Source organism: Gordonia sp. NPDC003376, assembly GCF_053589235.1.
Genome location: NZ_JBSFRM010000029.1, coordinates 1 through 51,541 on the forward strand (window position 1 = coordinate 1; position 51,541 = coordinate 51,541).

Consider the following 51,541-nt stretch of genomic DNA (forward strand, 5'->3'; position numbering starts at 1 on the left):
GTAAACGACCGACGCGTCCTGGACATAGTGACATCCTTCCAGCAGGACCCGTAGCCCCACTACCTCGGGTGTCCACTCAAACTGGGGAACCTCACAGTGCAGATCATCCAGTCCGGTGGGACGCCGACGGCCAAACAGTACTCCTACCTACGATGGTCGGAGTGGGCATCGGTGATCGACCTCGACGCCTCGTCCTATGAGGCCGACAAGGTATACCCGAGCGGAGAACCCGCCTACCACAAGTACTTTCACGACATTCTGGTGCTCGAGTCGGTGGAACGATTCGTCGTGGACGAGACGAAGGTTCCTGCCGCCGCGGCATTTCTCTGCCTCGACCTCGGCCATGAACTCGTCTGTGACGACGACTTCAAACGGGCATGCGAGGATGCCCGCTTGCTCGGCATGGGGTTCCGCCCGATCACCGAGTACATCAAGGGCGGGTTCTGGGATTGAGCATGAGCACCCGAGGCGTCGCCGGTCGAGCGTGTCGGCCGCCGGGCGTGGTGAGGCGGCGGTGTCGGAACCGGTACGGCTTCGGTTGGGATGTGGCCGCTTGGGGTTGTGTATCGGGTTCGGGCTGCGGAGATTTCGACTCGACGTGTCGCTGCGCTCCGCGTCGGCTCAATCATCGTGGCTGGTCGGCCGGGTGCGGTGGCTGGTTGAGCGTGGTGGCTGGTTGAGCAGGTCGACCGAGCGTAGCGAGGACGCCCGGCCGTCGAAACCTCCCTCGCCGACGCTGGATAGTGGGCACGTTGAAGGTGGTCACCACGCGGGTTCGGGCTGCGGAGATTTCGACTCGACGTGTCGCTGCGCTCCGCGTCGGCTCGATCATCGTGGTGGTGGCTGGGTTGCTTGGGGTTGTGTTTCGGGTTCGGCCTGCGGAGATGTCGACTCGACTTGTCGCTGCGCTCCGCGTCGGCTCAATCATCGTGGCTGGCTGGCTGGCTGGCTGGCCGGGTCGCTTGGGGTTGTGTTTCGGGTTCGGCCTGCGGAGATGTCGACTCGACTTGTCGCTGCGCTCCGCGTCGGCTCGAAGATCGTGGATGGTCGGTCGGGTGTGGTGGCTGGTTGAGCGTGGTGGCTGGTTGAGCAGGTCGACCGAGCGTAGCGAGGACGCCCGGCCGTCGAAACCTCCGGCGGCCGGGCTCGACGGGTGACCACCACAGCCGGGCGGTCACTCACTTGCCGCTGTACACCGGGAATACGCTCGAGTCGCCGTAGTCGCGCTCACGCAGGGTGCGCAGGGCATCCATGTCGTCGTCGGAGATCACGAAGTCGACCCGGGCGTTGGCGCGCATGTGCTCGGGGTCCGACGTCTTCGGCAGCGGCACGGTGCCGAGCTGCAGGGTGTATCGGATGCACAGCTGCGGGACGCTCACGGCGTATCTGTCCGCGATCGCCGTCACCGCCTCGTTGTTCAGGATCTCACCGTGTGCGATCGGCGAATATGCCTCCACCAGAATCTCTTTGGTCCGGCAGTGGTCGAGCAGCTCGTCGGGGGTGTTGCCGGCGTGCACCAGGATCTGGTTCACGTGGGGGACCACCGTGGCGCCGTCGAGGTTCGCGAGATCGGCGGGCAGGAAGTTGGAGACGCCGACAGCGCGTAGTTTCCCTTCCGTGTGGGCCCTTTCGAGTGCACGCCACGCCGCACGATTGCCGTCGGCGTAGTCACCCCCGCGAAAGTCGTTCCAGGGCTGCGGACTGTGGATGAGCATCAGGTCGACGTAGTCGAGCCCGAGGGTCTCGAGTGAACCGTCGATGGCGGCCACCGCGTCGTCGAAATCCTTGATCTCCGCGGCGAGCTTGGTCGACACGAACAACTGGTGGCGGGGGACCCCGGACGTCCGCACCCCCTCGCCGACACCGCGTTCGTTGCCGTAGGCCTGGGCGGTGTCGATGTTGCGGTACCCGATCTCGACGGCGTCGCGGACGGCCTGCGCGGCGTTGTCGTCGTCGATGAACCAGGTGCCCAGCCCCAGTTTGGGGATCTCGACTCCGTTGGACAGGGTGTAGGTCTCGGTCAGGATGCTCATACGGTCTCTCCGTTCTTCGGCAGTCGGCGGTACTCCTCATCGGTGACGGGGTCGAGCCATTCGTTGCGTAGGCCTTCGCCCGGCACGATGAAGGCGAGATGACTGAACCAGGAGTCGGCCTTCGCGCCGTGCCAGTGTGTGGTCCCGGCCGGTACCCGGATGACGGTGCCCGGTTCCAGGCTGATCGGCGGTTCACCCTGGATCTGGTACCAGCCACTGCCCGCGGTACACAGCAGGATCTGGTCGCCACCGGCGCCATCGCTGTGGTGGATGTGCCAGTTGTTGCGGCATCCCGGCTCGAAGGTCACATTGCTCACCGCGACCCCCTCGGTGGTCAGCGGAGCGAGGTAGCTCTGTCCGATGAAGTACTGCGCAAAGGCGTCGTTCTTCTCTCCGAGCGGGAACACCGGGTCGAAGGTGTTGTCTGTCATGTCGGTTCCTTCTGCATACGGTTGGCGGTCGGCATGGTGTCTTCGGTCGGAGGCCGTGCCGACCCTCCGGAGACCAGGGTGGCCCCGCTCGCGTATGCGTGGGAGCCCCGCTCGATGCAGGTACTGCGGGTACCTCCCACGCCGGCGGGCCTCGGCCTACCGTGGGCACGTGGACAATCGAGCAGAGGTGCGGGAGTTCCTGACCTCGCGGCGGGCTCGGGTGACCCCGGACGACGTCGGCCTGCCTGCCGGAACCAACCGGCGTGTGGCGGGACTGCGGCGCACCGAGGTCGCCATCCTGGCCGGGGTCAGCGTCGAGTACTACACGAAGATCGAGCGCGGCTCGATCGGCGGTGCATCACCGGAGATCCTCGATGCGCTGGCCAAGGCACTGCTCCTCGACGACGCCGAACGGGCGCACCTGTTCGACCTGGCGCATGCCGCGAGTCCCGTTGCCCGGCTGCGTCGGCGCAACCCGAAGAGCTGGCGGCCGCACGAGAGTCTGCAGTGGATTCTCGACGCCATCACCGACGGACCGGCGTTCGTGCGCAACGGTCGCCTCGACATCCTGGCCACCAACACCCTCGCCCGGGCGTTCTACAAGGACACCTTCGACATGCCGGGGCAGCCACCCAACATCGCCCGGTTCACCTTCCTCGACGCCCGGGCCCACGACTTCTATCCCGACTGGGAGAAGTTCGCCGACATCACGGTGGCGATCCTGCGGACCGAGGCCGGCCGCGACCCGCACAACAAGGAACTCCACGATCTGATCGGTGAACTGTCCACCCGCAGCACCGAATTCCGTACCCGGTGGGGATCGCACGATGTCCGCCACCACGGGACGGGGACCAAGACCTTCCACCATCCCGTCGTCGGCGAGATGACCCTGGCCTACGAGGGCATGGAGATGGAATCGGAGCCGGGTCTGTCGATCACCGTGTATGCGGCCGAACCGGGTTCGGCGTCGGCCGAACGCATGCAACTGCTCGCCTCCTGGGCCGCAGGCGAATACGGCCAGAACACGTCGAAGATGCAGGCGCAGGAGACGAGCGAGCGCTGACGTGCCCGCGCGATGACATCCGGCCGTGACGACGGACGAGCGTCGACACGAGCGCGTCGACTCCTACGCTGGAAGGGTGGACATCAAGCGCGACGTCAGGGACTTCCTCATGACCCGCCGGGCCCGGACCACCCCGGAGATGGCCGGGCTGGCCTATGCCGGCGGCGGTGATCGCCGTGTGCCCGGGTTGCGCCGCGAGGAGGTCGCGATGCTCGCCGGGGTGAGCGTCGAGTACTACACGCGGATCGAGCGCGGCAACATCGGCGGGGCATCGGAGGGCGTACCCGACGCCCTGGCCGACGTCCTGTACCTCGACGACGACGAGCGCGCCTACCTCTCTGACCTGGCCCGTAACGCCGCCGCCGGCACCCGGAAGCGGGAGGCACCGACGCCGTCGGCGGTGACCGACGCGATCGGTCAGGTCATCGACTCGATGACCGTGCCCGCAGTGGTCCAGAACGCGCGTATGGACCTCGTCGCCGCCAATCACCTCGGACGGGCCCTGTACCCGGGACCGTTCAGCATGCCCGGACGCCCCAACTTCGCGCGCTTCGCCTTCCTCGACCCGCGGGCCGCGGACTTCTACGGCGACTACGAGGGCGCGCGCAACTTCACCGTCTCGGTCTTGCGCGCTGCTGCCGGGCGCGACCCGCACGACACCGAGCTCAGTGCCCTCATCGACGGGCTCGCCGCCGGCAGCACGGACTTCACCGCACGCTGGGGCAAGCACAATGTGCACCGGCATTCGCAGGGGCGTAAGACCTTCCATCATCCCGGGGTGGGCACGCTCGAGGTGATCTACACCGACCTCACCCTGCCAGGGGACCCGACCACGTCCATCACGACCTACACCGCCGACCCCGGCAGCCCGACCGCCGATGCGTTCGCCCTCCTGGCCGACTGGGCCCGCGCAGAAGCCGACGACGCCACGCGGACACCTTGACCGCGGTGTCCTGCTCCGGGGGTCCCTGACAGTGCCTGCCACGACGGGGCGGTGACGCGCAGGCTGGATGCAGGTATCAGAACCAGAGGAGCACCCATGAGCACCCGCATCGTCCAACGCGCCTTCGGTGGCCCCGACGTCCTCGAACCCGTCGACCGGCCGGCCCCGACCGCGGCCGACCTCGGCCCCGACGACGTGCTGGTCGCGGTGGCCGCCGCAGGCGTCAACCCGATCGATGCGATGACCCGACAGGGCGGTGGCATGGCGGCCGCCGGGATCATCACCGTGCCGTTCACCCCCGGCTGGGACCTTGCGGGCACCGTCGACGCGGTCGGCGCCGACGTGACCGGCCTCGCCCCGGGGCAACGGGTCCTCGGGCTGGCCGGCTTCCCGCATGAGGGTGGCGCCTATGCCCAGCATGCGATCGTCGCCGCCGCGGATCTGGTTCCCACCCCCGCGAACCTCACCGACGAGCAGGCGGGTGCGCTGCCGATGGCCGCGATGACGGCCTGGCAGGCGCTCACCGACACCGCCGAGGTCAAGCCGGGCAGCCGGGTGCTCGTCAGTGGTGCCGGGGGCGGGGTCGGGCACCTCGCCGTGCAGATCGCCCGGCACCTGGGTGCCCACGTGATCGCGATCGCCGGGACCGGCAAGCACGACTGGCTGCGCGGACTCGGTGCGGACGAGACCGTCGACTACCGCGACGCCGACGCCGTGGCGGCCCTCGACGGCACCGTCGACGTTGCGCTGAGCCTGGCCGCCGGGTCCCGTGAGGCCGCGGTCCGTGCTGTCCGACCCGGTGGGGTGATCATCGCGCTGGGCGGTGGTGCGGCCGAGTTGGAACCGCTCGCCGACGCCGCCGGGGTGCGCTTGGCCGCCACCCACGTCCACACGCAGCGGGAGTGGATCGAGAAGGTCGTCGACCTTGCCGCACAAGGGGTTCTGATGCCCACGGTCTCGCAGGTCTTCGGCCTGGCCCACGCCGCCGATGCCCACCGCGCACTCGAGGGCGGGCACAACACCGGCAAGATGGTCCTCCGCACGCGACCCTAGGACCGGCTACGCCGGACGGTGAATCATGTTCGGGCGAATCACTTCTCGTGGACTTCTCCCGCGGTGACCGGAGCGCGCCCCGGCGTGCGACCCCACCCTCCCCAGTAGGCCATCTCGAGTGCGATCCCCACATGCACCGGATTCTCGGCGAGTGGTCGGGGAAGGAGTGCGTCGCACCGTTCCAGCCTGCGCAGCACGGTGTTCCGATGGGTGAACAGGCGTGCTGCGGCTCGCCCGGAATGGCAGCCCTCCGACAGGTATGCCAGGGCGGTCTCACGCAGTTCCACGGGCCCGGACTCGAGCGCACCCAGGGTTCGACTCACGAAGGAGCGGGCGCGTTGTGGGTCGGCGGAGAGCGCGAGCACGGCGGCGACCTGATCGTGTGTGGCGATCTGGTGCGGTGACTCCAACCGGGCGAGCAGCCGCTGCACGTCGGCGGCATCGAGGAGGCTGCGCCGGAAGCCCTCGAACCCGGACCCCACCGAACCGATCGCTACCTGGACATCCGTCGGGATCGTCATCGAGTCGATGGAACGCCGGTCGAGCTCATCGGCATCCCGAAACCACGCCCAGTGAGTCCCGGTACTCACCGGAATCGTCAGTGTGTCGGCAGCTTTCACGATCGATTGCAGGTGTTTGACCACTCTCCGGAGATCGTCGTTGCGTGGCTCGGCACCCGTGGTCCAGATGACCGCTGCCAGGTGCTGGCCGTGCATGGGAAAGCGGAGTTCGTGTTCTACCTCCGACCGGGTCAGGTCGGATCCGTCGAGGAGGCGTCGAACCACCCGGTAGTTGCGGGCGTCTCGCCCCGACACCAGTTCTGCGAACTCTGCATCGATCATTCTCGCCGTGTTCTGGATCGTCGCGTCGACGTACTCCGCGACGCTACGGCCCGTGATGTCGAGGACCTCCCGCAGCTCGTCCGGATCCCGGGTCAGGTCGAACACGATCTGCATCCATCGCTGCCAGGCCACGTTCTGTCCGAGTCGATAGGAGTCGAGGGCCGAGGCGTCATAGCCGCGGCGGACGATGTTGCGCGCGGCCTCGAGCGGTTCGAGCGTGCTGGGTGCGACGGGTTCACCGGGTGCCTCGACGTTCGATCGCGCCCAGTGCAGCAGGCTGGTCCGGTTGGCGCGCATCGCTTCTGCCCGGAACTCGGGGTCGTCGGCCAGGGCTTCGAGACTCGGTGCGGAGAGTGTTGCGACGTCGACCTCGTCGAACCACTCCGCGGCGCCGTCCAAGACCACATCGGCCCCTTGGCGGATCAACTCGCGTGCTCGCTCGGTCGGCGGTGGTGCGCTCACACGTTCCAGCATAGTGGTGCAGAGTGCATCGACAGATGACCGAATCGGTGCATCTGCACCTTCTCGCGGTGTCGTACCGCACCTACTGTGATGGCAGCCATAGGAGAGTGGGATGCGAAACACGCCGGCCCGGACAGGGCCGGGAATCGGTCTGACCCTCGAATCGAGAAGGGCGCCAAGGCTGTTGGCGGGAGGTCGGTGCGTACTGCCGGCCGAACACGGCCATCGTGCATCTCGTGACGACGCGGGTCTGGAGATCTGCGGCCACCCGATCCCACACACATGTGTGCGGACGTGCTGAAAGGTAAAACGAAGTGACCGAGAAGGATCAGGCGAAGCTGGGTGAATGGGACCGGGCGCTCGTCACCGGAGCCAGCGACGGCGTCGGCCTGGCCATGGCAGAACTGCTGGCCGCCCATGGCGTCGACCTGGTGCTGGTCGCCCGGCGTGAGGCAGTACTCGAGGCCCTCGCCGAGCGGCTTCGCGCCGAACATCGTGTCCAGGTCGAGGTCCTCACCGCAGACCTCGCCGATCTCGATTCACTCGAACGCGTCGAAGCGCGCCTACGGTCCGAACCGCCCGTCGATCTGCTGGTCAACAATGCCGGTGTCACCGGATTCGGCGAGTTCGCCGCGCGCGATATCGACGTCGAGCAATGGCAGATCGATGTCAACGCCATCGCACCGATGCGACTGACCCATGCGGTACTGCAGTCGATGAAACCCCGGCGACGAGGAACCATCCTGATGGTGTCCTCCCTCGACTCGGTGCTGCCGCCTCCGTTCCACGCCGTCTACGCCGCCACCAAGGCGTTCCTGAATACGTTCACCGAGGCGCTCGACGGCGAGCTACGTGGCACCGGGATCACTACCACCACAGCGCTTTTGGGATACACCAAAACCAACATGGCCAAGAAGTTCGGGATCGAGGAGCCGCATTCGCGCGTCAACTCGCTGCTCCTGCTGACTCCGGAACACGTGGCCCGGGTGACCCTCGCGGCGGCAGCCGCGGGCACGCGTGTGCACGCTCCCAGTCTCGCCTACCGGATGTACGCCGGGGTGGTCCGGTTCATCCCGATAGCGGTGCGACGCAAGATGGCGATGACGATCATCCCCGCCGAGTCCCTGACCATCACCAGTGGCAAGGGCGGCGTGGTCGCGTGAGCGGTTCCGCCCACGGCGGGACCGGAGACTCCGTCGACGCCGGTATCTGCTTGCCGAGACGGTCCGTGGCGTCGAGCCGAACATGACGGTGGCGGCATCGCCGAGACGGATGTGACCTGCAGCACTGGCGGGTGTCCGCCATGCGCGACTCCACAAATTGCATGTGCATGCAAACTTGCAGGAGCATGCAAAAACTGTGGATACTTGCTGCATGACCCCAGGATTGAGAGAGGCCAAAAAGGCGGAAACCCGGCGCGCACTGGCGCTGGCGCTGCTACGGCGGGCGTCTGACGGGGGCCTCGACAGCGCCATGATCGATGACGTCTGTGCCGATGTCGGCGTGTCGGTCCGCACGTTCCACAACTATTTCCCGGACAAGAAGGCCGCCGTCTCCGACCTCATCGTCGAGACCATGACCCGCGTGATCGACTCCGCCGCCGAGTCGAAGGCCGACACCGTCTGGGAGGCCCTGGAGAACGGGCTGGCCCGTGTCATCGAGTCCGCCTGGACATCCCCGACAGAACTCACCGCGTTGTTCCGGATCGCGACGTCTGATCCGGTGCTGCACTCGGACGAGTGTGCAGGCGGTCCGGACGGAGCGGTCGGCGACAGGTTCGCCGACCTGGCGGCGCAGTACCACTTCGACCCGCAGTCGCTGTTCGGCCGATCGGTTCTCGAACTCGCACTTACGGTCTCGCGTGTCGCGCTCGAGTACTGGAACGAGCTTCCCGCCCCGCGTCCGTCGATCGCCGACACCCTCGCCGACGCCTTCGACCTTCCGCTACGCGGATTCCGCACCACCACCACCACCGAGACCCAGGAGTAGGGCGATGGCAAGACATTTGTACCGAATCGGGAAGTGGGCGTTCCGGAACCGCATGAAGGTGATCGCGGCGTGGATTCTCCTGCTCTTCGGCGTGGGGACCGCCGCCGCACTGATGTCGCAGCCGGCGACCACGAAGTTCAGTATTCCGGGTATCGCTTCCGAACAGGCACAGGACCTCATGGTCCAACGCTTCCCGGACCGGCAGAAGTTCAACGACGAGACCAAGATCGTCTACGTACTCGAGGCCGAGGACGGCGGAGCGCTCACCCGGCCGGAGTACCGTCAGGCCATCGCGGTGCTCGTCGACGGAGTCCGCAACCTCGACGGAATCGACCCCACGTCGGTGATCGACCCTGTCGCCGACTACGGCACCGCCGACGCCCCGGGGGCCGTCCGTGCTCAGGTCACCGGCTTCCACCAGCAGGTGCTGGGGCAATCGGGGGCGGAGGCCGTACGCGATGCCCAGGTGACCTCGCCGCTGAACCGCGATGCAACCACGGCGCAGGTCGAAGGTACCTTCACCGCGCTCGGTGACGATCACGCACTGCCCGACTCCGATCGGATCAACGCCCTTGCCGAGCAGGCCAGAGCGGCCGGTCTGACGGTGGCGTTCACCGGCAGTGCGCTACCCCAACCCGAGATCACCACGCTGTCGGAGTTCCTCGGTCTCGGGGCTGCGGCCATCGTGCTCGTCCTCACCTTCGGATCGCTCGTCGCATGGGGGATGCCCCTCGTCACGGCGCTGGTCGGCGTCGGCATCGGCATGATGGGGATCGGAGTGGCCTCGTACTTCTTCGAGCTCAACCAGGAGACCCCGATCCTCGCGACGATGATCGGCCTCGCCGTCGGCATCGACTACGCATTGTTCATCGTCTCCCGATACCGCCACGAGGCCCGACGCACGACCGACCTGGCCGAGGCTGCGGGCAGGGCGGTCGGTACCGCTGGATCGGCCGTCGTCTTCGCGGGTACGACGGTGTTCATCGCCCTGGCTGCGCTGGCGATAGCCCGAGTCCCCTTCATCACCTCCATGGGCATTGCCGCCGCACTGACCGTGCTGGTCGCGGTCGCCGTCGCGGTCACGCTGCTGCCGGCCGTGCTCGGACTCCTGGGACCTCGCGCATTCGCCGGACGGATCGGGCTTCTCAACCCGCCCGATTCGGGCGTCGACACGAAGGCCGACCACATGCGTAACGGCGAACGCTGGGTGCGTGCGGTGGGCCGCCGCCCGTTGGCCATCGCCATCGGGATCACGGCAACACTGCTGTTGCTCACCATCCCGGCCGTGGGCCTCACGCTGGCATTGCCCACGGATGCGACCGCTGCCCCCTCGACCACCCAGCGGGTCGCGCACGACAGGATCGGAGCCGGTTTCGGTGACGGCTACACCGCGCCGCTGGCGATGATCGTCGACGGTGAGGGCATCGCGTCTCCCACGCAGCGGCTGGACGCCTTCAACCAGCTCACGGCCCGGGTCCAGGCGCTCGACGGTGTCAGCGCAGCCGTCATCGGGGCAGATGGACTGAGCCAGGACGGGCGTACGGCGATCATCTCGGTGATCCCCACCGGCGGCGCGACCGACGACACCACCGGCGACCTCGTGAGGCAGTTGCGCGCGATGGAGTCCGGCGCCGCCGAACAAGGTCTCACCTACGGTGTGACCGGTATGACCGCCATCGAGATCGACATCTCCGAGCGTCTCACCGACGCGCTCGTGCCCTATCTCGTCGTGGTCGTCGGACTCGCGCTGCTACTCCTGATGATCGTGTTCCGCTCCGTACTCGTACCGATCACCGCGGCGCTGGGCTTCCTGCTCAGTGTCGGGGCGACGTTCGGGATCACCGTGGCGCTCTACACCAGCGGTGCCTTCGGGCTGGTGTCGAACCCGCAGCCCCTGGTCAGCTTCTTCCCGATCATGTTGATCGGCATCGTGTTCGGCCTGGCGATGGACTACCAGGTGTTCCTCGTCACCCGGATGCGCGAGGCCTATGTCCACGGGGCGGACGCCCGCGCCGCGGTGACCGCAGGATTCGCGCAGAGCTCGCGGGTCGTCGTGGCCGCGGCCACGATCATGATCGCCGTGTTCGCGGCGTTCATGCTCCAGGAACTCGCCTTCATCCAGGTGATGGCCTTCGCGCTCGCGGTCGCGGTGTTCCTCGACGCCTTCGTCATCCGGATGACGTTGATCCCGGCGTTGCTGGTGCTCCTCGGTGACAAGGCATGGTGGCTGCCGGGTTGGCTGGATCGAGTCCTCCCGCGTATCGACGTCGAGGGAGAGGGCCTGGTCGTGGAATCGGCGGAGAGCATCCCGAACGACCCGGACGACTCCGCCGTGGGTGACCCGGCTGCTGTGCCGGCGCGGCGGCCGGCGTGCCTGATGAGGTGATCGGGGCGGTTGCCGCGCTGATGCCTCGGCTCCGTCCCGCTCGATCGGCTTGTGGCAGTTGCTGATCGAGTGGGACTGCGGTTCCGGGAGGGTGTGCCTGTCGGGAGTTCCCGATCAGCTGCCGAACTCCTCGAGCAAGGCGAGTACCGACTCCTTGCCGAGTCGGTTCGCGGCCAGCGGGCTGTCGCCGGTGAGCAGGTTGCGGTCGCGGGTGGTGGCACCGGACATGTCGTCGTTGCTGATCTCGATGCCGGCCTCCCGCAGTCGCTCACCGAGATTCCACGGCATCTGACCGGGAAGGTATCCGATGTCGATGTTCGCCCCGAGATCCAGGGAGTCCGGGAAGGCGACGATCCGGTATCCCGCGAACGGATTGGCGTCACGGCCGGCGCCGGCCGCCAGCAATGCGGCCGGTCCGTGACAGAGGGTGATGATGAGCCGGCCGTCGAGGAAGAAGTCCAGCGCCTCGCGCACATCGGTATGCGACGGGATGGTGTTCATCGCGCCGTGCCCACCCGGGATGAAGATCGCCGCGTAGTCGTCGAGGCCGTCGGCGACGACGTCGGCCAGGCGTCTCGGGGACCTGAAGTCGTCGCGCGTCGCGTCCAGGGCGGCGCGGATCGCGGCGTCGTCCTTCGGGTAGGCCCACCACTCGAACTTGCCGGGACCGCCGCTGACGGTGGCGATATCGATACCGTAGCCGGCCTGTGCGATGTGGTGGATGGGTAGCAGCGTCTCCACCGGATGGTTGCCGGTGGAGAAGAAACGGCCGTTCCGCATCAGCATGTAGCGCTCGTCGGTCGCGATCACCAGCACCTTCCACCGGTTGCCGGGGTAGCGGTCCTGAGTTACCAGACCATCGAAATCGGTTTTGTCGGAGGTGTATTGGGACAACGAGTATGGCGAGGGGAAGAATGCGTTCTTCTCGGCCGGATCCGGTGTCGGGTTGCGGTCCTGCGTGTCCTGAGCCATCGGAACTTCCTCTCTGACGGTGGTGATGTCCGGATGCTCGCCGAGTCAGGCCTTCTCCCGAACATAGGAGCCGTCGCCGGGCAGCGCAAGGTGCCGTCGGTGGGAAGTCGTCGAGAGTGTGGCGTGGTCAGATGTCCTCATCGGCGAGCAGTGCGCGGATCTCGGCATAGCGCAACAGGAACCGCTTCTCGTCGAGCTTCTTGCGGCGCATCCAGCCGGTCACCTCGGCATTGCATTTACCCGCATTGCACGACCGGCAGCACGGCACCACGTTGGTCGCCGTGTAGCGGCCGCCCCGGGAGATCGCGAGTACGCAATCCTTCTGCAGGGCAACGTCTTCAGCGCCACAGTAGGCGCACCCCGCCCACAGGCTGCGGAGGCGCTCCCACTGCAGATCGGTGAGATCGTTGTCGGCGGCGGCCACCCGCTTGCGACGACGACGGGCATAGCGGTTGGCGCGGGAGCGGTTCGGGGTGGCCACCCGACCGACGCTATCGTCTGCGGCGTCGACGGGCGGAGGCGACGCGCCGGGGTGCATGCCGGGCGGACGGCAGCCACCAGCTGAACGTGGCTACCAGATGACGGCGACACCTGCGGCGGTCGCCGACAGCACTGCCGCGATAGTGACCCAGACCGGTCCGACGGGTTTCCCGTCGCGTTTCTGGAAGGCGCTGCCCATTCCCAGGACACCACCGAGGACCATCAGCAGAACCAGTTTGACCGCGATCTTGGGATAGTTGGGCTCGAAGTCGCCCCACGGCGCGGCCAGGGCCAGCCCGGTGACGAGGGAGATCACGATGCCGTAGTCCATGACCCGGGTGAACTCGAATCTGCGGGACACCGCGGAGGACACGAGTGCTCCGAAGGTCACGGCGAAGCCGATGATGTGGACGAGAACTATTACGCTGCGTAGTACATCCATACCCGCAGCGTACCGGGTCGGTACGCCGCGGGTAGGTGCCGGATGTGCCCGAGATCACGCACTCAGGACGGCCGGGGCATCGGGCATGGCGGCGGTGAACCGTTCACGGTGGATGTTGCGGGCCGACATGCGGCGGCGCTTGCACGCCTTGACTCCGGCGTCCACCATCGCCGGCGGACCACAGAGGTAGGCCGTGTGGCCGCGCAGCGACGCGAAGTCCTCGCTCACCGCGTCGCCGACGTAGCCCCGTCGATCACCGCCGTCGGACCGGCTCAGGCACCGGATGTAGCTCACCCCGGGATGGGTGCGGGCCACCTCGGTCCAGAACTCGACGTCGTACAGATCAGATTCGTGACGCACCCCGTGATAGAGGTGGATCTCCCGGTTCGGATCGTCGGCCAGTGCCTGCAGGGCAATGGATTTCAGTGGCGCCAAGCCGGTACCCCCGGCCAGCAGGAGCAGGGGACTCGTGCACTCGGAGTAGGTGAAGTCCCCCCATGGCCCGCGCAACGCCACCTCGTCGCCGGCGGTGAGGTCGGCGAAGATCCACCGGTCGGTCGCCGCCCCGGCCGGCACCCGCCGGATGTGGAACTCCAGCCGCGTCGACGAGGCGGGCGGATTGGCCATCGAGTACTGCCGCATCTCGCCGGAATGCGGAACGCGCAGCTCCATGTACTGACCGGCCGAGAAGTCCAGCGGCTCAGAGAGTTCCACGTGCACTGCCACGGTGTCGTCGGCGACGGTGCAGATCTCGCCGACAGTGCCCTGCAGGTCCCGCAGGACATGCTGCGGCGCAGCATCTTCCGGGGTGTCGACCTCGATCTGTGCGGGCGAACAGGGGCGTGTCTGGCAGGCGAGGACATAGCCGCGGGCCTGGTCGTCGGCGCCGAGCACCGTCTCCGACACCGGTGGAGCGGCGACGTCGCCGGCGGTCAGGCGCACCTTGCAGGTCCCGCACGTGCCCTGGTTACACGAGTTCGGCAGGTATATCCCGTTGCGGAGGAACGCATCGAGCAGGGTCTGGTCGTCGCGGCAGGCGACGGTGGCCGTCGCCGAGCCCGACACCTGCACCGGATGTTCGGGGGCGCCGGACATCTCACGCCTCCCAGGTGACGTTCAGGGCGGTGGGACCACGGAAGCCCCAGCCCCAGAACTCGACGTCGGTGGACTGATCGCGCTCGAGGCTCGGAATCGAGTCGAACAGTTCCTCCAGACCGATCCGGCACACGTGGTTGGCGAAGTAGATCCCGGCGCACGCGTGCTTGCCCGCGCCGAATGCCAGATGCGGCAACGGCGGCCGGGAGATGTCGTATGCCGACGGCGCGTCGTAGGTGGCCGTGTCGTGGTTGGCCGAGCCGTACGACAGCAGCACCACGGTGCCCTTGGGCAGTCTCACCCCGGCCACCTCGACATCGGTGGTGGAGATGCGGGCGGTCGCCGACCAGATCGGCGAGGTCCATCGCATGCCCTCGGAGATCGCCCGTGGGATCAGCTGCGGCTCGTCGACCACCTGCTCCATCTGGTCCGGACGGGTGAGCAGACCCACCAGCGTCGACGCCATCGCATGTCCCGGCTCCTGCATCGCGCCCAGCAGATACACGTAGAGTGTGGGGTAGATGTACTCGCGGTCGCGGGTCTGGCCGGCGGGCATGCCGTCGTGCAGCCAGTGCGAGATGGCGGTGTCGTCCGGGTGCTCGATCCACTGATCGATCTTGGGATCGACGATGGCGCGGATCTCGGCCTTGGCCTCATCGCCCTCGCGGAAGCCGTCCGGATTGGTGAACTCGCCGTTCGCGTCGACGCCGGCATTGGTGAACGAGCGCGACAGCTTGTGGAACCAGTCGCGCAGGGTGTCGGAGCTGACGTCGGAGAGTCCCAGCAGGTCACCGAGTGCGCGGACGCTGACCGGCTCGCAGTACTGCGAGACGAGTTCGGCGTGCCCGTCGTCCTCGAAGGTCTCCAGGAATCGGCGTGCGATCGGCCGCACCAGATCGTCGATCCAACGGTCCACCTCCTGCGGCTGCAGCGCCGGGTCGACCATCGACCGCAGGTCTTCGTGGATCGGTCCGTTGACACCGATCACCGCGGGGTGGCCGAAGGTCCGGCCACCGGCCTTGGTGATGACGGCCTCGAAGTCGTCACTGGTGGCGATCTCACGGCAGATGTCGGTGGTGGTCGCGACATAGGAACCCAGGACCGGCAGGTAGGCCAGCGGAGACTCGGCGCGCAGCCGCTCGTAGATCGGGTACGGGTTGCGCTCGAGTTGGCTCATCGTGATCTCGTCGATCCAGCTCAGTGTCGCGGTCATGGTGACCCTTCCTCTCCTCGGTGTGTGTCGATCGGGTGTCGGTCGGCGCGGTGCCGGTCGATTCCGGTGGACTGGTGAGGAGACCGTAGGACGCGGTGAGGCCGCGTTTCGACACCGATTGCGCGACGGTGAGACGTTCTGCGCGGTCAAGATGTGACGGGCATCGCAGTCGGGGTTCGGTGTGAGGTAGACAAGGAGGTGGCCGGCCCAGCCTGCCGGCCCTGACCGACCGAAAGACGCGTACTCGATGTCCACCGAACGCGATTGGGACGGCGCACACCGTGCCGTCGCCGAAGCGTATTTCCCGCATGAGCTCACCGGACTCGACGGGTCCGACGAGCTGGACCTCTCGCTGCGGACCATCGAGCTGGGGCCGGTCACGATCGGTCGGCTCTCCTGGGGTGCCGACGTCGCGATCGCCTGCGAGTACCCGGGCGCCTACGAGGTCAACATCCCGCTGTCGGGTCGGCTGCACTCGACGGGGGAGACCGGTGAGATCGTGTCCGTACCGGGTACGGCGACGGTGTTCGCCGCCGGTCGTGCCTCGTTGATCAGTCGCTGGACCGCCGACTGCGAGGTGCTCGGGGTGAAGTTCGACGCCGACCATCTCGAGCGGGAGGCCGATCGCATCCACGCCCGACCCGCGGCCGGTCGGCTCACCCTGCCCCCGCAGATCGACGTCGGAGATCCGGCGGGGAAGTCGTGGGTGAGCCTGATCGAGGCCCTCACCACCCGCCGCACCGAACCCGGCGAGCCGGCGGACGTCCTTGCGAATCCCCTTGTCGGGCCACAGATCGCGAGTGCGGTGACCGCGGCGTTCCTGCTCGCGGTGGACCCCGAACCGGTGGATGCCGCCAGGGCGCTGCGGCCTCGGACGGTCAAACGGGTACTCGATGCGATCGAGGCCGATCCGACCCGAGCGTGGACGCTGGCCGAGATGGCCGGGCTGGCGCAGACGAGTGTGCGCCGGCTCCAGGAGGCCTTTGCCGAGCATGTCGGCGCCAGCCCGACGGCCACTCTGCGCGCCATCCGGCTCGCCCACGCCCACGCCGACATCGAGGCCGGCGTCGCGACGGTCTCGGATGTGGCCGCACGCTGGGGTTTCAGCAGTGCCAGCCGATTCGCTGCAGCGTATCGGCGTCGGTACGGCCAGAGTCCGTCGCAGGCGCGGCGCGGCTGATCCGTGGGCCACCCCTGTCCGGGAAGTGACCTGTGTCGTACATTGGTGCCGATCATATATGTGATAGATCGACGGGCGACGTGATGAGAGGTGGCACGGGATGGACGTGACGTGGTCGGACGAGGACATCGCGTTCCGCGATGAGGTGCGGGCCTTCCTGGACGCCGAACTCACCCCGGACCTGCGGTCGGCAGGACGCCTGCGCACCAGCGTCTACACCGATCACGAGGCGTCCATGCAGTGGCAGGCCATCCTGAACCGTCGCGGATGGGCCGCACCCGCGTGGCCGGTGGAACACGGCGGCTGCGACTGGACGCTCACCCAGCACTACATCTTCAGTCGCGAATCGGTCCTCGCCGGTGCTCCGGCCTTGTCGCCCATGGGAATCCGGATGGTCGCCCATGCGATCGTGGCCTTCGGCACCCCCGAACAGAAAGCGTTCTTCCTGCCCGGAATCCTCACCGGCGACGTCTTCTTCTGCCAGGGCTACTCCGAACCGGAGTCAGGCTCGGACCTCGCATCCCTGTCGATGGCCGCCGTCGACGACGGTGACGACCTGGTGTGCACCGGCAGCAAGATCTGGACGACGCACGCCACCGAGGCGAACTGGATGTTCTGCCTGGTCCGTACCTCCCGCACGGGCAAGAAGCAGGAGGGGATCACCTTCCTGCTGATCGACATGACCTCGCCCGGGATCGAGGTGCAGCCACTGGTGATGGCCTCCGGCGAGAAGATCCAGGCCCAGGTCTTCTTCGACGGTGTGCGCGTCCCGAAGAAGAACGTGCTCGGCGCGATCGACGACGGCTGGACCGTCGCCAAGTACCTGCTCGTCTTCGAGCGTGGCGGCGGCGCGGCCGCCCCGGCGCTGCAGGTGATGGTGGAGAACCTCGCCGAGCATGCCGCGACCGTCACCGGCCCGTCCGGCGCACCGATGGTCGACGAACCGGCCTTCGCCGCGAAACTCGCCGACGTCCGGGCCCGCGCCAAGGTGCTCGAGATCCTGGAATACCGTGCCCTGGCCGACATGAACGCCGGGCGCAACGCCGGGGCCATCTCGTCGATGCTCAAGATCCTGTCCACCGAACTGAGCCAGCACATCACCGAGCTGGGGGTCGAGGCCGCCGGACCGCGGGGACGTGTGTATCAGCCACACGCCACCAAACCCGGCGGGCCGATCGAGGACTACACCCCACCCGCCGATGCCCATCTCAGCGGTGCCGACTGGCAGGCCGTGGCGCCGCTGCTCTATCTCAACGACCGTGCGGGCTCGATCTACGCCGGCAGCAACGAGATCCAGCGCAACATCCTGGCCAAGGCCGCACTCGGTCTGCCCCAGTTCTGATCTCGCCGCCAGGCGCCCGACTGCGTTCTCCCCCGGCCCGATCCGCACCGTCCACGACTCGAACAGGACCCCCGATGGATTTCGATCTCACCGCCGAACAGCAACTGCTCGCCGACGGTCTCTCCCGTTTCCTCGCCACCCGCTACGGCCTGGAGGAGAGCCGTAAGGCCGCCAAGATCGGTGCCGGGTGGCAACCCGAGGTGTGGCGTGCCTTCGCCGACGAACTCGGTGTGCTCGGCGCCTGCCTGCCGGAGTCGGTGGGCGGCGACGCCGGCGGACCCGAGGAACTGATGGTGGTCACCGAGGCGTTGGGTGCGGCGCTGGTCGTCGAACCGTTCGTCGACACCGTCGTTCTCGGTGCGCGGCTACTGGCCCGCATCGATCATCCCGGCGCACGCGAACTCGCCCGACGCGTCGTCGACGGTGACGCGCTGTTGGCGCTCGCCGCCCTCGAGGACGGTTCCGGCGGTGTGCCGACCCGGGTGGCGACCACCGCGACCGGTGACGCCGACGGCTGGATTCTCGACGGCACCAAGCCGGTGGTGACCACCGCGCCGCTGGCCTCGCACCTCATCGTGGTGGCCCGCCTCGCCGACACCGACGAGCTCGCACTGTTTCTGGTGCCCGCCGGCGACGCCGCACCCGCGGGACTGGGTATGCACGCCTTCCGCACCGTCGACGACCGGCGCGCCGCCGACGTGAGCCTCGACGGCGTCCGCGTGGGGGCCGACGCGCTGTTGGTGTCGGGGGACGAGGCCACCGCTCTGCTGGAGCAGGCCTGGGACGAGGGCACTGCGGCCGTGGTCTCCGAAGCGGTCGGACTGATGCGCAAGGTGCTCGCCGACACCGTCGAATACACCAAACAGCGGCAGCAGTTCGGACGTCCCCTCGCCGGTTTTCAGGCACTCGCACACCGCATGGTGGACATGTACATCGAACTCGAACAGGCTGTCGCCGCACAGTATCTCGCGGCGCTCAGCCTCGATGCGCCGGCCGCCGAGCGCGCGTCGGCGGTATCGGCGGCCAAGGCCACGGTCAGCCGGGCGGCACGGTTCATCGGACAGAACTCGGTGCAGCTGCACGGCGGGATGGGCATGACCGAAGAGCTCGCGATCGGACACCACTTCCGGCGTCTGACCGTCATCGAGAACGAGTTCGGTTCGGCAGATGCACATCTCGCACGGTTCGAGCGGCTGGCACGCGCCTGACAGCGGAAACGCCTAGTCGGTCGCCACGGGGATTCCACTGCGGCTGAGCATCTCCCGGCCCAGGATCTGACGGACCGACGGCAGTCGCGAACTGGAGACCGCCAGCACGGTCAGCAGGACCCAGATGAGCGCACCGCTGGCGAGCATCAGCAACTGCAATGCCCACGACGGTGCGCCGAACCGCTCCGTCGCCGAATCCCGTGCCCACAGACGCCAGTAGATCATCAGGTTGACGGTCAGACCGACCCCGTAGGAGATGCCGAAGGAGAGCAGGTAGGCCCGCCACGTCCCGTCCTGCAGGCGGTCACCGAGGGGCTCGTGCCGCAACGGACTGATCACCGACAGCAGGTTGCCCACCCCGAGCCAGATGAGCACCATCACCACGAACTGGTCGATGACGGCGATCGTCTCGAGGTCGGTGGTCACCGCCAGCAGGGCGATCACCGGCGCGGCGGCCACCGTGACCAGACCACCCATCGTGAGGTTCTTGGCGATCAGGATGCGCCACAACCGTTCTCCTCCGGCCAGCTCGGTGAGCAGGCGGTCGGCCTCGAAGCACAGGGCGTTGGTGCACACCACGCTGCCGATCACCGCACCGAACAGATACAGCGACAGCGAACCGCGCTCCTCGTAGTCGGCCCAGCCGGCCAGCCGGTAGAACACCACCAGTGCGAGGCTGGTGGCGAGGGTGATGACCACGCGGATCAGGATCGAATGCGGTCGGTCGCGGAAGACATGGCCCACCTCGCTTCCGGTGCGCGCGGCCAGCCGGCGGGCGGCGAGGCGGGCATGGTCGAGGGGTGAGGCGAGGGTGTCGTCGCCGCCGACCGCTTCATCGACCGCGTCGAGGGCCTGCCCGACGACGAGCCGTGCCCGTCGGACCGCGACCACCGCATCGGCGATCGAGGCGGCGGTGAGCGCGGACGGTGCGGCCGAGCCGGCCTGGGTGACCGCGGTGCGGAGGCGGTCGGCGTCGGCGACGATGCCGTCGGCATCCTCGGACATCGTGCGCAGCGGATCGCCGGGGCTGCGGGTCGGGGCGGAACTCATGGAGAACACCTAAGCATCCGCCGCGGACGACCTGCACGTGCCGGTACCCGATCAGGTGTGCGGGCCGTTCACCGGAGAGGCCGGATCAGTGGAGACCGCCTTGCGGGAGGGTGCTCTGCGGGACGGTGGTCTGTTCGGTGTCCACCACGCTGCCCAACGTCACCGACACCGTGTGCTCGGACCCGCCGCTGCGCACCGTGAGCGGGACGCTCTGACCGGGGGAGTAGCCCAGGACCGCGGCCATCAGGTCGGCGTAGGAGGTGATCCGCTGGTCACCGACCTTGGTGATCACGTCACCGGAGGTGAGTCCGGCCGCGGCGGCCGGGCCGTTGGCCTGCACACCGGTGATCTGTGCCCCGGAGGTCGCGGTGGTGGCGGCCGCGGTGGTGGCGGCGATCGAACCGGTCACGCCCAGAACGGGTTTGGTGGCCTGACCGTTGTGCAGCAGTTCGTTGGCCACCCGGCTGGCGGTGTCGATCGGGATGGCGAAGCCCAACCCGAACGCCTGCACCCCGTCGGAACCACCGGACCCGGTGTCGACCGCGGAGTTCACGCCGATCACCTGTCCCTGCAGATTGACCAGTGGCCCACCGGAATTGCCGGGGTTGATCGGGGTGTCGGTCTGTAGCCCGTTGTAGACGGTGACCTGCGATCCCTGGCCGTCGCCTGCGGTCACCGTCCGCGACAGTGCGCTGATGATGCCCGACGTCACCGTGTTGGACAGGCTCTCCGGGCTGCCCACGGCCACCACCTGTTCGCCGACCCGGAGGCCCGCCGACGAGCCGATCGGTGCCGGGGTGAGGCCGCTGACCCCGCCGAGCTTGATCACCGCGAGATCGTACGACGGCGCGGTGCCGACGACGGTGGCCGGATGCGGGTTCTGGTCGGCGGTGGTCGCCGAGATGGTGGCCCCGGATCCGAGCGCGGACACCACATGGTTGTTGGTGAGGACATACCCGTCCTGGCTCAACACGATCCCGCTGCCGACGGCCGCTCCCTGGGAGCCGGTCACCTGGATGTCGGCGGTGTATTTCGACGCCGCCTGTGCCGCATAGGTGATCGAACCCGGCTGCGACGGCGCGGCCGGGGTGGGGGCCGCGGTGGTGAGCGTCGGTGCGTTCGTGGACGTGCCGACCGCGGTGTGGTCGAGGACGGCCTGCCCGCCGAGGGCGACCGCCCCACCGAGGAGTCCGGCGATCAGTGCGGTCGCCACGATCGGGGTGCTCGAGCGTCGTCCGGACCTCTGCGGTCCCGGCGGCGGCGCGGGCTGCCCGAGGATCGGCTGGGTGGGGTACGGCTGCCCGGGCTGCGTTGGTCCCTGCTGCGTTGGTCCCTGCTGCGTTGGTCCCTGCTGCGTTGGTCCCTGCTGCGTTGGTCCCTGCTGCGTTGGTCCCTGCTGCGTTGGTCCCTGCTGCGGCCCGGGCGGCTGCTGGGAGTGCGGCTGTTGCGGGCCGGGCTGCTGGGGATTCGGCTGTTGCGGGTGCGGCGGGGGGAACGACGACGGCGGCACCGGGGGAGTGGGATGAGTCACTCCACCACGGTGCCGACGGTGACTGAGAGGAATCCCAGGGAAGTCCACAGAATCGGCTGACCTTTTGCTGACGACCCCCCGCACGGCGCGTGGTTCGGCGCTCTGGGTCGACCGGTGGACTCGCCCGGCTTCCTACTTCACCTCGCTGCGCAGAATCCGCACGATCCCGAACGTCAGCGGCAGGGCGATCCAGATGACGCCGGAGACGATCAGTTTGGTCCATTCGCCACCGGTCGCCCAGTGTTCGGTCTGGAACGCGGCATTGGTGGAACTGATGTCGACCCAGGCGCCGATGTTGCGGCCGAACCACGGCACCAGCTCGGTGACCAGCGACAAGGCGGTCGGGAGTGCGAAGTAGGCGACGATCGCACCCGGGGTGCTCAGGATCAGCGCGGCGAACCCGAACCCGAGCAGCAACCCGAACAGTTGCAGCACAAGGGCGTTCACCAGACCGGCACCGGTGAACGTCCATGCGCCCGCGGGATCGGCCGCGATGACGCCGGCGACCACGTTGGCGACCGCACCGAGCAGCAACGACAGACCGACCGCGACGACGGCGGCGATCAGCATCGTCACCAGCTTCGCGATGACGATGCGCTGTCGGCGGGGTTCCATCGTGAACGTCGTCAGGGCGGTGCGTTGACTCCATTCACCGGTGACCAGCAGGATCGCCATCACCGGCAGGATGATCCCGGTGGGGATGTTCATCATCCCGAAGAACTGGCCGAAGTACAGATTGGCCGGGTCGTTGCGGTTGGCGATCAGCATCGCCACCGCCACGATCACCGAGATCACGGCGATGGATGCGGCCAGCCAGAACCCGGCGCGCGTGTCGGTGAGTTTGCGCAGTTCGACGGCGACCAGGCGGCTCATGGGGATCGAGCGCGCCCGGGATGCCCGCGGCGTGGCGGGCAGATCGTGGGTGTCGGTCAGGGTGGTCATCACAGGGCTCCTGCGGTCAGCGGTTGTTCACGTTGGGTGGCTGCGGTGAGGTTCAGGAACATCTCCTCCAGGCGGGCGCCGTCGCCGGCACGCAGCTCGGTCAAGGCGATGCCCTGCACTGCCGCCACCGCACCGACGTCGGCGGGCTCGGCGTCCACGTTGAGCCCCCCACCGGTCCCGGCCTCCACGCGGAGTCCGGCGGTGATGAGGGCGGTGGCGAGGGCGGTGTCGTCGGTGGACCGGACGACCGTGCCGGTGCCGGCGAGCAGTTCGGCCTTGGTGCCCTGCGCGACGATCCGGCCGTTGCCGATCACCACCAGATCGTCGGCGACGATCTCGATCTCGTGCAACAGGTGTGACGACAGCAGGACCGTCCCGCCGCGGTCGGCGTAGTCCCGGAGCAGTCCGCGCATCCAGTGGATACCCGCCGGATCGAGACCGTTGGCCGGCTCGTCGAGGATCAGGATGTGCGGATCGCCCATGAGCGCATTGGCGAGGCCGAGGCGCTGCCGCATACCGAGGGAGTAGTTGCGCACGCGGCGCCCCGCCTCCTCGGGGGTGAGGCTGACCAGCTCGAGCATGTCGTCGACGCGGCTGCGTGGCACGCCGATCGTCATGGCACTCAGCCGCAGGATCTCTTCGCCGGTACGTCCGGCATGCTGGGCGGAGGCGTCGAGCAGCGCGCCCACCTCGGTGGCCGGGTTCTCCAGATCGCGGTAGGTGCGGCCGTCGATGGTCGCCCGGCCCGAGGTGGCGGGAGTCAGTCCGGCCATGATGCGCATCGTCGTCGACTTGCCGGCACCGTTCGGTCCGAGGAAGCCGGTGACCTGCCCTGCCCGGCATGCGAACGAGATGTCGTCCACTGCGACGTAGTCGCCGTATCGCTTGGTGAGGTTCTCCACGGTGATCATGGCATTCATCGTTTCGCGTGCGGGTGGCGTGCCACATCGGCCGCGGGGCTCGAATCGGTATCAGCCGAAAGTCGCACACCACCCCCGCCGCGGGGATGAGGCGTATCCGGGTTGCCCCCCATTACGGTGAGGGCATGCGCCCGGAGGACTATCAACCGCGACTGACGAGATGGGGGCACCTCTGGCGACTGCTGCTGATGCTGGTGATCTCGGCGATCGCCACGACCGGACGCCTCGAGTACCAGATCGAGCATGCACGGTGGTGGCTGGCGATCGACGTCCTGCTCGGCGTCGCCGGACTCGTGGCGGTGTGGTGGCGTCGGGCCCATCCGGTGGTGGTGTGCACCTTCACCGCGGTCGCCAGCCTGGTGTCGATCACCGTATCGGGGCCTGCTGCACTGGCGTTGGTGTCGTTGTCGACGCGGCGGCGGTGGCGCGAGATCGTGCCGCAGGCGGTGCTCGGTATCGGTGCGGGTGTCCTGGCCGAGCGGATCGTGCCCGGGCCGACGCCGTCATCCGAGCCGATGTTCCTGATCGTGGTACTCACCGTGGCGATCGTCGGGGCGTTGATCGCATGGGGCCTCTACATCGGTTCGCGCCGTGAGCTTCTCGCGAGCTGGCGGTCGCGGGCGATGCTCGCCGAGCAGGAACAGCAGGCCAAGATCTCGCAGGCGCGGTCGGTGGAGCGGGCGCGGATCGCGCGTGAGATGCACGATGTTCTGGCGCATCGGATCTCGACGGTCAGCATGTATGCCGGTGCGCTCGCGTTCCGTGACGATCTGTCGGCGCAGGAGGTCACGCAGACCGCCCGCACCATCGAGGAGAACTCGCGGCTGGCACTGACCGAACTGCGCGAGGTGCTCGGGGTGCTCCGCGAAGGCCCCGGTGACGCCGATCCCGAACTGCCGCAGGTCCGCCCGGCCGACATCGAAGCGCTCATCGAGGAGAACCGCGACGCCGGTATGCGCATCGGCTACACCCTGTCGGCCGATCTGGACGCGGTGTCGGCGAGCACCGTCCGCACCCTCTATCGCTGTGTTCAGGAGGGGCTGACCAATGCGCGCAAACATGCACCGGCGGCGACGGTGACGGTGCGGATCGAACCCGCCCGTGCATCCGGGATCGACCTGCTGGTGGTCAATCCGTTGCCGATCGGCGATGCGAGGTCGGTGTTGCCCCCGTCCGGCCTGGGGTTGATCGGGCTCGGTGAGCGGGTCGCCCTGAGCGGTGGCCGACACTCGGTGACGCGGACCGACGATGCGATGTTCATCTTGCACGTCTGGCTTCCGGGACAGGAGTGAGAGGAGAATGCACGCGGTGAGTGCTCGCATCATGATCGTCGACGACGACCCACTGGTCCGTTCGGGACTCAGGTTGCTGCTCGGCGGAACCCCGGACCTGCAGATCGTGGCCGAGGCCGCCGATGGGCGCGTCGCCGTCGAGACACATACCGCCGACCCGGTGGACCTGGTCCTGATGGATCTGCGTATGCCGGAGATGGACGGGATCGCCGCCACCTCTGCGCTCAAGTCGGGGGACGACCCACCGGCGGTGATCGTGCTGACCACCTTCGACGCCGACGACTACGTGGTGCGGGCGCTCGCCGTCGGTGCCGACGGCTTCCTGCTCAAGGACACCCCGCCCGCCGAGATCGTCGCCGCCATCACCGGCGTCCTCGACGGTCGACCCGCGTTGAGTCCGTCGGTCACCGCCGCCCTCATCCGGCAGGTCGTCGACAACGGTGACACCGGCGGTTCCAGCGTCGCGCAGGATGCGTTGTCGGCGTTGACCGATCGCGAGCGCGACGTCGCTGTTGCCCTGGCCCGCGGGGCGTCGAACGCCGAGATCGCCGCCGACCTGCACCTGTCCGTCGCGACCGTCAAGGCCCACATCTCGCACATCTTCACCAAGCTCGACGCCACCAACCGCGTTCAGGTCGCGATCCTCGTCCACGACGCGGGTCTCGTCTGACGTCGGCCGCGTTTCGACTCGGTCCCTGCTTTGCCTTCGAAAGTGGTTGTACAGTAGGGGTGTTGAGACGATGTGGAGCGGAGCGACGTGTCGTGTCGAAGCCTCCGCCGGGTGGGTTTGGCATCTCAATCAATTACTGGCAGTTGCTGGTTGAGCCGCTGAGGAGCGGAGCGACGAGTCGTGTCGAAACCTCCGCCGGCCGAGGTACTCAACGCAACCAACGGGTCGCTGGTTGGTTTCGACATGTCCAACCGGCGGGCCAGGGCGCCCCCTCGCTGCCAGGCCGGTCGTCGCCTGGGTTGACCAGTGACGAAGGGGCGGACGTCGAAACCAATCCAGTGAGCTGACGATGTCGGCATCCCAACAGCCCCACGGGTGAACCCGAACCCCCAGGGTGAACAGGCTTCACAATCCATCCATAAATATTGTTCGACTTGCAAATTCGGCGTACCTTCGCCTATATGTTCGCTACAATGGAACACATGCAGGGGGAGCTGGACACCATTCTCGACGCACTCATCGATTGTCGTTTCGACGACGATCCGACCGGGCCGGTCGTCTTCGCGGACCTGCAGACACTGGTCACCATCAGGAACGTCGTGGATGCATTGACCGCATCCGGGGCTGGTCATCTCGACCGGCTGGGGGTTGCGCAGAATCACGGGCGTAAGCCGATCGCCTTGTTGATCGAGATGGGCTTCGCACCCGCCGTCGCTGCCCGGATACAGCGGATCGGGACGTCGACGACCCTCGGCAGGACACTGAACCATGCTGCCGACGGAGCGATCTCCGGTGAACACGTCGACGCCATCGTGCGCGGACTCAACCAGATCGGACTACGCGCCGGAGAACCACCCGACACCGACACCTGGGCGACCTTCGAAGGCGACCTGCTCGCCCAAGTCCTGTCCGGCGCGACACCGGCCGAGGTGATGGCACGCGCCCACCAATTGGGGGACCATCACTCATCGGATACCGACGGTGGACGCCCGGCGAAAGAAGACCGCAACCTGAACGCTCTGGATATCGGGCGCACCGATGATGGGCGAGTCTCGGTGTCGGGCAGTTTTGATGTTGTTGTCGGGGAGAAGCTCGCGACGGCGATCGAGAAGCTGTCGGCTCCGGTTCCGCAGCCGGATGGTTCGACAGACCCCCGCGAGGCGCCCCGACGTCGCGCTGACGCCTTGGAGATGGTTGTGGATATGGCCGCCGGTGCCGGGGAACGGTCGGTCACTGCTCTACCGGCAGCGTTGATCACCCTGTCGGTACCTGCGGATGCACCGAACAAGACCGAGTTGGCGTTCGGCGGTTCGATCACCCGCAACACCCTCCTCGAAACGACGTGTGACGGTGTGGTGGTGATGACCATCGTCGACGGCGAACGGGTTCCGTTGGATATGGCGCGGGCGAAACGGTTGTTCACCGCCGGTCAGCGGCGGGCGTTGTTCGAGCGGGATCGGTGTTGCATCAAGTGTGGTGCCCCGGCGTCGAGGACTCAGGCCCATCACATCGCGCATTGGTCGGATGGTGGTGCCACCGACCTGGCCAACGGTTGCCTGTTGTGCACCTCGTGTCATGCCGATGTGCATCACAACGGATGGGATGTGTATATGGGACCCGACTCTCATCCGTGGTTGCTCCCACCGGAGGTGGTGGATCCGCGTCGTCGTCCGATTCCGGCGTACAACCGGCGGTTCGCTGATGAACTGCCGAATGCTGCCTGACTGTCGATAGAGCTTGTGTTCTTTGAGAACTTCATAGAGATAAGGGTGGGTGTCGGAGCCTCCGCTGGTTGCGTTGGTGAGTTCGGCCGGCGGAGGTTTCGACACGTCTCGTCGCTTCGCTCCTTGTCGGCTCAACCATCAACGGCCACAATATGATTGAGCCGATCCGTCTTCCATGATTGAGTCACGCGCTCTTTGCTGATTGAGCCGGGACCGAGCATCGCGAGGACCCGTGTCGAAATCTCTGCAGCTTGCGTTGGGTGGTGACCACGTCGGTGGGGGTCACGTTGGCGAGGTCGGCCGGCGGGGGTTTCGACACGCCTCGTCAGCGGCTACACGATGATTGAGCCGGGACCGAGCATCGCGAGGACCCGTGTCGAAATCTCTGTAGCTGGTGGTGGTTGCGTTGGCGAGGTCGGCCGGTGGAGGTTTCGACACGCCTCGTCAACGGCCCGTTGCTGATTGAGCCGGGACCGAGCATCGCGAGGACCCGTGTCGAAATCTCCGCAGCTTGCGTTGGGTGGTGACCACCTCAGAGGTGGGTGTGTTGGCGAGGTCGGCCGGCGGAGGTTTCGACACGCCTCGTCGCTGCGCTCCTCTCGGCTCAATCATCAACGGCCAGTGAATGATTGAGTCTGTCTTCTGGGGTGCCGGCGTTGGCGTAGGCGGATTCAAGGGGCAGTGCAACAGAGTACTGTACGGTCGACAGTGGTAACACATTCATGACTACCGCGCGCGTCCGGAGCGCCGATGCGACCGAATGGCGCAACTACACCGGCTGTTCGGTGATCTCGGTCTGGCTGCGGCCGGCGATGGTGAACGCGCACAGTGAGATCGAGGCGGCGACGATCATGACGATCGCCAGCGGGGCCGCGGTGGCCGAGCCCTTGATACTCACCAGCGGGGAGACCGCCGCCGCGATGCCGAACTGCAATGCTCCGATGACCGCCGACGCGCGACCGGCGCGCGCCCCCGCCGACGAGAGGGCCAGTGCCGTCCCGTTACCGAAGACCAGACCCAGGCTGCCGACCACGGCGACCAGCGGGATGGCCAACGACCAGGAGGGCGCCGATGTGGCCACCAGGATCGCGAAGACGATGACCGCAGTGGACATCACCGACAGGCCGGTTCGCATCAGGTCGCGGATGGCGTGGGTGGCGACGAGGCGCGCGGACAACGCGCTGACGCAGACCAGGCACAGCGAGTTGGCGCCGAAGGTGAGGCCGTACTGCGAACTGCTGAGCCCGATCATGTCCTGATAGAGGAACGGCGATGCCGAGATATAGCCCATCAACACCGCGAAGGCGAAGGCGAAGGCCACGCTGTACGAGACGAACTGACGGTTTCGTAGCACCGACGGCGCGTGTTCGGTGTCCGACGCACCAACTGCGCGACGTGCACGCCTCTCCGGCGGAAGGGTCTCTCGGATCACGGTGATGATCGCCACCAGCATCGCCACCGACAACGCGAGGACCACGCCCAGGATGCCGCGCCAGCCCAGCGGGCCGACCAGGAATCCACCGACCAGTGGGGCGATGACGGGCGCCACGCCGCCGACGATCATCATCAGGCTGAAGGCACGTGCAGCCTGCTTGCCGACGGCCAGGTCGGCGATGATCGCGCGACCGATCACCATGCCCGCCGCCCCGCCGAGGCCCTGGACGAAACGGGCGGCCACCAGCACGCCGACCGTCGGTGCCATCACCGTCACCGCACCCGCGGCGACGCACAGCGCCGAACCCACCAACAGGGGCGTGCGACGTCCGAACCGATCCGACAACGGCCCGAATGTCAACTGGCCGACCGTCACACCGACGAGGAATGCGGTCAGGGAGAGTTGGACCGCGGTCTCCGACGCGTGCAGTTCCTCGGTCATCTCGGGGAAGGCCGCCAGATACAGATCGGTGGCGAACGGTGCCACTGCCGACAACAGGGCCAGGACCAACAGGAGTCGTCCGGTGACGCCACCTCGTGTGGTCGACGGCTGACCCGCAGTGCCACGGGTGGAATCGGTGGGAGAGGTGGACGTGCTCATTTGGTTATGAAAACATATCTACATGACGGATGTCGACCGCAACGATCTGCTGATCGAGATCGCCGACCGCGTCCTGCGTGTCGGGCGTGAGGTGGAACCGCATGGCCCCCGCGGGGCCGTCGGGGCGGTGGAACTCTCCGGGACCGAGGCGTCGGTGATGCGGTGGATCGACCGCAATCCGGGGACCACGCCCGCCGAGACCGCCGATGCAACCGTGCTCAAACGGAGCAATCTCAGCGCGGCGCTGCGGTCGCTCGAGGCCAAGGCGATGATCGAACGTCGTCCCGACCCCGACGATGCGCGATCGGTCCGGCTGTACGGCACGCCGGTCGCCGACGACTCGATCGCCAAGGTGCGCGCGTTCTGGGTGGAGCGCCTCGTCGGTGCCCTGGACGAGACGCCCCTGTCGGATGCGGCGCCGATCGACATGGACGACCTCCGGGTCACGTTGCGGGTGCTGGACCGCCTGGCCGAGCGCTTGCGCACCGGCCACTGACGGTGACGGAGTGCACACTGGAGGACAGGGCCGCCCGACAGCGGCTCCGTACCCGACGATGGGAGGCCACTGATGGCTGGTGAGAACGGGCCCTTCGGATTCGATCCGGACGACCTCGACAGATTCGCCCGCGAGGCCGGCGAGGGCCTGCGCGAGGTGTTCGGGAAGATGTTCGCCGGCAATGCCGCGCCGGGTGTGTGGGCGAACTTCGTCGACGCCGCCGGCCGCCGCACCGAGACCCGGCGCGAACCGGCGACCACCGGACAGACCGGGTCCGGTGTGTGGGCGGTGTTCGTCGTCGACGACACCGGCGGTGCGCGGGTCGAGCAGGTCTACGCGTCCGAACTCGACGCCCTGCGCGCCAACCAGTACAACACCGACCCGAGTCGTCGGGTGCGGTTCCTGCCCTACGGCATCGCCGTGAGCGCCCTCGACGGCTCCGCACTGGAATCGGGCGAGGACCCCGCCGGCAGCTGATCCGGGCTCCTGTGCGGCAAGATCATCGGGGTGATCGTTCTCGCCGCGGAGGCAACCTCGGAAACATCCAGTGCCACGACGCTGTTCTGGATCGCCGTCGCGGCTGTCCTGGCCCCGCTGGTCGCCCGCCTGACCCGGCGCTATGTACCCGAGGTCGTGGTCCTGCTGGTGCTCGGCATGTTGGTGGGTCCCTATGTCCTCGACATCGCCGATCCCGGCTCGGTGTCCGCGGTGAGTCAGCTGGGCCTGGGCATGCTGTTCCTGCTCGCCGGATTCGAACTCGACTCGTCATTGCTGCGCGGTCGGACCGGTGCCGTCGCCGGCGGGACCTGGCTGGTCAGCCTGGTGATCGCGACGACGGCGGTGGCGCTGTTGGTCGACACCGGCGATTTCACCGCACATGTGGCCATCGCGATCGCGATGACCTCGACCGCGCTCGGGACGTTGTTGCCGATCCTCAAGGCCGACGGTCTGCTACGACTGCCGCTGGGTCGCTCGGTGATGGCGCACGGTGCGATCGGCGAGTTGGGGCCGATCCTCGCGATGTCGTTGCTGCTGACCAGCCGCAACCTGCTCGGCGCGGCGATCGTCCTCGTCCTGTTCGCGATCGCGGTGCTGCTCATCGCCCGGGTGCCTGCGCACGCGTCGCGGATACCGGGACTGCGCTCGGCGATCACCGAGATGGACGCCGGGACCTTCCAGCTGTCGGTGCGGGTGGTGGTCTTGCTGCTGGCGTCGCTGATGGCGGTGGCCGCGGTGTTCGACCTCGACGTCGTGCTCGGTGCCTTCGCCGCCGGGCTCATCCTGCGGCGCCTGCTCCCGGAGGGCAGCGGGGTCACCCGACGACTCGAGGTGATCGGCTTCGGGTTGCTGATCCCGGTGTTCTTCGTGACCTCCGGGATGAACATCGATCCGGGTGCCGTCGCCGGCCGTCCCGGACTGTGGGTGATCCTCGTGATCGGGATCGGGGTGGCCCGCGGCGTCCCGGTATGGGTGTCGGAACGATTCATCGGGCACGGCGCCACGCCGCCGGACGAGCGGCAACGGGTTCAGGTGGCGTTCTATGCGGCGACCGGCCTGCCGATCATCGTGGCGGTCACCAGCGTCGCCGTCGACAGTGACCTGATGAGTGCGCAGCTCGCGTCGATCCTCGTCGCAGCCGGCGCGACGACGGTGCTGCTCTTCCCGCTGGCGGCACGGTTGCTCACCCGGAAAGACAGCACCGTCGTCGGTGACACGGAATCGGACGCAGCTGCGTCAGACGGTCAGAGGTACTGACCGCAGACCGGCCAGGCGCCGGGGCCCTGGCTGGCCAGGGTGTTCTCGGCGACGCGGATCTGCTCCTCGCGGGAGGCGCCGTCCGGGCTGCCGGTGCCGCCGTTGGCGGCCCAGGTGCTCGGGGTGAACTGCAGGCCGCCGTAGTAGCCGTTGCCGGTGTTGATGCCCCAGTCACCGCCGCTCTCGCACTGGGCGACGGCGTCCCAGTTGTGGCCGGTGTCGGCCGAGGCGGTTGCGGTGGCCAGACCGAAGGGTGCCACAGCCAGTGCACCGATCAGGCCGGCGCGAACGGCGAGCTTCTTCATGGTGGTCGTCATCGTTTTCCTCCTCTGATTCACCCTCGATTTCGGGTGATTCGCGGACCGGTGGCGACCATACGGGGTTGGTAACGGTCAGGTCACTTCCGACATCTCGACCTGCGGTCGGCGTATCACGGATGAATAACGGCGCGATTTTACCGTGTATTACCTGCGTATTACGGCGTGTCGGACCGCGCTGGGGGCAATTCGCGAGAGTCCGATTTGTGACGAAAGCCATGGATAAACTGTGAGCCGAATCACTGGTCAATTCCCGTGCTCTGTGGTGGATGTGTCGGGTGGGACGTGGTGCTCAGGGAATGCACAGACCCCGCTGGCTGGCCTGGCCCGCAATGTCACCCGGCGCTGATCACCCACCCGAAGCCGCGCCGCCGAGACGGCCACCCGGCGGAGGGTTCCGTGCCGATGACGGCCACCGACTGACCGCAGGTGAGGCATACCGCCGATCGCCGGCAACCCGGATGCCGCCGTTGCGGGTTCCGGACCCACCGGTGTCGGTACCGCAGGCATCGCCGCGGCGTCCGCCGTCCCATCCCTCCCATCCCTCCCATCCCGCCCGAGGTCGGCGGGCGACGGTGTTCGCCCGGATCGGGCTGCTCCTGGGGTCGGTGATGGCGTTCGTGATCACCGGTGGACTGTGGTGGACCGCCGGCACCGTGACCGGCGGACTGGACTTCTCCGATGCGCTCGGGGACGGCCCCCGCTCGTCCGGTGGCGCGCAGAACATCCTGCTGATGGGCCTGGACACCCGCCGGGACAAGCACGGCGACGACCTCCCGGCCGACGTCCTGCGCCAGTTGCATGCCGGTGACGGGGAGGTCGGTGGATACAACACCAACACCCTGATCGTCCTGCACGTGCCCGCCGCCGGCACCCCGATCACCGCGTTCTCCATCCCTCGCGACGACCTGGTCACCGTCCACGGCCTCGGATGTCGAGCAGGCCAAGATCAAAGAGGTGTACGGCCGCACCAAGGCCCGCGTCGAGGACACCCTGCAGGCCGATGGCGTCACCGACCCGGCGACGCTCGAGACCCGGGGGCGTGAGGCCGGTCGGGCGGCGACAATCCGAGCGGTCCGTGATCTGACAGGTGTACCGATCGACCGATTCGCCGAGGTCGGCCTCGTCGGCTTCTACGATCTGGCCACCGCACTCGGCGGGGTGCAGGTGTGTCTGAACCATGCGGTGTCCGACGACTACTCGGGCGCCGACTTCCGGGCCGGGGTACAGACGCTCTCGGCATCGAGGTCACTGGCCTTCGTCCGGCAACGTCACGGCCTCACCAACGGTGATCTCGACCGCACCCACCGACAGCAGGCCTTCCTCTTGTCGGCGCTGCACCAGGTCACCACGGCCGGCACGCTGACCGATCTCGGCAAGCTGACGCGTCTCCTGGGCGTGATCGACGACGACGTGGTGCTCTCGGCGGGGTGGGATGTGGTGTCGTGGGGCAGGGATCTGGCGAGCACCCCGGACCAGAAGATCGCCTTCCGCACGCTGCCGGTGGTGCGCTACGCGACTGTCGACGGCCAGGACGTCAACATCATCGACCCGGCTGCGATCCGCGCGCAGGTGCAGGCAGCGTTCGGCGTGCGGTCCTCGGCGCCGCGAGTCGCCGGACCAGGAGCCACCACACCTCGAACGGACGCGTCGTCGGCTGTCGGTGGCGTCGTCGACAGTGGGAGCCCGGGTGCCGGCAGCCCGGATGCCGGCAGCACGGATGCCGGCAGCACGGATACCGGCGGCACAGATCCGGGCGGTCCTCCCCCCGACAACGGCGGCCCGGTGATCAACGCCGGCGACGGCGTCCCCTGCGTGGACTGATCGCGGGGCGGATCGACCGGATCGCCTGCGGGCGGATACCTGACCGGCCGGTCGGGTTCGGTGCGAACCGGCCGGTCGAGCGGCCCCGTACCGGCACACTGGGTGGTGTCGTGGGCGAGCAGTGAGGAGACCGTCGTGGAGCAAACCGCAGTCGTCGAGCAGGCCGGGTCGATCGAGGTGGGTGTCACCGAGCCGCTGGGTGTGATCACCCTGGTCAACGCCCGACGGCGCAATCCGTTGTCGAGCGAGACGATGCGCGCGATCACCGCTGCTCTCCGTGGATTCGCCGATGACGGCGCGGTGCGGGTCGTGATCATCCGCGCCCTCGGTCCGGCGTTCTCCGCCGGACATGATCTCGGCGAACTCGTCGGCCGGACCCTCGAGGACGAGCAGGCGGTCTTCGATACCTGCGTCGAGATGATGACGGCCGTCCATGAGCTCGACAAACCGGTGATCGCCGAGGTCTCCGGGATGGCCTTCGCCGCCGGATGCCAGCTGGTCGCGACCTGTGATCTCGCCGTCGCGTCGACGACGGCCACGTTCAGTACCCCCGGTGTGCGGATCGGACTGTTCTGCTCCACGCCGATGGTCGCGGTGACCCGGGCCATCGGACGAAAACGTGCGATGAAGATGCTCCTCACCGGAGACCCGATCGACGCGGAGACCGCCGCCGACTGGGGCCTGGTCAACGACGTCGTCCAACCCGACGAGCTCGAGGGTGCCGTGCGGGATCTGGCGCTGCGGATCGCCGGATCGAGCGCCTCGACCCTCGCCATCGGCAAACGCGCCTTCTACCGCCAGATCGACGAGACCGAGCCGCGTGCCTACGAGATGATGGCGGAGACCATGGCGACCAACGCCATGACCTGCGATGCACAGGAGGGGATGAGCGCCTTCCTCGCCAAGCGTCACCCGGTGTGGACCGACAGCTGAGCCGATGTCACTTGTCCGGTCGGGTCCCCGGGTCGGTCTGGTCGCCGGGGTCGGGTGAGGTGCCCGTCTCGGGGGTGTCGGGGGTCGCGGTGGTCTCGGGGGCGCCATTCGATGCCGGTCGGGCCGACGTGGACTCGATGAGCGTGTCCACTCCGCCGGCCTCCACTCCGCGTGTCTCAGGCCCAGGGGCGTCGGGATCGGTTGGCTCCGGCGGGGATTCGCGCTTCGGTGTCGACGACGTCACGAGCACATCGGCCCAACGCGTGGACGGGTCGATGTCGATCAGCAGGGCCTTGCACATGATGGTCAGCGGCACCGCAAGGATCGCGCCGAGACCGCCGAGCACCCAGGCCCAGAAGATCAGCGAGATGAACGTCAACGTGGTGGAGAGGCCGACGGCGTCGCCGACGAACTTCGGCTGGATCACCGACTGGATGACCACGTTGATCACGCTGTAGATCAGGATCACCAGGAGCATCTGGCCCACCCCGCCGTCGAGCAGACCGAGCAGCGCCGGCGGGATCACACCGATCACGAAACCGATGTTGGGGATGTAGTTGGTGATGAACGACAGCAGACCCCACAGGATCGGCAGCGGGATACCGATGATCCACAGCGCCACCGAATCGAAGACCGCGACGATCAGACCGAACAGCGTCGATACCCACAGGTAGCTTCGGGTTGCCTGCGCGAACGAGGTGAAAGCCGCTGCGACATCCGGTCGTTCGGCACGCAGGATATCCATGCGATCGCCGAAGGCGACGCTGTCGGCGGCCATGAACAACAGGATGGCCAGGATCAGGATCAGCGCCGAGGTGACGCCGAGGGTGGATTGCAGGACGTCGCCGACCACGCCGATCACCTTGCTGGAGTCGACATGGGAGATCATGTCCTGCACCTTCTCGTGGCTGACGCCATGGGAGGTGAGGAAGTTCTGGAAGTCGTGTACCAGGTCGTTGAACTTGTCGCTGTAGGTCGGCAGGATCGTGGCGAGCCGGGCCACCGAGTAGACCAGGGATGCGAACAACCCGATCAGGATGCCGTAGACCAGCAAGATCGTGGTCAGGAACGCCACCCACGTCGGTGCGCCCTTCTTCCGGATCCATCCGGCCACCGGCGACACCGCGACGGTGAGCATGAGGGCCAGGAACACCGGGGCGACGATCGATGACACCGACTTGATCCCGGCGACCGCCACCACCAGTCCGGCGAGGGTCACCAGCACGATGGTGCCGCGCGGCATGGACCACTCGGGTGGGTTCTCCCGCACCACCGCAGGGGCGGGGGTCTTGCGGCTACGCGCCATGGTTTCCCTCTCGTCCGAGGGACCTCCGGGAAGCCCGGATCAGCACGCGCGGGCGTGGTCCCGGCTGGATCGTAGTTCGTGATCGTGTCGCGGGAGGTGGCATCGCGGGCACACCGCGGTGAAATCATCCTCGTCGGGTGACGCCTTTAATCCCGGTCTGGTTTCAAAGGTGGGCGACACGGCCCGGGATCGACAGACTGTCGGGGCCCGAAACCGATGGAAGGACCACCGTGACCGCCACGACCGCCCGTGAATACACCGACACCGACCTCGACGAGATCTTCCGTCCGGTCTTCGACCGGATCGCCGAGGGCGCGGTGCGCCGGGAGTCCGCGCGAGAACTGGCCCGCGACGAGATCGGCTGGCTCAAGGATGTGCGGTTCGGTGCGCTGCGCGTACCCGTCGAGTTCGGTGGCTACGGGGCATCGGTGCGCACCCTGTTCCGTCTGCTGATAGACCTGGCCGCGGCCGAATCGAATCTGCCGCAGGCTCTTCGGGTGCACTGGTCGTTCGTCGAGGACCAGCTGCTGTCCACCGACACCCCGGCCCGGGAGGACTGGCTGCGGGCGGTCGCCGACGGCACCCTGGTCGGCAACGCCATCACCGAGCCCGGAGTGGGCGCGGTGGACCGCTACCGCACCACCCTCACCGAGGTCGACGGTGCGCTCACGCTCGACGGCACCAAGTACTACAGCACCGGCAGCCTGTACTCCGACCACATCCTGGTGGCCGCCGACCGCGACGGCGAGCGGGTGTCGGTGCTCGTCGACGCCGACGCCCCCGGTGTCACCCAGCACGACGACTGGGACGGATTCGGGCAGCGTCTCACCGCCAGCGGCACCACCGAGTTCGCCGGTGTGGACGTGCCCGCCGACCGCGTGCTCGGCGCGGGTTACGGTGCCCCCGGCCGGACGTACTCGACGTCGTATCTGCAGCTCGTGCAGCTGGCCGTCCTCGCCGGGATCGCCCAGCGCGCACTCGACGACGTCGCCGAGTGGGTGCGTGCGCGTACCCGCACCTTCACCCATGCCGCAGCCGACCTGCCGCGTCAGGATCCGCTGGTGCAGCAGGTGATCGGCCGGCTGTCGGCGGCTGCGTACACCTCGCGGACGCTGGTGCTCGACATCGCCGAGAAGCTCGATCGGATCCTCGCCGGGGGAGCCACCGACGAGGCGCTGCTCGATGAGGTGGAGTTCGACGTCGCCCGCGCCCAGCACGCGGTGATCACCACCGTGCTCGACGCCACCACCCAGCTGTTCGAGGTCGGCGGTGCGTCGATCACCTCCGAGCAGTTGCGGCTCGACCGGCACTGGCGCAACGCGCGCACCATCTCCGCGCACAACCCGCTGATCTACAAGCTGCAGGCGATCGGCGACCATGTCCTCAACGGCACCGATCTCCCGTACGCGTGGAGCGCGGGCAAGCGGTAGCCCTCCGTCGAGCGGGCGCTCGATCTCGTTGACCGGGCGCTCGGTCACGTCGAGCGGGCGCGGCCCGTGCCCGACAGGGCATGGGTGAGCAGGGCGACGTAGTCGTCGATGTCGGGACAGATCTCCGACGACGTCGTCAGCGAGACCGTCACCGTGTCGCCGAGTCCATGGATTCCGTGGGTGAGGCCCTGGGCGGGGGACAGCGCCGGGAATCCGGCGGTGGACAGCACAGGAGCGCCGGCGAGGTCGAGGTCGGCGGGCCCGCGATCGACCGATGACACCACGGTGATCCCGGTCATCGTCGTCGGCGGTCGCATCGGGTCGAACAGTGCGATGCCCCAGCATGCCAGGCGTGCCGGGGTCGCGTCCTCGGCCCGACGCGCCGCCCGGCGAGCCGGATCGCCGGCTCGTGCGCGTCGGATCTGTCCGGTGATGTCTGCCGACAAGTCGATGCCGACATTGCGGAAGTTGTTGCGGCACTCACCGTTCGGACGTTCTCCGATGGTGACCTCGACGACGGGCCGTAGATCGGGGTCGTCGTCGAGGTATGCCGGCAGCGCGAGTGCGATCGCCCGAAGTACCGAAACGGTGACACTGTGGCCACTCGCGGTGAGCTCGGCACGGCCGACGGTGATGGTCCGGAGCAGCCGATCCGGACCGGGTGGACGGTTGAGCGAGGTCGGCGCCACACCCGCGGGCGCGCGTCGGTCGGGTGCCGTCCGAGCGGCGGCAATACCGCGGAACACGTTGTCGGCCAAGCCGATCGGGAAACGGGCCAGACCGAGTGCAGCAGCGGCGATCCCTGGGACACCGGTTTCGGACCAGGCGTCCGGCCGAGGCCGGAGATCGGGCGCCAACAGCTCCCGTGCGATCGACGAGGTCCGTCTGCCGTCGCCGACGGCGTGCGAGATCTGCAGGACCATGACACAGTGCTCGTCGTCGACCGGACCGAACAGATGGATACGCCAGGTGTGTCGGGTGGGGTCGACCTGATCTGACATCAGTTCGCCGAGCCGATCGAGGCACCCCTGCCACGTCCACGGGCCATGATGGATTCGCAGTTGCTCCGCTTCCGGTTCTGCGCCGACCCAGTAGGGGCGGTCGAGGGTGCCCGGGACCTCGCGAATCCGCAGGGTCAGATCGGGAACCCGCGACGCGCGCCGAACCAGCATCTCCGCGATGACATCGAGTGGCGGGTCGGGCAGGTCGAAAGTGTACAGGAGGAACTGATCGGACGGAATCCGCGACGCCATCCAGTGCGCCCGCGCATCCACTGGTTCCATCCGTCGCACCCCGACACGGTAGCCGGTACCCGGCGGGTGAATTCGGGCGCCCGGTCGACGTGGTCGACCGCCCGGCGTATGGCTCAGTCGTCGGCTCAGGGCGACTCTCGGTGGGTGGTGCGTCCGGCCACATGCGGGGGCACCGCCTCGGCGGGTCCCTTGGGGGCGCGCGTCAGCCGCTTGGGCAGACGGTCGGCGAGACCACCGAGCGGTGACACCGTCTGATTCAGCAGTTCCACCGTCGCCGACAACTCGTGCACGGTGTCCTGCATCGCGACCAGGCTCGGCGCGAGCTGACCGATCACCTCGGTGAGCTCGGTGATCCGGTCGAGCGGACCGCCCGGGGCGATGGCACGTTCCACGGCCCCCTCGGCGCCGAGGAGCTGATCGAGCAGTCCGTCGTCCTCGGCCGCACGGTCCAGCACCCCGCCTGGTGCGGTCAGTTTGTCGAGTACGCCGTCGGGTGCGGTGAGTTTGTCGACGATGCCGCCCTCCGACGTCAACCGCTCGAGGATGCCGTTGTCCTCGGTCATCCGATCGAGGATTCCGCTTGGGGCGGTGAGCTTCTCGAGCAGGCCGTCGGTGGCGGTCAAGCGGTCGATCACCCCGCCTGCCACCAGCAACCGTTCCAATGGTCCTCCGGAGGCGATGATCCGGCCGAACGGCCGGTCCGGACCGAGGAGTTCGGCGAGCTGGGCGAGTAGGGCCAACGGCGCCCGGACGTTGGCGAGCTCGTCGTCGGACATCCCGAGCGCGTGGTTGACCTCGTACTGGACGTTGCTGGTGGTCAGCCGCGCGATGTTCAGCGCCGATTCGGCTGCGGTCAGCGTGACCCCGGTGACGGCGAATCCGAGCTGGAACGGCAATTCCACGAGCTTGCGGACATCGAGTCCACCGCGGTTCGGGGTGGAGGAACCGGAGTCTGAGCCCATTGCCGAACCCTAGCCCTTGCCGCCGGCGTCCTTGGCGGCTTTGGCCGCCGCCTTGGCCGACTTCTTGAACTCGCGCACCTTCTGCAACGACTCCGCGTCTGTCACATCGGCAACCGACCGGTATCCCTTCTTGCCGTAGTCGCCGACCACGGTGGTCCACCCCGCCGGCGTGACCCCCAGCTGCTTGGCCACCAGGGCGGTGAAGATCTTGGCCTTCTGTTCGCCGAATCCCGGCAGGTCCCGGACCCGCGCGAACAGATCCTTGCCACTGGTGGCCTCGGACCAGATCTTCGAGGCGTCACCGTCATAGGTGTCGACGACGATGCGGGCCAACTGCTGGATGCGTCCGGCCATCGACCGCCCGTACCGGTGGATGGCAGGGGGAGTGGCGCAGAGGTCGGCGAAGGCATCGGGCTCGGCGTCGGCGATCGCGGCCGGATCGAGGGTGCCGAAGCGTTCCTTGATCTTCGCGGGTCCGGCGAACGCGCGTTCCATCGGGAACTGCTGGTCGAGCAACATTCCGGCGAGGAGTGCGAACGGGTCGGTGGACAGCAACTCGTCGGCGACGGGATCCTGGGCAATCTGCAGTTTCGCCATGGGCCCATCCTAGGGCCCCTACACTGTGGCCCATGCCGCAGTCCGGGTCCCTGGGGTCATCGTCGTCCGCCGTCGTTCGCACATCCTCGGTAGGCCGCCGCGTGCTCGTGGCCCTCGTGACGATCGTCGCCGCGGTGTCGGTGCTGCTGACCGTGACCACGACCACCGCATCGGCGCTGCCGAACCCGGAACCGAACTACGTCACGACGATTCGCTGCGACAGCGCCAATCCGTGGCCTGCCCCGCGGATTCCGGTGTGGGTGGACGTCTTCAACGAGATCGCCTTCCCGTCCGATGGCCTGCCCGGCCCGGCGATCGCGCTGATCGGATCGTCCCGGGCCAAGCAGGCGGTCCTCGATTTCACCGTCGAGGTGCGGGTCACCTGGCGCAATCTGCGGACGGGCCGGCAGGGAATGGTGACCGTGCCGAGCCGGGCACCGGTCGTGACCTGGCAGGTGGTCGTGCATCCGGGGTCCGGTCCGGTGGCGTTCACCATCCACCAGAAGATCGGGGCCCTCGCCGTCGTCCCGATGGTCAATCCGCAGTATTCGAGCTGTTCGGGACGCGCGCTCGCCTGAGTGCCCCGCCGGGTGCGTCCGGGGCGGTGGAACCGGCGTACCACAACTCCCCGTGGTGTGTGCGCCGATTCCGCTCGGGATGAGGAGGGCCACCGAGTAGCGTGACCCGTAGTCGTCCGACCACCCGACGTCGGGCCCGTGCAGATGAGGTCAACTCGATGTCAGAAGCGCACAACAGATCCGAACAACACCGGGCGGAGATCGCGGCCCAGCACACCGCCAAGGTGATCGGGGTGTCGGTGGCCGCGGCCGTGGGCGGCTTCCTGTTCGGTTTCGACAGTTCGGTGATCAACGGAGCGGTCAGCTCCATCCAGAACACATTCGGATTGGGCTTCCTGCTCAACGGATTCGCCGTCGCGATCGCCCTGCTCGGCTGTGCGCTCGGCGCATGGTTCGCCGGTCGACTCGCCGATCTCTGGGGTCGCAAACGGGTCATGCTGCTCGGCTCGGGGCTGTTCATCATCTCCGCCATCGGTACCGCCTACACCCAGACGCTCTGGGATCTGCTGCTGTGGCGTGTGCTCGGCGGACTCGGCATCGGCATCGCCTCGGTGATCGCCCCGGCCTACATCTCCGAGATCGCACCGGCGCGCTACCGCGGTGCCCTCGCCTCGATGCAGCAGCTCGCGATCACCCTCGGTATCTTCGCCGCACTGCTGTCGGATACGTTGCTGCAGAACACCGCAGGCGGCCCAGAGAATGTTCTGTGGTGGGGCCTGGAGGCGTGGCGGTGGATGTTCCTCGTCGGCGTCGTGCCGGCCGTCGTCTACGGTCTGCTCGCCCTGTCGATCCCGGAGTCACCGCGATACCTGGTGGGCCGCAATCGCGATGAGGAGGCCGCGCGCATCCTGCAGGAGGTCACCGGCGAGCCGAACCCGCTCGACCGTGTCAAGGAGATCCGGCTGACCGTCAGGCGTGAGTCGTCGGCGCGGCTGGCCGACATCCGCGGTCCGTCGTTCGGTCTGCATCCGCTCGTGTGGGTCGGCATCTGGCTGGCCATCCTGCAGCAGTTCGTCGGTATCAACGCCATCTTCTACTACTCGACGACGCTGTGGGAGTCGGTCGGATTCAGCACCGACGACGCCTTCACCACTTCGGTGATCACCGCCGCGATCAACGTGGCGATGACCTTCGTGGCCATCCTGTTCGTCGACCGGATCGGCCGTCGGATCCTCCTGCTGGGTGGGTCGATCGGCATGTTCATCGGCCTGGTCATGGCGTGTGTGGCGTTCACCCAGTCGATCACCACCACCAGCGCCGAGGGCGAGCCGACGACGTCGCTGCCCGACCCGTGGGGTGTGATCGCCCTGATCGGCGCCAACCTGTTCGTCATCGCCTTCGCGGCGACGTGGGGGCCGGTGATGTGGGTGATGCTCGGCGAGATGTTCCCCAACCGTATCCGCGGTGTGGCGCTGGGCGTCTGCACCGCCTTCAACTGGCTGGCCAACTTCACCATCTCCATGCTGTTCCCGCAGATGTCCAAGGTGCTGGGCCTCGGCTGGATCTACGGATTCTTCGCCTTCTGTGCGGCAGCGTCGTTCTTCTACGTCCGCGCGAAGGTGCACGAGACCAAGGGTATGGAGCTCGAGGAGATGGACGCCTTGGCCGAGTCCGAGCTCACCCACATCACCGGGAAGCACCTGGCGTAGGAGCATATCGCTGATTGAGTCGCGAGTCCGTCCGCTGATCGAGCCGGGACCGAGCCGGAAGACGAGGACCCGTGTCGAGATCTTCGTAGTGTCGGGGGTTGTCGACTCGGCCAGTGAGGTTGTTGCGCAGAAGTTCTCGTGGTCGCTCCAGGTTGTTGTTGGAGCGGGACGTCGCGGCTGCTCAGTGGATGGGGCGCGGTGTCTTCGACAACCCGCGGATCAACAGGGCCTGCGCGGTGAAGTAGCTTGCCAGCACCCAGATCTCGCCGGCGATGCGCAGCGTCGGATGGTCGATCAGGTGCTGGCGGTTGAGGATGGTCAGATCCGACGCCAGGAACAGCAGTCCGCCGACGTGGAGTCCCCGGCCGGACGGGTCCCCGCGGTGGTCGAGGTCGGCGGCCAACGCCGACATCGCCGCCAGGGTGTTGCCGTAGGGGCCGAGCACCGGCAACAGCCGGGGCCGGTGGTAGGCGACGATCGCTGCGGACTCGCCGAGCACGGCCATGCGTGGGGCGAGTGAGCGGGCACGGATGCGCGCACCCCGGCGAGCCATCAGTGCACAGTACGAGAGCTGTGCCACCGCGAAGAGCGTTGCACCCCAGGCCAGCCGGGCGTCCTTGGTGGTCAGCGGCGCCGATACCCCCCGACGACGCTGCCGATCGTCGGGGGCGAGGGGGGAGAACTCCTCGAGCATCATCGCGCGATCGCCGGCCATCGACGCACCGACAGCGGCGGCCAGCAAGGCATTGTCCAGCGCTGGGCGCTCCCGCCAGCCGCGGGCCGCCGCCCCCGCCACCAACAACATCGGCAGCGGTTTGGTGACGGCGGCAGTGCGGCGCGAGCCCAGTGCGCCGGCTGCGGTGGCGACGACTGTCGCCGCACCGAACAGCAGTCGATTCACCTGGTCACCCGGGTCACGAACTGTCGGATATCGTTGTCGGCCATCGTCTGTGCCTGTGTGGCGTCCGGGGTGAGATAGGTCCGGGCGGTCACCCGGCGGTCGGCGACCCGAGCGTCGTTGATGTACTTCAGGGTCACCGGAACCACCACATTCGGGTCCTGCAGGGTCTGAGTCATCAGCACCGGTCGGGTGAATCCGCGGGTCGGCAGCTCCGACGCCGAGTTGAGGATCGTGGTGAGCTCATGGTTCCCCGACAACGGTTTGCTGAACAGCGAACCGAGCGTCACGGCGCCGATGGCGCGGGTCAGATCGGCGGCACACAGGCTGGTGGCCTTGGTCATCCAGCTTCGTCCGGCGGCGGTGAGGTAGTCGTCGAGACCCACCGCCGGATGGGCGGTGCGGATGGCGGCGAGGGTGTAGAGCGCCTCGGTCTCCAGACCTGCGGGCAGATTGGTGGTGCTGGGCCCGAGATTGCCCAGCAGTGAAGCGAATTCGGCCGGGATCGACGTCGCTGCGGCGCCGCGGAAGTCGAGTGCGGGGCCCTGATCGGCGGTTGCGCTGCGTGCCAGGACGATTGCGGCTGAGGCACCCTGGCCCTCGCCGACGGCGACCCACGATCGCGACAGCTCCGCGGACACGTCCTTGCTCGCTCGAACGGCGTCGACGATGTTCTTGGCGGTGGTCGGGATGTCGTAGTACTGAGGGGTTCCCGGGGTGCCGAGACCGCTGTAGTCGGTGCTGACCACGGCGTAACCGCGCGACAGCCAGCTCCGCAGCGCGTCGACGTCGGCGTCGGTGGGGTGGACCGACGGCGCACAGTCGTCGGCCAGCCCGCGCGAGCCGTGCGCCCACGCGACGACGGGGTACCCGCCGCGGGGTGCGGCGGCACTCGGCAGATACACCGACCCGGTCGTCAGGTGCGGCTGACCGTCCGCGCCGGTCGACCAGTACGTGAACTGATTGCCCGACCGGGCGCCGGCGAGCAGACCGTTGCCGGGGATCGGGCGATTGGCGAACACCGACCCCGCCGATTGCGCCGCCGACCGAGCGGTCGTCGGCGCGGTCGTGGGTGTCGACGGTGACGTGGTGCTGTCGGTCGGGGTGGTCCCCGACGGTGTGATGGGGTCGGCGGACGCGATCACGGTACCGGTGACCGCTGCGGCGGCCACCACGGTGGTCGCCAGGATGGCACCGGCGAGGCGGAGGCGGGCGGCCACCTGCCGGGGGCGTCTGTTGACGGTGATCATTTCGCGTCGACCACGCCGATCGCGGGCAGGAAGTAGCAGGTACGGTCGCCGTTCTGCGCGGTGCCGTAGACCGCGGACAGGATGGTGCCGTCGCCGGTCTTCACCGGCGCCAGCCGGATCGCGCCGAGTGCGGGAAAGACCTTGGTGAGTGCGGCGTTCTCGGTCCCGGCGAGTAGTTCGAGGTCGGCGACGCCGCCCTGCAGGGTGTTCACGTTGAACCAGGCGACCTGCATCTTGCCGCCGGTGGTGGCGGAGGCGGGCACGAAGGCATAGCCGGTCTCACCGTCGTCGACGATGTTGATCGGCGTGACCGGCTTGAGGCCGATCAGGCTGAGCAGATCGTTGAGCGGGGTGGTGGGGTCCTGTTGGAGGGGCCACGGTCCGGCGACCGCGCCGGCGCCGGCGGTGACGATGCCGAGCGGGTTGTCGTCGGTGGGCGTGGTGCAAAACGGTGCCACCGACGGGGTGAAGGTCTGGATCCCGGCCAGCTTGAGCAGTGTCAGGGGATCGGTGCCGGCGGCGGGGTGGGCCGAGGTCGCGGCGGACACCGTGGTGGGCGAGCTGAGGCCCAGCTGACCCAGCAGGCCGGTGATCTGGTCGGGGGAGATCTGGCCGATGCTGCCCTGCACCAGTTGCGCGGCCTGGATCAGCATCTGATCGGCGCCGGCGGCCTTGAGTGAGCGGACGGCCTCGGCGAGCCGGCTGTCGAGCGGGACGGCACCGAGCTGGATCTGCTCCAGCAGCGACTCGGGGGAGCTCGGGGTGGACGGCGTGGCGGGTGCGGACGGGGCGGGCGGAGCGGCGGGCGCCGCGGGCGCGGCCTGTGCGAGGCCGCCACCGAAGGTGACGCCGGTGGCGACGGCGAGTCCGACGATGCCCGCACCGAGGCGCCGGGTCCGTGGTCGGCGGGTCTGCGGCATCCCCGTCGACGGGGTGTTCGGTGCGGCGGCCATGATCTCTCCTCAACGGCAAATCGTCCCACCGGTACTGGGTGGGACGGATGTGACAGATGTTGCTTGTGTTAAACCAGATCACGTTTGACGTTGGCGTGGCAAGCCGAGTGTCCGAGCTGTGACATCCCCGCGATCGGCGGGAGACCGCTTGGTGTGCAGCACTTGTGGGTCGCCGGTCGATGTGGGCAGACGACGAGACCCCGGCCGGATGGCCGGGGTCTCGTCGGACTACGGGTGGGTGCCGATCAGATGATCGCGATGCCGATCGTCGGCGCGATCGGGCAGGAGGTCACCTTGCCCTTGTTCTTGGTGGTGACATCGCCGTAGATGGTCGAGATCACGCGTCCCTTACCCGTGGTGGCGATACCGGTGAAGGTGCCCGGGCCGGAGGTGGCGTTGATCTTGGCGTTGCGCTTGAGCTGCAACTGGCCGGTGCGCCCGTTGTCGATGTTGAGCCAGCTCACCCACAGGGCGCGAGCCGAGTTGTTCACCGCGGGTCCGGTGCCGAGGCTGGTGTAGACGTACCCGGCCTGGCCACGCTTGGGGCCCGGGGCGGGCGCCTGCTGCGGGCCGGCGGTGACCAGGGCGCGACCCAGCGAGTTGCCGCCGGTCGGGCTGCCGTTGCCGGGCATGCAGCCGAAGCCGAGGGTCGGGTACAGGAATTCCTGGATCTTCGGGGCGTTCGGGCCGCTCGGGATCTCCGGCTCGCCGGGCTTGGCCACCTTGCGCTCGGCGACCTGATGGGCGGCGAGCTGCTGCTTGCCGGGCTCGCCGAGGAAGTCGATCACCGACTTCCAGATCTGCTTGACCTCGGTCGGCAGCGTCGGGTTGTCGGCGAGTACGGAGGCCTGGCTCAGCAGGTCCGCGTTCACCCGGCCGTCGGGTCCGGGGGTGGTCACCGAGCCGATGATGGCCGGCGCGAAGGCGCCAAGGGAGTCGAGGGTGCGCTGATCGGGCGCGGGCACAGAACTCGGGGTCAGGCCCTGGTCGGCCGACTCCGTGGCGGAGGTCGTTGCTGCCGGTGCGGTCGATGCCGGGGCCGCGGAGGCGGTCGACGGCGTGGCGACGGCGGGGATGGCGAACGCCGCGACGGCCGCGGTTGCGGCGATCAGGCGGCGTGATCGGCTCATCGGTGCTTGCAGGCGCACGAGGTCTCGTCCTATCGATTGTCGTTGTGTGCCGCGGGTTTCACGGCGCACGCTGGCGTTCTCCGTACTGCGGACGTCCCCCCGACACCCTGAGAGCACATCGGCGGTCCCGGTCACCCGGGCTTGTACCCCGGGACGGGCACACCGCGGACGTCGCGGGACATTCTAAGCCCCGCGGGAGGGTCGCTGTCCAGGCAGCCTAACGCCGCCACGGTGTTACGGATGGGGCTGGTGATGCAATTGTTATGCAGGTGATTTGTGGTCGGCGGGTTCCGGGGTGACGGCCACACCCGCTCACGCGGACCACCTGGTTAGATCGACGGAGTCAGAGACGGAATTTGGATCGACGGGGGCGTTCGGAAGAACCCCGGTACCGATCGTCCGCCAACGTCATCGCCAGGGAGTCCAGTGAGCGCACCGCAGTCCATGGTTCGTCCGGCCCGCGCGGCCGCCGCCCGGTTCGGTATCCGAATGGGGGTGCTCGTCGGTGCCCTCGCGATCGGAGCCGGTCTGCTGACCGCCTGTGGTGACGACTCGAGCTCGACCACCGAGGTCACGATGCTCACCCACGACTCCTTCGAGCTGCCGCAGGAGGTGCTCGACACCTTCACCAAGGAGACCGGTCTGACCCTCAAGATCGTCAAGTCCGGCGATGCCGGGCAGCTCGCGTCGACGATCTCGCTGACGCCGGGGTCTCCCAAGGCCGACGTCGTGTTCGGCATCGACAACACCTTCGCGTCGCGTCCGATCGAGGCGGGCGCCCTCGAACCCTACGCGGCGCCGGCCGCCGCCGACGGTGCCGCGGAATATGCGATCGCTGATTCCAACCATGAGCTCACCGCCGTCGACCGTGGCGACGTCTGCCTGAACGTCGACGACAACTGGTACTCCAGTCGCAATCTGAAGGCGCCGACCAGTCTGCGGGACCTGCGGGATCCCACCTACGCCGCACAGGCCGCGCTGCTCGATCCGGGGACCTCGTCGCCCGGCATGGCCTTCCTGCTCACCACCGTCGGCGTGTTCGGCGACGACTGGGAGAACTACTGGCGACAGGTCTCCGCCGGTGGCGCGGCCATCGTCGCCGGGTGGGAGATCGCCTACAACCAGCTGTTCAGCGCCGGCGAGGGCAAGGGGCCCAAGCCGATCGTGCTGTCGTATGCGTCGTCGCCCGCGGCCACCCCGGGGACCAGTGCGCTGCTCGACAGCTGCTTCCGGCAGATCGAATACGTCGGCGTTCTGCGCGGCGCCCGTAACGAGGACGGTGCGCGCAAGGTCGTCGACTTCATGCTCAGCCAGACCGTGCAGCGGGCGCTGCCGTCGTCGATGTACGTCTACCCGGTGCAGAAGAACACCCCGCTGCCCGACGGTTGGGCGCAGCGTGCACCGGTGCCGCAGTGGACGGTGAGCCTTCCGCCGGCCTACATCGCGCAGAACCGTGAGGCGTGGCTGCGACAGTGGCGCGACGCCGTCGGCCGGTAGCCCGGAGGCGGTCGGTGGCTCTGAGGCCTCGATCAGCGGTTCCGAGGCCTCGGTCGGGGCCTGCGGGCCGCGCGTCGACGCCTGAACGGCTGGGGCGCGTGGCGCTCGTCGGAATCCCCGCACTGTTCCTGGGGGTCCTGTTCTGCTGGCCGGTCGGTGCGCTCGTCCACCGCGCCGTCGAGGTCGCCGGTGCGGGCGACTCGGTTCCGGAACTGCTTCGTCGTACCCGTGCCCTGGACCTGCTCGTGGTGACGCTCGCCCAGGCAGGGGCGTCGACGCTCGCCGCCCTCGTCCTCGCCGCACCGATCGTGTGGCTGGCCGCGCGGCTGCCAGGGACCGGTTCGGTGGTGCTCACCGTGCTGGTCACGGTGCCGTTCGTGCTGCCGACCGTCGTGGTGGGTGTGGCCTTCCGCGCACTGTTCGCCGGCCCGCTCGCCGGATTGGGGATCGGCGACGGGTGGGGAGCGGTACTCGCCGCTCACGCCTTCCTCAACGTCGCCGTGGTGGTGCGGGTGGTGGGGGCGACGTGGCGGTCGCTCGACACCCGGACCGCGGAGGCCGCCCGCACCCTGGGCGCCACGCGATGGCGCGCCTGGCGGACGGTGATCCTGCCCCGGCTGATCCCCTCGATCGCAGGGGCAGCGGCCCTGGTGTTCCTGTTCTGTTCCACCAGCTTCGGCGTGATCATCATCCTCGGCGGCGGCCGGTTGCGGACGCTGGAGACCGAGATCTACACGCAGGCGATCGGCTACTTCCGCATCCCCGAGGCGGTGGCGTTGTCGTTGCTGCAGATCGTCGTCGTGGTGGCGGTGCTGGTGATGACCCGCGTCGTCGGCGGCGCTGGTGGCAGCGCGACGGCGGGGGAGGGGCGCCGGCCGCCGCCTGTCCGCGGGGCGGAGTGGATCGCGGTGGTCGCGGCGTCGGTCTGGGCGGTACTCGCCCTCGCCGGACCGATCGTCGTGCTCGCGCTGCGGTCGGTGCGACCGAGTTCAGGCGGGTCGTGGACGCTCGTCGGCTACCGTTCGCTCGCCGATCCGGTCAACGGGATCACCCCGCTCGAGACCCTGCGCTACTCGCTGAGCACCGCCGTGCTCGCGATGCTGATCGCCGTGGTGGTGGGGCTGCTCGCGGCGATCGCGCTGCACCGCACCCACGGGGTGGCCGGCGCGGTCGGCAACCTGATCGCGATGATCCCGCTCGGGGTCAGTGCGGTGACCCTCGGCTTCGGCTATCTGATCGTGCTGGCCTCGCTGCCGTCCGACGTCGCGGCGTCGCCCCTGGTGATCCCGTGTGTGCAGGCGCTGATCGCGATTCCGGTGGTGATCCGGATCATCATCCCCGCACTCGAGTCGGTGCCGGCGCGCCTGCGCGAGGCCGCGGCCACGCTGGGGGCCGGTCCGATCCGGGTCTTCGTCACCGTCGATCTCCCGATGATCGGACGATCCGTCACCGCCGCAGGTGGTTTCGCCTTCGTGATGGCGCTCGGCGAGTTCGGCGCCACCAGCTTCCTGGCGCGCGCCGACACCACCACCCTGCCGGTACTGATCGGTTCGGCGCTCAACCGCCCGGGCGCGGATGCGCTGGCCACCGCGATGGCTGCGTCCATGCTGCTGGTCGTGGTGACCACCGCGGTGGTGGTGGCCGTGGAGGTCTTCCGACCGCGATCGGGGAGACTGATCTAGTGCTCGAGACCGACCGACTCCGCGTGGCCTACGGGTCCGACGTCGTCATCGACGATCTCACCTGGGCTGCCGGCGGCCCCGACTCGCTGGTCACCGCCTTGCTCGGCCCGTCCGGCTGCGGCAAGTCGACGCTGATCCGGGCGGTCGCCGGACTCGAACGACCTGCCGCGGGTGTCATCCGCTTCGCCGGACAGGACCTGGCACCGATCCCGGCGCACCGCCGCGACTTCGGGGTGGTGTTCCAGGACGGTCAGTTGTTCACCGGGCGCACCGTCGCCGCCAACATCGCCTACGGGCTACGGATCCGCCGCCGTTCCCGCGCCGAGATCGCGGCTCGGATCGACGAACTCCTCGAACTGGTGCACCTTCCCGGGATGCAGACGCGCCGCGTCGACGAGCTCTCCGGTGGGCAGGCGCAGCGTGTCGCCCTCGCCCGGGCCCTCGCCCCGCGTCCGCGGCTGTTGCTGCTCGACGAGCCGCTCGCGGCACTCGACCGGCGCCTGCGTGACAGCCTCGCGATCGAGATTGCCGAGATCGTCCGCGCCACCGGCACTCCCACCATCGTCGTCACCCACGACCACGGGGAGGCCGCGCTCATGGCGGACTCGATCTCGGTGATGCGCGAGGGAGCGATCGTGCAGACCGCGCGGCCCGGCAGGCTCTGGGCGGCGCCCGCCGACGAGTGGACGGCACGATTCCTGGGCTGCGCCACCGTGATCGACGCACGACGTGATGCCGACGGCGCCGTTCACACCGACCTCGGGCGGGTGGCTATCGATCTCCCCGGCGCGACGGCGCGGCTGGGCCTGCGCGCGGAGTCGGTGGCGGCGAAGCCGGTGACCGATCGCGACGGTGATGCCGTCGGGACGGTGGTCGCGGTGGCGGACCTGCCCACCGGCGCCCGACTGCGGGTGGCGTCACCGATCGGCGAGATCGATGCGAGTGCGTCGGGGTCGGTGACGCTCGGCGACCGCGTCGGCCTGCGACTGGTCCCGGAAAGGGTTGCGGTGGTCGGACGGTGATCGGATGCGATGGGGGGACCGGAGACGATGGGGGCCGGCGGCATGTGGTGGCCGGTGCCGTCCTCGGTGTCGGCGACACCGCGGGGACACTGCTCCTGGCGCAACGGGACCGGCCCGCTGCGGTGGCCGGGCTGTGGGAACTGCCCGGCGGCAAGGTCGAGGCGGGTGAGACCGACGCGCAGGCCTTGCACCGCGAACTCGTCGAAGAGCTCGGTGTGCAGACCGAGGTCGGGGGACCGCTCGCGGGCCAGGTGATCCTGTCCGCCGAGCTCGTCCTCGTGGCCCGCTGGGCTCGGATCGTCGACGGCGAACCGGTCGCCCACGATCACCGCGCCCTTCGCTGGGTGGATGGCGCCGAACTCTCCCGGATGGCCGATGCCGGGGAACTCGTCCCCGCCGACACCGGATGGGTGCCCGAACTGGTTGCCGCGCTGACTCTCTGAGGGTGTGGAGTTGCAGTGTTCGATATTTCGATGCACCGCGGTTGCTGGTTGAGTCGACGTGGAGGGTGGCGACAGGTGCGTCACCGGGTTTCGGCTCGGGTCGTCGCCTCGCGGCTCGGTGTCGGCTCAACCGTCAACGGGCAGTTGCTGGTTGAGTCGGGTTTCGACTCGGGTCCTCGCCGCGCGGCTCGGTCTCGGCTCAACCGTCAACGGGCAGTTGCTGGTTGAGCCGACGCGGAGCGTAGCGACAAGTCGTGTCGAAACCTTC

Annotated in this window: 46 protein-coding genes and 1 pseudogene; 25 read left to right on the plus strand and 22 right to left on the minus strand. The window is 68.1% G+C overall.

Annotated features, from left to right (window positions below; genetic code table 11):
- Positions 1 to 96: 96 nt before the first annotated feature.
- Positions 97 to 453, plus strand: a complete 357-nt coding sequence (locus tag ACWDUA_RS21615; protein WP_449753066.1) for an imm11 family protein — start codon at positions 97 to 99, stop codon at positions 451 to 453.
- A 725-nt stretch (positions 454 to 1,178) separates the two neighbouring features.
- On the opposite strand, the gene ACWDUA_RS21620 is transcribed toward ACWDUA_RS21615, so the two are convergent.
- Together ACWDUA_RS21620 and ACWDUA_RS21625 are read right to left on the minus strand one after the other, a co-directional pair.
- Entirely contained in the window at positions 1,179 to 2,033 is an 855-nt protein-coding gene (locus ACWDUA_RS21620) for an aldo/keto reductase (RefSeq protein ID WP_449753067.1), read from the minus strand.
- The gene (locus ACWDUA_RS21625) at positions 2,030 to 2,464 is read right to left on the minus strand and encodes a cupin domain-containing protein (protein ID WP_449753068.1); all 435 of its coding nucleotides are present in this window, start codon (positions 2,462 to 2,464) and stop codon (positions 2,030 to 2,032) included. Before ACWDUA_RS21625 ends, ACWDUA_RS21620 begins: the two co-directional genes overlap by 4 nt.
- Positions 2,465 to 2,633: 169 nt before the next feature.
- Between ACWDUA_RS21625 and ACWDUA_RS21630 the strand changes: the two genes are divergently transcribed.
- From ACWDUA_RS21630 to ACWDUA_RS21640, 3 genes are all read left to right on the plus strand, one after another.
- Positions 2,634 to 3,527: a helix-turn-helix domain-containing protein gene (locus tag ACWDUA_RS21630; RefSeq protein ID WP_449753069.1), complete on the plus strand. Its 894-nt coding sequence runs from the start codon at positions 2,634 to 2,636 to the stop codon at positions 3,525 to 3,527.
- Positions 3,528 to 3,603: 76 nt separating this feature from the next.
- Complete coding sequence (locus ACWDUA_RS21635) at positions 3,604 to 4,470, plus strand: helix-turn-helix transcriptional regulator (RefSeq protein ID WP_449753070.1); 867 nt, start codon at positions 3,604 to 3,606, stop codon at positions 4,468 to 4,470.
- Positions 4,471 to 4,566: 96 nt separating this feature from the next.
- Complete coding sequence (locus tag ACWDUA_RS21640; protein WP_449753071.1) at positions 4,567 to 5,523, plus strand: NADP-dependent oxidoreductase; 957 nt, start codon at positions 4,567 to 4,569, stop codon at positions 5,521 to 5,523.
- A 38-nt stretch (positions 5,524 to 5,561) separates the two neighbouring features.
- Here the strand turns inward: ACWDUA_RS21640 and ACWDUA_RS21645 are convergent, their stop codons facing one another.
- The gene (locus ACWDUA_RS21645) at positions 5,562 to 6,827 is read right to left on the minus strand and encodes a PucR family transcriptional regulator (RefSeq protein ID WP_449753072.1); all 1,266 of its coding nucleotides are present in this window, start codon (positions 6,825 to 6,827) and stop codon (positions 5,562 to 5,564) included.
- A 314-nt stretch (positions 6,828 to 7,141) separates the two neighbouring features.
- On the opposite strand from ACWDUA_RS21645, the gene ACWDUA_RS21650 reads away from it, so the two are divergent.
- The 3 genes from ACWDUA_RS21650 (at position 7,142) to ACWDUA_RS21660 (ending at position 11,202) form a co-directional block, all read left to right on the plus strand.
- Positions 7,142 to 7,990, plus strand: coding sequence for an SDR family NAD(P)-dependent oxidoreductase (locus ACWDUA_RS21650; protein WP_449753073.1), 849 nt, complete (start codon positions 7,142 to 7,144; stop codon positions 7,988 to 7,990).
- A gap of 211 nt (positions 7,991 to 8,201) precedes the next feature.
- Positions 8,202 to 8,816 carry a TetR/AcrR family transcriptional regulator gene (locus ACWDUA_RS21655; protein WP_449753074.1) on the plus strand — a complete coding sequence of 205 codons (615 nt, stop codon included), beginning with the start codon at positions 8,202 to 8,204 and terminating at the stop codon, positions 8,814 to 8,816.
- 4 nt (positions 8,817 to 8,820) lie between these two features.
- Positions 8,821 to 11,202, plus strand: a complete 2,382-nt coding sequence (locus ACWDUA_RS21660; protein WP_449753075.1) for an MMPL family transporter — start codon at positions 8,821 to 8,823, stop codon at positions 11,200 to 11,202.
- A 114-nt stretch (positions 11,203 to 11,316) separates the two neighbouring features.
- On the opposite strand, the gene hchA is transcribed toward ACWDUA_RS21660, so the two are convergent.
- The 5 genes from hchA to ACWDUA_RS21685 all read right to left on the minus strand — a co-directional run bounded on the left by hchA (position 11,317) and on the right by ACWDUA_RS21685 (position 15,404).
- Positions 11,317 to 12,174: a glyoxalase III HchA gene (gene hchA, locus ACWDUA_RS21665; protein WP_449753076.1), complete on the minus strand. Its 858-nt coding sequence runs from the start codon at positions 12,172 to 12,174 to the stop codon at positions 11,317 to 11,319.
- A gap of 127 nt (positions 12,175 to 12,301) precedes the next feature.
- Positions 12,302 to 12,655 carry an HNH endonuclease gene (locus ACWDUA_RS21670; RefSeq protein ID WP_449753077.1) on the minus strand — a complete coding sequence of 118 codons (354 nt, stop codon included), beginning with the start codon at positions 12,653 to 12,655 and terminating at the stop codon, positions 12,302 to 12,304.
- 90 nt (positions 12,656 to 12,745) lie between these two features.
- Positions 12,746 to 13,096, minus strand: a complete 351-nt coding sequence (locus ACWDUA_RS21675; RefSeq protein ID WP_449753078.1) for a Fe-S protein — start codon at positions 13,094 to 13,096, stop codon at positions 12,746 to 12,748.
- Positions 13,097 to 13,150: 54 nt separating this feature from the next.
- Entirely contained in the window at positions 13,151 to 14,191 is a 1,041-nt protein-coding gene (locus tag ACWDUA_RS21680; RefSeq protein WP_449753079.1) for a 2Fe-2S iron-sulfur cluster-binding protein, read from the minus strand.
- 1 nt (position 14,192) lies between these two features.
- A complete protein-coding gene (locus ACWDUA_RS21685; protein WP_449753080.1) occupies positions 14,193 to 15,404 on the minus strand; it encodes a cytochrome P450 in 1,212 nt (403 codons plus the stop codon).
- 247 nt (positions 15,405 to 15,651) lie between these two features.
- Between ACWDUA_RS21685 and ACWDUA_RS21690 the strand changes: the two genes are divergently transcribed.
- From ACWDUA_RS21690 to ACWDUA_RS21700, 3 genes are all read left to right on the plus strand, one after another.
- Entirely contained in the window at positions 15,652 to 16,584 is a 933-nt protein-coding gene (locus ACWDUA_RS21690) for an AraC family transcriptional regulator (protein WP_449753081.1), read from the plus strand.
- Between the two features lie 100 nt (positions 16,585 to 16,684).
- Positions 16,685 to 17,926 carry an acyl-CoA dehydrogenase family protein gene (locus tag ACWDUA_RS21695; RefSeq protein ID WP_449753082.1) on the plus strand — a complete coding sequence of 414 codons (1,242 nt, stop codon included), beginning with the start codon at positions 16,685 to 16,687 and terminating at the stop codon, positions 17,924 to 17,926.
- 74 nt (positions 17,927 to 18,000) lie between these two features.
- Positions 18,001 to 19,134, plus strand: a complete 1,134-nt coding sequence (locus ACWDUA_RS21700) for an acyl-CoA dehydrogenase family protein (RefSeq protein ID WP_449753083.1) — start codon at positions 18,001 to 18,003, stop codon at positions 19,132 to 19,134.
- A gap of 12 nt (positions 19,135 to 19,146) precedes the next feature.
- On the opposite strand, the gene ACWDUA_RS21705 is transcribed toward ACWDUA_RS21700, so the two are convergent.
- The 4 genes from ACWDUA_RS21705 to ACWDUA_RS21720 form a co-directional block, all read right to left on the minus strand.
- On the minus strand, positions 19,147 to 20,184 hold the full coding sequence (locus tag ACWDUA_RS21705) for a hypothetical protein (protein ID WP_449753084.1): 1,038 nt from the start codon (positions 20,182 to 20,184) through the stop codon (positions 19,147 to 19,149).
- Positions 20,185 to 20,269: 85 nt separating this feature from the next.
- Positions 20,270 to 21,397, minus strand: a complete 1,128-nt coding sequence (locus ACWDUA_RS21710; protein ID WP_449753085.1) for a S1C family serine protease — start codon at positions 21,395 to 21,397, stop codon at positions 20,270 to 20,272.
- A gap of 450 nt (positions 21,398 to 21,847) precedes the next feature.
- Complete coding sequence (locus tag ACWDUA_RS21715; protein WP_449753086.1) at positions 21,848 to 22,657, minus strand: ABC transporter permease; 810 nt, start codon at positions 22,655 to 22,657, stop codon at positions 21,848 to 21,850.
- Positions 22,657 to 23,577 carry an ABC transporter ATP-binding protein gene (locus ACWDUA_RS21720; protein ID WP_449753087.1) on the minus strand — a complete coding sequence of 307 codons (921 nt, stop codon included), beginning with the start codon at positions 23,575 to 23,577 and terminating at the stop codon, positions 22,657 to 22,659. The genes ACWDUA_RS21715 and ACWDUA_RS21720 overlap by 1 nt, the downstream gene beginning before the upstream one ends.
- 125 nt (positions 23,578 to 23,702) lie before the next feature.
- Here ACWDUA_RS21720 and ACWDUA_RS21725 point away from each other — a divergent pair, with 125 nt between their 5' ends.
- The 3 genes from ACWDUA_RS21725 to ACWDUA_RS21735 all read left to right on the plus strand — a co-directional run bounded on the left by ACWDUA_RS21725 (position 23,703) and on the right by ACWDUA_RS21735 (position 27,263).
- Positions 23,703 to 24,869: a sensor histidine kinase gene (locus ACWDUA_RS21725; RefSeq protein WP_449753088.1), complete on the plus strand. Its 1,167-nt coding sequence runs from the start codon at positions 23,703 to 23,705 to the stop codon at positions 24,867 to 24,869.
- 16 nt (positions 24,870 to 24,885) lie between these two features.
- Positions 24,886 to 25,539 (plus strand): response regulator, encoded by a 654-nt coding sequence (locus ACWDUA_RS21730; protein ID WP_449753089.1) that lies wholly within the window; start codon positions 24,886 to 24,888, stop codon positions 25,537 to 25,539.
- Between the two features lie 482 nt (positions 25,540 to 26,021).
- Positions 26,022 to 27,263: a DUF222 domain-containing protein gene (locus tag ACWDUA_RS21735; protein WP_449753090.1), complete on the plus strand. Its 1,242-nt coding sequence runs from the start codon at positions 26,022 to 26,024 to the stop codon at positions 27,261 to 27,263.
- Between the two features lie 769 nt (positions 27,264 to 28,032).
- Here the strand turns inward: ACWDUA_RS21735 and ACWDUA_RS21740 are convergent.
- Positions 28,033 to 29,298, minus strand: coding sequence for a multidrug effflux MFS transporter (locus ACWDUA_RS21740; RefSeq protein WP_449753091.1), 1,266 nt, complete (start codon positions 29,296 to 29,298; stop codon positions 28,033 to 28,035).
- 22 nt (positions 29,299 to 29,320) lie between these two features.
- Here ACWDUA_RS21740 and ACWDUA_RS21745 point away from each other — a divergent pair, with 22 nt between their 5' ends.
- The 3 genes from ACWDUA_RS21745 to ACWDUA_RS21755 all read left to right on the plus strand — a co-directional run bounded on the left by ACWDUA_RS21745 (position 29,321) and on the right by ACWDUA_RS21755 (position 31,549).
- Positions 29,321 to 29,794 (plus strand): MarR family winged helix-turn-helix transcriptional regulator, encoded by a 474-nt coding sequence (locus tag ACWDUA_RS21745; RefSeq protein WP_449753092.1) that lies wholly within the window; start codon positions 29,321 to 29,323, stop codon positions 29,792 to 29,794.
- A gap of 72 nt (positions 29,795 to 29,866) precedes the next feature.
- Positions 29,867 to 30,271 carry a hypothetical protein gene (locus ACWDUA_RS21750; protein ID WP_449753093.1) on the plus strand — a complete coding sequence of 135 codons (405 nt, stop codon included), beginning with the start codon at positions 29,867 to 29,869 and terminating at the stop codon, positions 30,269 to 30,271.
- 33 nt (positions 30,272 to 30,304) lie between these two features.
- Positions 30,305 to 31,549: a cation:proton antiporter gene (locus ACWDUA_RS21755; protein ID WP_449753119.1), complete on the plus strand. Its 1,245-nt coding sequence runs from the start codon at positions 30,305 to 30,307 to the stop codon at positions 31,547 to 31,549.
- Here ACWDUA_RS21755 and ACWDUA_RS21760 read toward each other — a convergent pair.
- Entirely contained in the window at positions 31,537 to 31,866 is a 330-nt protein-coding gene (locus tag ACWDUA_RS21760) for a transglycosylase family protein (protein ID WP_449753094.1), read from the minus strand. The two genes, ACWDUA_RS21755 and ACWDUA_RS21760, sit on opposite strands and share 13 nt — an antisense overlap.
- Positions 31,867 to 32,327: 461 nt before the next feature.
- Between ACWDUA_RS21760 and ACWDUA_RS21765 the strand changes: the two are divergent.
- Together ACWDUA_RS21765 and ACWDUA_RS21770 are read left to right on the plus strand one after the other, a co-directional pair.
- Positions 32,328 to 33,690 (plus strand): annotated as a pseudogene (locus ACWDUA_RS21765) (LCP family protein).
- A gap of 135 nt (positions 33,691 to 33,825) precedes the next feature.
- A complete protein-coding gene (locus ACWDUA_RS21770; RefSeq protein ID WP_449753095.1) occupies positions 33,826 to 34,623 on the plus strand; it encodes an enoyl-CoA hydratase in 798 nt (265 codons plus the stop codon).
- A gap of 7 nt (positions 34,624 to 34,630) precedes the next feature.
- Here the strand turns inward: ACWDUA_RS21770 and ACWDUA_RS21775 are convergent, their stop codons facing one another.
- Positions 34,631 to 35,866: an AI-2E family transporter gene (locus ACWDUA_RS21775; protein ID WP_449753120.1), complete on the minus strand. Its 1,236-nt coding sequence runs from the start codon at positions 35,864 to 35,866 to the stop codon at positions 34,631 to 34,633.
- A 293-nt stretch (positions 35,867 to 36,159) separates the two neighbouring features.
- On the opposite strand from ACWDUA_RS21775, the gene ACWDUA_RS21780 reads away from it, so the two are divergent.
- A complete protein-coding gene (locus tag ACWDUA_RS21780; protein WP_449753096.1) occupies positions 36,160 to 37,359 on the plus strand; it encodes an acyl-CoA dehydrogenase family protein in 1,200 nt (399 codons plus the stop codon).
- A 44-nt stretch (positions 37,360 to 37,403) separates the two neighbouring features.
- Here the strand turns inward: ACWDUA_RS21780 and ACWDUA_RS21785 are convergent, their stop codons facing one another.
- The 3 genes from ACWDUA_RS21785 to ACWDUA_RS21795 all read right to left on the minus strand — a co-directional run bounded on the left by ACWDUA_RS21785 (position 37,404) and on the right by ACWDUA_RS21795 (position 40,171).
- On the minus strand, positions 37,404 to 38,642 hold the full coding sequence (locus ACWDUA_RS21785; protein ID WP_449753097.1) for a wax ester/triacylglycerol synthase domain-containing protein: 1,239 nt from the start codon (positions 38,640 to 38,642) through the stop codon (positions 37,404 to 37,406).
- Between the two features lie 95 nt (positions 38,643 to 38,737).
- Positions 38,738 to 39,574 (minus strand): hypothetical protein, encoded by an 837-nt coding sequence (locus tag ACWDUA_RS21790; RefSeq protein WP_449753098.1) that lies wholly within the window; start codon positions 39,572 to 39,574, stop codon positions 38,738 to 38,740.
- 9 nt (positions 39,575 to 39,583) lie between these two features.
- Entirely contained in the window at positions 39,584 to 40,171 is a 588-nt protein-coding gene (locus ACWDUA_RS21795; RefSeq protein ID WP_449753099.1) for an HhH-GPD-type base excision DNA repair protein, read from the minus strand.
- Positions 40,172 to 40,203: 32 nt separating this feature from the next.
- Here ACWDUA_RS21795 and ACWDUA_RS21800 point away from each other — a divergent pair, with 32 nt between their 5' ends.
- Both ACWDUA_RS21800 and ACWDUA_RS21805 read left to right on the plus strand, forming a co-directional pair.
- Positions 40,204 to 40,749 (plus strand): hypothetical protein, encoded by a 546-nt coding sequence (locus ACWDUA_RS21800; protein WP_449753100.1) that lies wholly within the window; start codon positions 40,204 to 40,206, stop codon positions 40,747 to 40,749.
- A 101-nt stretch (positions 40,750 to 40,850) separates the two neighbouring features.
- Positions 40,851 to 42,398: a sugar porter family MFS transporter gene (locus ACWDUA_RS21805; protein WP_449753101.1), complete on the plus strand. Its 1,548-nt coding sequence runs from the start codon at positions 40,851 to 40,853 to the stop codon at positions 42,396 to 42,398.
- A gap of 181 nt (positions 42,399 to 42,579) precedes the next feature.
- Here ACWDUA_RS21805 and ACWDUA_RS21810 read toward each other — a convergent pair whose 3' ends face one another.
- The 4 genes from ACWDUA_RS21810 to ACWDUA_RS21825 all read right to left on the minus strand — a co-directional run bounded on the left by ACWDUA_RS21810 (position 42,580) and on the right by ACWDUA_RS21825 (position 46,629).
- Positions 42,580 to 43,299 carry a lysoplasmalogenase family protein gene (locus tag ACWDUA_RS21810; protein WP_449753102.1) on the minus strand — a complete coding sequence of 240 codons (720 nt, stop codon included), beginning with the start codon at positions 43,297 to 43,299 and terminating at the stop codon, positions 42,580 to 42,582.
- Entirely contained in the window at positions 43,296 to 44,546 is a 1,251-nt protein-coding gene (locus ACWDUA_RS21815; protein WP_449753103.1) for a lipase family protein, read from the minus strand. Before ACWDUA_RS21815 ends, ACWDUA_RS21810 begins: the two co-directional genes overlap by 4 nt.
- Positions 44,543 to 45,499, minus strand: a complete 957-nt coding sequence (locus ACWDUA_RS21820; protein ID WP_449753104.1) for a hypothetical protein — start codon at positions 45,497 to 45,499, stop codon at positions 44,543 to 44,545. The genes ACWDUA_RS21815 and ACWDUA_RS21820 overlap by 4 nt, the downstream gene beginning before the upstream one ends.
- A gap of 245 nt (positions 45,500 to 45,744) precedes the next feature.
- Positions 45,745 to 46,629 (minus strand): Rv1157c family protein, encoded by an 885-nt coding sequence (locus tag ACWDUA_RS21825; RefSeq protein WP_449753105.1) that lies wholly within the window; start codon positions 46,627 to 46,629, stop codon positions 45,745 to 45,747.
- Positions 46,630 to 47,118: 489 nt separating this feature from the next.
- Here ACWDUA_RS21825 and ACWDUA_RS21830 point away from each other — a divergent pair, with 489 nt between their 5' ends.
- From ACWDUA_RS21830 to ACWDUA_RS21845, 4 genes are all read left to right on the plus strand, one after another.
- A complete protein-coding gene (locus ACWDUA_RS21830; RefSeq protein ID WP_449753121.1) occupies positions 47,119 to 48,126 on the plus strand; it encodes a thiamine ABC transporter substrate-binding protein in 1,008 nt (335 codons plus the stop codon).
- Between the two features lie 98 nt (positions 48,127 to 48,224).
- Complete coding sequence (locus tag ACWDUA_RS21835; protein WP_449753106.1) at positions 48,225 to 49,808, plus strand: ABC transporter permease; 1,584 nt, start codon at positions 48,225 to 48,227, stop codon at positions 49,806 to 49,808.
- On the plus strand, positions 49,808 to 50,830 hold the full coding sequence (locus ACWDUA_RS21840; protein WP_449753107.1) for an ABC transporter ATP-binding protein: 1,023 nt from the start codon (positions 49,808 to 49,810) through the stop codon (positions 50,828 to 50,830). The genes ACWDUA_RS21835 and ACWDUA_RS21840 overlap by 1 nt, the downstream gene beginning before the upstream one ends.
- Positions 50,827 to 51,273 carry a (deoxy)nucleoside triphosphate pyrophosphohydrolase gene (locus ACWDUA_RS21845; protein ID WP_449753108.1) on the plus strand — a complete coding sequence of 149 codons (447 nt, stop codon included), beginning with the start codon at positions 50,827 to 50,829 and terminating at the stop codon, positions 51,271 to 51,273. Before ACWDUA_RS21840 ends, ACWDUA_RS21845 begins: the two co-directional genes overlap by 4 nt.
- Positions 51,274 to 51,541 lie beyond the last annotated feature (268 nt).

Bases quoted from the DNA above. Each gene is read 5' to 3' on its own strand.
- ACWDUA_RS21800 (WP_449753100.1), top strand. From the start codon at position 40,204: ATGCCGCAGTCCGGGTCCCTGGGGTCATCGTCGTCCGCCGTCGTTCGC.
- ACWDUA_RS21725 (WP_449753088.1), top strand. From the start codon at position 23,703: ATGCGCCCGGAGGACTATCAACCGCGACTGACGAGATGGGGGCACCTC.
- ACWDUA_RS21685 (WP_449753080.1), bottom strand. From the start codon at position 15,404: ATGACCGCGACACTGAGCTGGATCGACGAGATCACGATGAGCCAACTC.
- ACWDUA_RS21820 (WP_449753104.1), bottom strand. From the start codon at position 45,499: ATGGCCGCCGCACCGAACACCCCGTCGACGGGGATGCCGCAGACCCGC.
- ACWDUA_RS21735 (WP_449753090.1), top strand. From the start codon at position 26,022: ATGCAGGGGGAGCTGGACACCATTCTCGACGCACTCATCGATTGTCGT.
- ACWDUA_RS21775 (WP_449753120.1), bottom strand. From the start codon at position 35,866: ATGCCGCGCGGCACCATCGTGCTGGTGACCCTCGCCGGACTGGTGGTG.
- ACWDUA_RS21790 (WP_449753098.1), bottom strand. From the start codon at position 39,574: ATGGGCTCAGACTCCGGTTCCTCCACCCCGAACCGCGGTGGACTCGAT.
- ACWDUA_RS21680 (WP_449753079.1), bottom strand. From the start codon at position 14,191: ATGTCCGGCGCCCCCGAACATCCGGTGCAGGTGTCGGGCTCGGCGACG.
- ACWDUA_RS21700 (WP_449753083.1), top strand. From the start codon at position 18,001: ATGGATTTCGATCTCACCGCCGAACAGCAACTGCTCGCCGACGGTCTC.
- ACWDUA_RS21795 (WP_449753099.1), bottom strand. From the start codon at position 40,171: ATGGCGAAACTGCAGATTGCCCAGGATCCCGTCGCCGACGAGTTGCTG.
- ACWDUA_RS21760 (WP_449753094.1), bottom strand. From the start codon at position 31,866: ATGACGACCACCATGAAGAAGCTCGCCGTTCGCGCCGGCCTGATCGGT.
- ACWDUA_RS21715 (WP_449753086.1), bottom strand. From the start codon at position 22,657: ATGACCACCCTGACCGACACCCACGATCTGCCCGCCACGCCGCGGGCA.
- ACWDUA_RS21740 (WP_449753091.1), bottom strand. From the start codon at position 29,298: ATGAGCACGTCCACCTCTCCCACCGATTCCACCCGTGGCACTGCGGGT.
- ACWDUA_RS21695 (WP_449753082.1), top strand. From the start codon at position 16,685: ATGGACGTGACGTGGTCGGACGAGGACATCGCGTTCCGCGATGAGGTG.
- ACWDUA_RS21815 (WP_449753103.1), bottom strand. From the start codon at position 44,546: ATGATCACCGTCAACAGACGCCCCCGGCAGGTGGCCGCCCGCCTCCGC.
- ACWDUA_RS21830 (WP_449753121.1), top strand. From the start codon at position 47,119: ATGGGGGTGCTCGTCGGTGCCCTCGCGATCGGAGCCGGTCTGCTGACC.
- hchA (WP_449753076.1), bottom strand. From the start codon at position 12,174: ATGGCTCAGGACACGCAGGACCGCAACCCGACACCGGATCCGGCCGAG.
- ACWDUA_RS21640 (WP_449753071.1), top strand. From the start codon at position 4,567: ATGAGCACCCGCATCGTCCAACGCGCCTTCGGTGGCCCCGACGTCCTC.
- ACWDUA_RS21625 (WP_449753068.1), bottom strand. From the start codon at position 2,464: ATGACAGACAACACCTTCGACCCGGTGTTCCCGCTCGGAGAGAAGAAC.
- ACWDUA_RS21750 (WP_449753093.1), top strand. From the start codon at position 29,867: ATGGCTGGTGAGAACGGGCCCTTCGGATTCGATCCGGACGACCTCGAC.
- ACWDUA_RS21785 (WP_449753097.1), bottom strand. From the start codon at position 38,642: ATGGAACCAGTGGATGCGCGGGCGCACTGGATGGCGTCGCGGATTCCG.
- ACWDUA_RS21675 (WP_449753078.1), bottom strand. From the start codon at position 13,096: ATGGATGTACTACGCAGCGTAATAGTTCTCGTCCACATCATCGGCTTC.
- ACWDUA_RS21620 (WP_449753067.1), bottom strand. From the start codon at position 2,033: ATGAGCATCCTGACCGAGACCTACACCCTGTCCAACGGAGTCGAGATC.
- ACWDUA_RS21720 (WP_449753087.1), bottom strand. From the start codon at position 23,577: ATGAATGCCATGATCACCGTGGAGAACCTCACCAAGCGATACGGCGAC.
- ACWDUA_RS21655 (WP_449753074.1), top strand. From the start codon at position 8,202: ATGACCCCAGGATTGAGAGAGGCCAAAAAGGCGGAAACCCGGCGCGCA.
- ACWDUA_RS21705 (WP_449753084.1), bottom strand. From the start codon at position 20,184: ATGAGTTCCGCCCCGACCCGCAGCCCCGGCGATCCGCTGCGCACGATG.
- ACWDUA_RS21825 (WP_449753105.1), bottom strand. From the start codon at position 46,629: ATGAGCCGATCACGCCGCCTGATCGCCGCAACCGCGGCCGTCGCGGCG.
- ACWDUA_RS21690 (WP_449753081.1), top strand. From the start codon at position 15,652: ATGTCCACCGAACGCGATTGGGACGGCGCACACCGTGCCGTCGCCGAA.
- ACWDUA_RS21745 (WP_449753092.1), top strand. From the start codon at position 29,321: ATGACGGATGTCGACCGCAACGATCTGCTGATCGAGATCGCCGACCGC.
- ACWDUA_RS21660 (WP_449753075.1), top strand. From the start codon at position 8,821: ATGGCAAGACATTTGTACCGAATCGGGAAGTGGGCGTTCCGGAACCGC.